Annotated in this window: 50 protein-coding genes and 2 pseudogenes; 26 read left to right on the top strand and 26 right to left on the bottom strand. The window is 31.0% G+C overall.

Going from position 1 to position 52,767, the window contains the following annotated elements:
- From KAR67_RS08435 to KAR67_RS08425, 3 genes and pseudogenes are all read left to right on the top strand, one after another.
- Window positions 1-203 (top strand): annotated as a pseudogene (locus KAR67_RS08435) (methyl-accepting chemotaxis protein); the annotation flags it as partial.
- Window positions 204-322: 119 nt separating this feature from the next.
- Complete coding sequence (locus tag KAR67_RS08430) at window positions 323-1,033, top strand: class I SAM-dependent methyltransferase (RefSeq protein ID WP_002786810.1); 711 nt, start codon at window positions 323-325, stop codon at window positions 1,031-1,033.
- A 152-nt stretch (window positions 1,034-1,185) separates the two neighbouring features.
- Window positions 1,186-1,560: a TM2 domain-containing protein gene (locus KAR67_RS08425; RefSeq protein ID WP_002778021.1), complete on the top strand. Its 375-nt coding sequence runs from the start codon at window positions 1,186-1,188 to the stop codon at window positions 1,558-1,560.
- A gap of 40 nt (window positions 1,561-1,600) precedes the next feature.
- Here the strand turns inward: KAR67_RS08425 and pyrC are convergent, their stop codons facing one another.
- The 4 genes from pyrC to KAR67_RS08405 all read right to left on the bottom strand — a co-directional run bounded on the left by pyrC (window position 1,601) and on the right by KAR67_RS08405 (window position 4,843).
- On the bottom strand, window positions 1,601-2,605 hold the full coding sequence (gene pyrC / locus KAR67_RS08420) for a dihydroorotase (RefSeq protein ID WP_002778020.1): 1,005 nt from the start codon (window positions 2,603-2,605) through the stop codon (window positions 1,601-1,603).
- A gap of 101 nt (window positions 2,606-2,706) precedes the next feature.
- On the bottom strand, window positions 2,707-2,949 hold the full coding sequence (locus tag KAR67_RS08415) for a replication/maintenance protein RepL (protein WP_002778019.1): 243 nt from the start codon (window positions 2,947-2,949) through the stop codon (window positions 2,707-2,709).
- Complete coding sequence (locus KAR67_RS08410; protein ID WP_002778018.1) at window positions 2,940-3,296, bottom strand: diacylglycerol kinase; 357 nt, start codon at window positions 3,294-3,296, stop codon at window positions 2,940-2,942. The genes KAR67_RS08415 and KAR67_RS08410 overlap by 10 nt, the downstream gene beginning before the upstream one ends.
- A complete protein-coding gene (locus KAR67_RS08405; RefSeq protein WP_002794714.1) occupies window positions 3,296-4,843 on the bottom strand; it encodes a phosphoethanolamine--lipid A transferase in 1,548 nt (515 codons plus the stop codon). The genes KAR67_RS08410 and KAR67_RS08405 overlap by 1 nt, the downstream gene beginning before the upstream one ends.
- 115 nt (window positions 4,844-4,958) lie before the next feature.
- On the opposite strand from KAR67_RS08405, the gene KAR67_RS08400 reads away from it, so the two are divergent.
- The gene (locus KAR67_RS08400; protein ID WP_002778010.1) at window positions 4,959-5,717 is read left to right on the top strand and encodes an exodeoxyribonuclease III; all 759 of its coding nucleotides are present in this window, start codon (window positions 4,959-4,961) and stop codon (window positions 5,715-5,717) included.
- A gap of 17 nt (window positions 5,718-5,734) precedes the next feature.
- Here the strand turns inward: KAR67_RS08400 and KAR67_RS08395 are convergent, their stop codons facing one another.
- From KAR67_RS08395 to moaC, 3 genes are read right to left on the bottom strand one after another with little or no spacing between them, the layout of a single operon-like run.
- Window positions 5,735-6,871 carry a hypothetical protein gene (locus KAR67_RS08395; protein ID WP_002778008.1) on the bottom strand — a complete coding sequence of 379 codons (1,137 nt, stop codon included), beginning with the start codon at window positions 6,869-6,871 and terminating at the stop codon, window positions 5,735-5,737.
- Window positions 6,872-6,885: 14 nt separating this feature from the next.
- Window positions 6,886-7,149, bottom strand: a complete 264-nt coding sequence (locus KAR67_RS08390) for a DUF493 domain-containing protein (RefSeq protein ID WP_002778007.1) — start codon at window positions 7,147-7,149, stop codon at window positions 6,886-6,888.
- A complete protein-coding gene (moaC, locus tag KAR67_RS08385; RefSeq protein WP_002778006.1) occupies window positions 7,127-7,600 on the bottom strand; it encodes a cyclic pyranopterin monophosphate synthase MoaC in 474 nt (157 codons plus the stop codon). Before moaC ends, KAR67_RS08390 begins: the two co-directional genes overlap by 23 nt.
- Window positions 7,601-7,694: 94 nt before the next feature.
- Between moaC and KAR67_RS08380 the strand changes: the two genes are divergently transcribed.
- Window positions 7,695-7,847, top strand: a complete 153-nt coding sequence (locus tag KAR67_RS08380) for a highly acidic protein (RefSeq protein ID WP_052777520.1) — start codon at window positions 7,695-7,697, stop codon at window positions 7,845-7,847.
- A gap of 2 nt (window positions 7,848-7,849) precedes the next feature.
- Window positions 7,850-9,160 carry an MFS transporter gene (locus tag KAR67_RS08375; protein ID WP_002778004.1) on the top strand — a complete coding sequence of 437 codons (1,311 nt, stop codon included), beginning with the start codon at window positions 7,850-7,852 and terminating at the stop codon, window positions 9,158-9,160.
- Here the strand turns inward: KAR67_RS08375 and cheQ are convergent.
- The 4 genes from cheQ to rpmI form a co-directional block, all read right to left on the bottom strand.
- Window positions 9,129-9,605, bottom strand: coding sequence for a cheVAW transcriptional regulator CheQ (gene cheQ / locus KAR67_RS08370; protein ID WP_002782712.1), 477 nt, complete (start codon window positions 9,603-9,605; stop codon window positions 9,129-9,131). The genes KAR67_RS08375 and cheQ overlap by 32 nt on opposite strands.
- A 21-nt stretch (window positions 9,606-9,626) precedes the next feature.
- Window positions 9,627-10,490: an HDOD domain-containing protein gene (locus tag KAR67_RS08365; RefSeq protein ID WP_002782711.1), complete on the bottom strand. Its 864-nt coding sequence runs from the start codon at window positions 10,488-10,490 to the stop codon at window positions 9,627-9,629.
- Window positions 10,491-10,776: 286 nt separating this feature from the next.
- A complete protein-coding gene (gene rplT, locus KAR67_RS08360; protein ID WP_002777997.1) occupies window positions 10,777-11,130 on the bottom strand; it encodes a 50S ribosomal protein L20 in 354 nt (117 codons plus the stop codon).
- Window positions 11,131-11,223: 93 nt separating this feature from the next.
- Window positions 11,224-11,415: a 50S ribosomal protein L35 gene (gene rpmI / locus KAR67_RS08355; RefSeq protein WP_002777995.1), complete on the bottom strand. Its 192-nt coding sequence runs from the start codon at window positions 11,413-11,415 to the stop codon at window positions 11,224-11,226.
- Between the two features lie 152 nt (window positions 11,416-11,567).
- On the opposite strand from rpmI, the gene KAR67_RS08350 reads away from it, so the two are divergent.
- The 3 genes from KAR67_RS08350 to KAR67_RS08340 all read left to right on the top strand — a co-directional run bounded on the left by KAR67_RS08350 (window position 11,568) and on the right by KAR67_RS08340 (window position 15,071).
- The gene (locus tag KAR67_RS08350) at window positions 11,568-12,734 is read left to right on the top strand and encodes a hypothetical protein (RefSeq protein WP_002777982.1); all 1,167 of its coding nucleotides are present in this window, start codon (window positions 11,568-11,570) and stop codon (window positions 12,732-12,734) included.
- Between the two features lie 174 nt (window positions 12,735-12,908).
- The gene (locus KAR67_RS08345) at window positions 12,909-14,090 is read left to right on the top strand and encodes a NifS family cysteine desulfurase (RefSeq protein ID WP_002777980.1); all 1,182 of its coding nucleotides are present in this window, start codon (window positions 12,909-12,911) and stop codon (window positions 14,088-14,090) included.
- 9 nt (window positions 14,091-14,099) lie between these two features.
- Window positions 14,100-15,071: an iron-sulfur cluster assembly scaffold protein NifU gene (locus KAR67_RS08340; RefSeq protein WP_002777977.1), complete on the top strand. Its 972-nt coding sequence runs from the start codon at window positions 14,100-14,102 to the stop codon at window positions 15,069-15,071.
- A 23-nt stretch (window positions 15,072-15,094) separates the two neighbouring features.
- Here the strand turns inward: KAR67_RS08340 and KAR67_RS08335 are convergent, their stop codons facing one another.
- A complete protein-coding gene (locus KAR67_RS08335; RefSeq protein ID WP_002803138.1) occupies window positions 15,095-16,978 on the bottom strand; it encodes a mechanosensitive ion channel family protein in 1,884 nt (627 codons plus the stop codon).
- On the bottom strand, window positions 16,975-17,610 hold the full coding sequence (locus KAR67_RS08330) for a carbonic anhydrase (RefSeq protein WP_002781884.1): 636 nt from the start codon (window positions 17,608-17,610) through the stop codon (window positions 16,975-16,977). The genes KAR67_RS08335 and KAR67_RS08330 overlap by 4 nt, the downstream gene beginning before the upstream one ends.
- A gap of 158 nt (window positions 17,611-17,768) precedes the next feature.
- Here KAR67_RS08330 and KAR67_RS08325 point away from each other — a divergent pair, with 158 nt between their 5' ends.
- The 7 genes from KAR67_RS08325 (at window position 17,769) to KAR67_RS08295 (ending at window position 22,970) form a co-directional block, all read left to right on the top strand.
- Window positions 17,769-18,464, top strand: a complete 696-nt coding sequence (locus tag KAR67_RS08325) for a Bax inhibitor-1/YccA family protein (protein ID WP_002777968.1) — start codon at window positions 17,769-17,771, stop codon at window positions 18,462-18,464.
- 106 nt (window positions 18,465-18,570) lie between these two features.
- On the top strand, window positions 18,571-18,927 hold the full coding sequence (secG, locus tag KAR67_RS08320; RefSeq protein ID WP_002777966.1) for a preprotein translocase subunit SecG: 357 nt from the start codon (window positions 18,571-18,573) through the stop codon (window positions 18,925-18,927).
- 16 nt (window positions 18,928-18,943) lie between these two features.
- Window positions 18,944-19,501, top strand: a complete 558-nt coding sequence (gene frr / locus KAR67_RS08315; RefSeq protein ID WP_002777964.1) for a ribosome recycling factor — start codon at window positions 18,944-18,946, stop codon at window positions 19,499-19,501.
- Between the two features lie 2 nt (window positions 19,502-19,503).
- The gene (gene pyrE, locus KAR67_RS08310) at window positions 19,504-20,112 is read left to right on the top strand and encodes an orotate phosphoribosyltransferase (RefSeq protein ID WP_002792031.1); all 609 of its coding nucleotides are present in this window, start codon (window positions 19,504-19,506) and stop codon (window positions 20,110-20,112) included.
- Window positions 20,113-20,523: an RDD family protein gene (locus KAR67_RS08305; RefSeq protein WP_002777961.1), complete on the top strand. Its 411-nt coding sequence runs from the start codon at window positions 20,113-20,115 to the stop codon at window positions 20,521-20,523. It begins immediately after the preceding gene.
- Between the two features lie 14 nt (window positions 20,524-20,537).
- Window positions 20,538-21,560, top strand: coding sequence for a ribonucleotide-diphosphate reductase subunit beta (locus KAR67_RS08300; RefSeq protein ID WP_002777960.1), 1,023 nt, complete (start codon window positions 20,538-20,540; stop codon window positions 21,558-21,560).
- A gap of 21 nt (window positions 21,561-21,581) precedes the next feature.
- Window positions 21,582-22,970 (top strand): nicotinate phosphoribosyltransferase, encoded by a 1,389-nt coding sequence (locus tag KAR67_RS08295; RefSeq protein WP_002792024.1) that lies wholly within the window; start codon window positions 21,582-21,584, stop codon window positions 22,968-22,970.
- Window positions 22,971-23,063: 93 nt separating this feature from the next.
- Here the strand turns inward: KAR67_RS08295 and KAR67_RS08290 are convergent, their stop codons facing one another.
- Entirely contained in the window at window positions 23,064-23,603 is a 540-nt protein-coding gene (locus KAR67_RS08290; RefSeq protein ID WP_002781878.1) for a gamma carbonic anhydrase family protein, read from the bottom strand.
- 118 nt (window positions 23,604-23,721) lie between these two features.
- Between KAR67_RS08290 and KAR67_RS08285 the strand changes: the two genes are divergently transcribed.
- Window positions 23,722-24,351, top strand: a complete 630-nt coding sequence (locus tag KAR67_RS08285; protein ID WP_002783642.1) for a protein-L-isoaspartate(D-aspartate) O-methyltransferase — start codon at window positions 23,722-23,724, stop codon at window positions 24,349-24,351.
- A 19-nt stretch (window positions 24,352-24,370) separates the two neighbouring features.
- On the opposite strand, the gene KAR67_RS08280 is transcribed toward KAR67_RS08285, so the two are convergent.
- The 11 genes and pseudogenes from KAR67_RS08280 to KAR67_RS08230 form a co-directional block, all read right to left on the bottom strand.
- Window positions 24,371-25,561 (bottom strand): aspartate aminotransferase family protein, encoded by a 1,191-nt coding sequence (locus KAR67_RS08280; RefSeq protein ID WP_004284757.1) that lies wholly within the window; start codon window positions 25,559-25,561, stop codon window positions 24,371-24,373.
- Window positions 25,562-25,564: 3 nt separating this feature from the next.
- Window positions 25,565-26,404, bottom strand: coding sequence for an acetylglutamate kinase (gene argB / locus KAR67_RS08275; RefSeq protein ID WP_002830046.1), 840 nt, complete (start codon window positions 26,402-26,404; stop codon window positions 25,565-25,567).
- Between the two features lie 9 nt (window positions 26,405-26,413).
- Complete coding sequence (locus KAR67_RS08270; RefSeq protein ID WP_002781870.1) at window positions 26,414-26,860, bottom strand: N-acetyltransferase; 447 nt, start codon at window positions 26,858-26,860, stop codon at window positions 26,414-26,416.
- A 10-nt stretch (window positions 26,861-26,870) separates the two neighbouring features.
- Window positions 26,871-27,899, bottom strand: a complete 1,029-nt coding sequence (argC, locus tag KAR67_RS08265; RefSeq protein WP_002783640.1) for an N-acetyl-gamma-glutamyl-phosphate reductase — start codon at window positions 27,897-27,899, stop codon at window positions 26,871-26,873.
- A 192-nt stretch (window positions 27,900-28,091) separates the two neighbouring features.
- Entirely contained in the window at window positions 28,092-29,195 is a 1,104-nt protein-coding gene (locus tag KAR67_RS08260) for a DNA adenine methylase (protein ID WP_002777944.1), read from the bottom strand.
- A 39-nt stretch (window positions 29,196-29,234) separates the two neighbouring features.
- A complete protein-coding gene (infC, locus tag KAR67_RS08255) occupies window positions 29,235-29,753 on the bottom strand; it encodes a translation initiation factor IF-3 (RefSeq protein ID WP_002781867.1) in 519 nt (172 codons plus the stop codon).
- Window positions 29,750-31,558 carry a threonine--tRNA ligase gene (gene thrS / locus KAR67_RS08250; RefSeq protein WP_192801081.1) on the bottom strand — a complete coding sequence of 603 codons (1,809 nt, stop codon included), beginning with the start codon at window positions 31,556-31,558 and terminating at the stop codon, window positions 29,750-29,752. The genes infC and thrS overlap by 4 nt, the downstream gene beginning before the upstream one ends.
- 131 nt (window positions 31,559-31,689) lie before the next feature.
- Window positions 31,690-32,493: an undecaprenyl-diphosphate phosphatase gene (locus KAR67_RS08245; protein ID WP_162284578.1), complete on the bottom strand. Its 804-nt coding sequence runs from the start codon at window positions 32,491-32,493 to the stop codon at window positions 31,690-31,692.
- A 286-nt stretch (window positions 32,494-32,779) separates the two neighbouring features.
- Window positions 32,780-34,771, bottom strand: a pseudogene (locus tag KAR67_RS08240) (oligopeptide transporter, OPT family).
- 103 nt (window positions 34,772-34,874) lie between these two features.
- Window positions 34,875-37,097: a penicillin-binding protein 1C gene (gene pbpC, locus KAR67_RS08235; protein ID WP_002790233.1), complete on the bottom strand. Its 2,223-nt coding sequence runs from the start codon at window positions 37,095-37,097 to the stop codon at window positions 34,875-34,877.
- Window positions 37,098-37,104: 7 nt separating this feature from the next.
- A complete protein-coding gene (locus KAR67_RS08230; protein ID WP_002790232.1) occupies window positions 37,105-42,357 on the bottom strand; it encodes an MG2 domain-containing protein in 5,253 nt (1,750 codons plus the stop codon).
- Window positions 42,358-42,540: 183 nt separating this feature from the next.
- Here KAR67_RS08230 and KAR67_RS08225 point away from each other — a divergent pair, with 183 nt between their 5' ends.
- The 5 genes from KAR67_RS08225 (at window position 42,541) to purF (ending at window position 47,463) form a co-directional block, all read left to right on the top strand.
- Window positions 42,541-42,894, top strand: a complete 354-nt coding sequence (locus KAR67_RS08225) for a hypothetical protein (RefSeq protein ID WP_002777931.1) — start codon at window positions 42,541-42,543, stop codon at window positions 42,892-42,894.
- A 102-nt stretch (window positions 42,895-42,996) separates the two neighbouring features.
- Window positions 42,997-44,145, top strand: coding sequence for a hypothetical protein (locus tag KAR67_RS08220; protein WP_002787562.1), 1,149 nt, complete (start codon window positions 42,997-42,999; stop codon window positions 44,143-44,145).
- Entirely contained in the window at window positions 44,145-45,326 is a 1,182-nt protein-coding gene (locus tag KAR67_RS08215) for a replication-associated recombination protein A (protein WP_002781850.1), read from the top strand. The genes KAR67_RS08220 and KAR67_RS08215 overlap by 1 nt, the downstream gene beginning before the upstream one ends.
- 69 nt (window positions 45,327-45,395) lie before the next feature.
- Entirely contained in the window at window positions 45,396-46,124 is a 729-nt protein-coding gene (dapB, locus tag KAR67_RS08210; RefSeq protein ID WP_002785406.1) for a 4-hydroxy-tetrahydrodipicolinate reductase, read from the top strand.
- Between the two features lies 1 nt (window position 46,125).
- A complete protein-coding gene (purF, locus tag KAR67_RS08205; RefSeq protein ID WP_002795813.1) occupies window positions 46,126-47,463 on the top strand; it encodes an amidophosphoribosyltransferase in 1,338 nt (445 codons plus the stop codon).
- 3 nt (window positions 47,464-47,466) lie between these two features.
- Here purF and KAR67_RS08200 read toward each other — a convergent pair whose 3' ends face one another.
- Window positions 47,467-48,279, bottom strand: coding sequence for a type II CAAX endopeptidase family protein (locus KAR67_RS08200; protein ID WP_002794814.1), 813 nt, complete (start codon window positions 48,277-48,279; stop codon window positions 47,467-47,469).
- 342 nt (window positions 48,280-48,621) lie between these two features.
- Between KAR67_RS08200 and KAR67_RS08195 the strand changes: the two genes are divergently transcribed.
- The 4 genes from KAR67_RS08195 to KAR67_RS08180 all read left to right on the top strand — a co-directional run.
- A complete protein-coding gene (locus KAR67_RS08195) occupies window positions 48,622-49,194 on the top strand; it encodes a cytochrome c3 family protein (RefSeq protein WP_002794818.1) in 573 nt (190 codons plus the stop codon).
- Between the two features lie 11 nt (window positions 49,195-49,205).
- Window positions 49,206-51,722, top strand: coding sequence for a molybdopterin guanine dinucleotide-containing S/N-oxide reductase (locus KAR67_RS08190; RefSeq protein WP_002836733.1), 2,517 nt, complete (start codon window positions 49,206-49,208; stop codon window positions 51,720-51,722).
- A 169-nt stretch (window positions 51,723-51,891) separates the two neighbouring features.
- A complete protein-coding gene (locus tag KAR67_RS08185) occupies window positions 51,892-52,239 on the top strand; it encodes a hypothetical protein (protein WP_002777910.1) in 348 nt (115 codons plus the stop codon).
- A partial coding sequence (locus tag KAR67_RS08180; RefSeq protein ID WP_171831870.1) for a cache domain-containing protein occupies window positions 52,236-52,767 on the top strand: 532 nt, incomplete at its 3' end. The genes KAR67_RS08185 and KAR67_RS08180, both read left to right, overlap by 4 nt.

Below are 52,767 nucleotides of genomic sequence, written 5' to 3'. Positions count from 1 at the left end.
TATTGGTTCAATCTATCAATGATATGGCAGAATCTATTAAAGAGCAAACTGCAGGTATTACTCAAATCAATGAGAGTGTAGCTCAAATTGATCAAACCACTAAGGATAATGTAGAGATTGCTAATGAATCAGCTATTATTTCTAGCACAGTAAGTGATATAGCTAATAACATACTTGAAGATGTGAAAAAGAAAAGGTTTTGATTGATTGTTCACTAACACCTAGTTTGAACTAGGTGTTAGTAGAATTTACAAATAGATAATTTAATAATTTAGTATTTTTTTATGCTATGATTTTATTGATTTAAAAATAAGGACTATCAATGAATCTTTGGGATAAAAAAGCTAAGAGCTACGCAAGATACAATCAAAAACTCAATTCCATACAAGAGCAAAGTTTTAAAGAATTAGAAAAACTAAATATAAGCTTTAAAGATAAAAAGATTATAGATATAGGTTGTGGCACAGGAGTATGGACTTTGTACTTAGCACAAAATGCAAAAGAAACCACTGCTCTTGATAATGCAAAAGCTATGTTAGAAATTTTAAAAGAAGATGCTAACAAGCTCCAACTAACAAATATCAAATACGAAAATTGCACTTTTACAGAATGGATAAATAAAAATCAAAACGCTCAATTTGACATAGCATTTTTAAGTATGTCCCCTGCTTTGCAAGACAAAAAAGACTATTTAAACTTTATGCGATTGGCTAAAATTCGAATTTATCTTGGCTGGGCCGATTATAGAAAGAGTGATTTTTTAGATCCTATATTTAAACATTTTAATACAGAATTTAAGGGTATTTATAAACAAGATTTGGAAAGTTATTTGTTAGAAAATAATGTGAAATTTCATAAATTTATCTTTGATGAAACACGCATAGTAGAAAGAAAAAAAGATGAAGCCATAGAAAATACCTTGTGGCATTTAAATATGAATGGAGTTAAAGCTTCTAAGCAAGATTTAGAAACTTTTGTGAAAGGCGATATCAAAGAAACCATACAATCAAAAATCAAACTTTTGGTTTTTTAATCCTTGAGATAAAATTCTATCTTAAGGTAGATATATAATCTTGTAATACTGAAATATTTTTATCAAAATGCTCATTTTATAAAATTAAACTTAAAATTAATTTTAGATTATTTTAGTTATTATTTTGTTCTAATATTATTATAGGAGATTTTATGGATATAAATACTGTATTGATGATGATTTCAGACAAAATTCCATCCAATAGCTTGCCCCTTGTGCAAGATAAGCTTAAAAATGCAAGTGAAGATAAAATCAACTCTCTTGCTATCTTACCTTTTAAAAGTCATATTATAGGTTTGATCTTAGGTCTGTTTTTAGGTGCCTTTGGAATTGATCGTTTTTATAAGGGTGATATAGGTTTGGGTATTGCTAAACTTATAACTTGGTTAGCAGGTGTTGTTACCATTTGGATTTATATCGGTGGTTTAATTTTATTCGTTTTATGGATATGGTGCATTGTGGATTGGTTTTTAGTATGGAAAGGCATCAAAAAAGACAATCTTAATAAAATCTTAGCTGTATTATAAAAATAGCAACTTAGATAAAAACTAGTTTTAAAACTAGTTTTTATTTTACTCTAAATTTTAAACTTTCCCCCGCCATAAAAGGAACTACTTTTTCATTCTCGTTTTTATATTCGTTTGGAACTTGCCATTCTTGATTTTCTAAAACAATGATTTTTTCTTTTTCAAAGGTTAAATTATGCACTTTACAAGCATTATCCGAAATAAACTTTTGCAAATTAACTTCATTTGAATTTTTACTAAAAAGATCAGCCAAAACACAAAGTGCTACACTCGCACTAAATACACCCGCTGCACAACCGCAACATTCTTTTTCATGCTTAGGATGTGGTGCACTATCGCTTCCAAACATCACTTTTTCATATCCACCAAAAGCAAGCTCACAAAGCGCTTCTTTATCTTTATAATGCTTTGCTATAGGCTTGCAAAAAAGATGGGGCTGCATTTTTCCACCGATAACATCATCTAAAGTGATGATTAAATGATGTAAAGTAATGGTTGCATATAAATTTTCATAATCTTTCAAAAGTTCACATAAGGTTTGAGTCGTAATATGCTCCATAACAATCTTAAGACGCGGAAAATTTTTAGCTAAATTTTCATAGATTTTAGCAAAATTGCTTTCCCTATCCATCACAAAATCATTGGTTTCTCCATGTACCAAAAGTGGAATTTGCAAATCACTCATCGCTTCTAAAGTGGGTTTTAAATTCTCTATATCAAAACTTGAAACCCCACCTTTTGAATTTGTGGTGATGCCCGCAGGATAAAGCTTGATACCAAAAATTTCATCCTTAGCACTTTTAAGAAATTTTTCATCATAATTTTTAAAAAAAAGAGTCATTAAAGGAGTGAAATTCTCATTTTCACAAGCATTTATTATACGCGTTTTATAAGATTTTAAACTCTCTAAATCACAAAGCGGTGGAACTAAATTTGGCATAATCACACCCGCACGAAAATCTTTAGCACTAAAAGGTGCAACCAAGCTTAGCATGTTTTTATCTCTTAAATGCAAATGCATATCTAGTGGGTTTTTAAGTGTCATTTTTTCTCCTAAATCAATCAGCAAATTTTATCCTATAAAGCTAAAAATAATAATAAAAAGTGGTTCTAAGATAAAGAATACTTAAAATAAAAATTTATTTTCTAATCACAAGGGATGCAAAGTTGATAAAATCCATTTTTCAACTTTTTAAAAAGCTTTTTTTCTTCTAAAAATTTAAAAGTGGCGATGATGGTAGGTTTGCTTTGGTTTAATCTTGCTTCAAGCTCGCTTATTTTTATCATCACAAAACCATTTTCATCCGCATTTTCACATAAAAATTGAAGCAGCTCAAAGCGTTTTTTACCTAAAATTTCTCTCATTAAATTTTCAATTTTTACAGCCATAATTTTCCTAAGATAAATCCCCAAATAAAAAGTGCTAAACACACACTAAAAAATACTGCCGCACTTGCACAATCTTTAGCAACTTTAGCTTTTTCATGCCATTCATTTGTAATCAAATCCACACAAGCTTCAATAGCTGAATTTAAAGCTTCAGTGATTAAGATGAGAATTAAAACAGTGATTAAAAACAAATGCTCCAAAAAGCTTACATCTAAAAAAAAGCTAAAAACGATAGCGGGGATAATCACACAAAGCTCTAGCCGAAAAGCCATTTCATTTTTAAGCAGGGCTAGAATTCCTTCTAGAGCATATCGTGCATTGTTTAAAAGATGATATTTTGGTTTCATTAATTGGCCTTTAAGGTTTGATTTAATAAATCATAATCTGACTCATAAACCATGGTTTTAACATCAAAATAACCCAAAAGTGTGCTGAAAAGATTATCTTGAGAAAGTTTTAAGCCTTTATGATTTTGAGCTGTCATCATGAGTTTTTTATCATTGCTCCAAAAAATGACAGGGATATGAGTTTGATAGCTTGGCGCTATAGCATAAGGCATTCCGTGTAAATAAATTCCATTTTCACCCAAACTTTCTCCATGATCTGAAAGGTATATTAAAGAACTCTCATAATCTTTTTTTTCTTTTAAAAGTTTGATAATCTCACTTAAAAGATAATCCGTATAAAGCAAAGTATTATCATAAGTATTGATTAAAGCTTCACTATCACATTTTGAAAGTTCATTAGTATCACAAGTTGGGATAAATTTTTTAAATTCGCTTGGATAACGCTTATAATAAGCTGGTCCATGAGAGCCTTGTAAATGAAGAACTATGATATTTTGAGTATCTAAGCTATCTAATCTTTCTTTTAAAAAAGGTAACAAATTTTCATCCCAATCACTAGAAAGTTGCTGTTTATCTGATAATCTATCGCAAACCCCTTTACACTCACCTGAATTATTATCTATCCAAGAAGCTTTTACGCCTGTTTTTTGCAAGATATCCATAACATTTTCTTGATATTCACTACTTGAATAGTTTTGACGCTTTGAAAGAGAAAACATACAAGGCAGACTCACCGCTGTAGCAGTGCCGCATGAAGAAAAATTATCAAAAAATACTACATTATCTTTTTTGGTATAAAAATTGGTATCATTTTTAGCATATCCACCCAAAGAGTAATTTGCCGCTCTAGCGGTTTCACCCACTACCAAAACTAAAAGTTTTTTAGTGTGATTGTTTTCTCTATAAGCATCATTAGCTATAGTTTTAAATTCTGGCTTAACTTTTACAAAACGAACACAATAGCGATATACGGCATAAATTGGATAAAAAGGAACATTATACATTCTTATTTCATTGTAAGTTCTAAAAAAAGGTATAAAGGTTTTACTTAAAGGCACAAAGGCGATTAAAAAGATAGAACAACCCAACAAAGCACTTAAAACTCTAACCCGTATCTTTTTAAAGAAACCTTGCTCTGTATTATTTTCAATACGAATTCTTAAAATAAAAACACAAAAAAGCAAGACGACAATAGCCAATAAAACCAAACGCCAACTTAGCAAATCTTTCACTTCTTTTATGTCAGTTTGCATAACATTTTGTATCATATCTGAATCAATTAAAACTCCATAAAAAGTGATAAAATAAAGACTGGTACAGGATGATAAAATAAAAAATATAGACAATATTTTAGTTAAATATTTTACAAAAATAAGTGAAAAAATCATATGAACCAAACCAAAATAAGCTACGATAAAAACTAAAGTAAGCAGTAAATTTTGGGATAATTTTTCATAAACAAATGAATGTAAATTAAAATTTAAAAGTGTAATGAGTATGGAATTAAAAAGTACAAATCCAAACCAAGAAAGTTTAAATTTAAACATATTCTCCCCTTAAAAATAACTAAAAAGCAAAGTTTAGAAAGAAAAAACTAACCATTAGTAATATTTTTTATTAATTATGATATTATTTTTATTTCAAAAATTTAAGGATTAACTGATGAAACTACTTTCATGGAATGTCAATGGCTTAAGAGCTATTTGTGATAAAAATGCGCTTGATTGGATAATAAAAGAAAATATTGATTTTATAGGTTTTCAAGAAATTAAAGCACATGAAGATAAATTTCCTAAAAAAATTTATGAATACCCTTTTAAGCATATGTATTCTAATTCTGCCAAAAGGGCTGGATACTCGGGTGTTATGAGCCTTTGCAATTTTGATAGTGAAGTTAAAAAATGTGAATTTTTTGATGATGAAGAAGGCAGAGTTTTAGAACATCGTTTTAAAAACATAGCACTTTTTAATATCTATTTTCCAAATGGACAAAAAGATGAAGAGCGTTTAAGCTTTAAGATGAAATTTTATGCGAAATTTTTGGTGTATTTAGAAAAACTTTTAAAGGATGGCTTTGAAATTATCATTTGTGGTGATGTCAATACCGCACACAAAGAAATCGATCTTACCCATCCAAAGGCAAATGCCAATACCTCGGGATTTTTACCGATAGAAAGAGCTTGGATTGATGATTTGCTAAAACTTGGTTTTATTGATACTTTTAGAGAGATCAATGGCGATATCAAAGAAAAATACTCGTGGTGGAGTTATAGAATGAAGGCAAGAGAAAGAAATGTGGGCTGGAGAATCGATTATTTTTTCATTTCAACAGGTTTAAAAGACAAGCTGAAAAATGCTTTCATAAGAGATGATATTTTTGGTTCAGATCACGCACCTGTAGGCATAGAAATAGATATTTAATATCCCAAAATGGGATATTATTTTTTAATGAGTTTTTTTGCCCTTTCCCAAAGTCTTACGCCTAACTTTTTAGCTTTTTTTGAATTTAATTCTTTGTATTTTTCCCCTGCTACTTTCTCAAGCTCAAGAATTTCTTGCTTAAAGCGATGCAGTTTTCTTTGAGTTAGTCTATTAAAATCATTGATTTTTGGGTTTTTCTTGATATCATTTAAAACCAAAAGCAATTGCTCCCTACTCTCAACAGCAAGGCGTTTGAATTTAGCAAAAAGATTATCAAGCTCATGCTCTAATAAATTTTCAACTATATCCTTTGATGGATTTTTTTGTTCTTTAATTTCTCTTTTTAAAAGTGCGATAAAATCATCTTCTATGCCTATTAACTCTTTACTTTTTAAACTCACATCTTCTTCGAATTTTGCGTAAGCAAGTGTAGTTTTAAATTTTTCCATAGCTAAAGAAATTCCATCTCTAGTCCCTTTAATCGCACCAAGACAAAGATCTTTAGCATAAGCTATAGATTCATTTGCTATCTCAAAAGCTGTATTTAAAATAATACTTGAAATTTTTAAAATACGCTCTTTTTCAAAATGTGCCTCGCAAATAGCATTGTAAACAAGACTTTTGGCAATTTCACTGCTAGTAAGTTCTATATCTTCAGCTTTTTCAAGAGTAGTTAAAAAAGCACTTTCAGCAGTTTCTTTTAAAATTCCAAGCATTTCTATATCAAATAAAATCGCATCATTTAATCCGCTGCTAAATTCATCGCAAAAAGAACATTCTTGTAAGATATTTTCAAATTCAAGGAAATTATCACTGATTTGATTTTTAATTAAATTCTTTTGATTTTCGATTTGTTTGTTTAATAATTCTGCCTCGCTGATGTATTCATAAAGGACATTTTGAGCATCTCCTACACTAGCTTTTACCAAAGCTTTGATAACTTTTGCAACATTTTCATCATCAAATAAATCAAGTTTTTTCAAAATGGTTAAAAACTCAACCAAAAGTGAATTTAAAATCTTTTTAGTGCTGTGTGGATCTTGTGAAATTTGCTTATACGCAAGATTAAAACTTAAATCCTCAAGCAAGTCTTTCACTTCATCTTTTTTGAGATTGGATAAAGAATTCTCAAATATAATCAAAGTATTTTTCATTTAATCCCTCTTTCTTAAAGCACAAATTTGGCTTTAGCTTTTAATTTTTCAAAAATATCCAAACGATCCTTTTTGCTATCTACATAAACACTGAGTAAAAAACTTTGATATTTTCCACTAGAACTTGCATTAGAATGTTTGTATTTAAAATCTCTTTGTCCCAAAAGCTCTTCAAACAAAGCTCCTGCATGAACATGCGCTTCAAAAATCACCTTATAATCCCAAAAAGTAGGATAATTAACAATAGGCTCTTGTTTAAGATCGCACAAATTTACCACTTTTACCCCCTTCTTTGCTTTCAAGTACAATTTCACTTATTTTCATTGTTTTATCGATGGCTTTAATCATATCATAGATAGTTAAAAGTCCTATGCTAACGCCGCTTAAAGCTTCCATTTCTACCCCTGTTTTACCCTCGCATTTTACCGTTACTATAAGTTTAAAAGTATAATCTTTAGGAAATTCAACTATATCTGTCTCAACCTTAGAAATCATCAAAGGATGACACATAGGGATAATTTCACTTGTTTTTTTAGCACCCATGATAGCTGCTATAACAGCAGTTTGAAGTACGGGGCCTTTTTTAGAAGTATTGTTTTTTATAGCCTTAAAAGCTTCTTCGCTCATGCTGATCATACCGCTTGCTGTAGCCACTCTTTTACTTATATCTTTTTGGCTTACATCTACCATTTTAGGGCGGTTGTTTTCATCTAAATGAGTCAATTCCATAATCAACCTTTTTTAAAAAATATAAAAAATTATAGCAAAAGCAATCAAATTTAAGCTAAAATTAGATTTTATTTTGTTTATCAAGGAGTAAATAATGGCTTATGATAATGAAGATTTAGAATTTGATGATTATGAAGGTGAAGAGGATGAGTATGCTCACAATCATCACAAATCCTATAATTATGATGATGATGATTATGACTTTGATGATGAAGCAAATGATGATGATTTTTATGAAATGGATTAAAAATGAGAAAAATTCTTAGTAAAAAAGATATAAAAACGCTAGGACTTTCATCTTTAGGTGGAACCTTGGAATTTTATGATTTTATTATCTTTGCATTCTTTTCAAGTTATATTTCAAAAAACTTCTTCCCTGAAAATTTAAGCCCTTTTTGGCAACTTTTTAATACCTATGGCATATTTGCAGCAGCTTATGTAGTAAGACCGCTAGGCGGTATAGTGATGGCACATTTTGGCGATAAATTTGGGCGCAAAAAAATGTTTATGCTAAGTATTTTGCTTATGGTAATACCAACTTTTGCACTGGCCTTTATCCCTTCTTATGAAAGTATTGGTTATCTTTGTGTAGTATTTTTAATGCTTATAAGAATAGCTCAAGGTATTTCCATAGGAGGAGAATTACCCGGTGCTTGGATTTTTGTATATGAGCATTCACCGCAAGGACAAAGAAGAACTTATATAGGCTTTTTAACAGCTTCTGTGGTGGGTGGAATTTTACTTGGAAGTATAGTATTTTTATTGATGCACAAAATTTACACTCAAGAAGAATTATACGAATGGGCTTGGAGAGTTCCTTTCTTTTTAGGTGGAATTTTTGGACTTATTTCAATATATCTTAGAAAATTTTTAAGTGAAACTCCTGTTTTTGAGCAAATGAGAAAAGAAAATGTTTTAGAAAAATTTCCGCTTAAAGAAGTATTTAAAAGAGCAAAAGCAGGTGTTCTTATCTCTATGCTAATCACTTGGGTTTTAACAGGTTGTATTATTGTAATGATTTTATTTATCCCAAAATATATGGCAGAAATTTTACAATTTGATACCAATTTCCAAACTTATTTACAAATGGGTGGAATTTTCTTTATTTCTTTGGGTTGTATTATAAGTGGAATTTTAGCTGATAAAATAGGTATTTTTAAATCTAGTATTATTTTTTCCTTGTTTTTTGGCTTAGCTTGTGCGTTTTATTTTCACTTTCTTTACAATACAAATGCCGATATAACTCTAGTCAGTATTTTTTACTTGCTAGCTTGTCTTTTTGGTGGAGTGATGAATTTTTGTCCTTTAATAATGAATGAAGCTTTTGAAGCAAAGATTAAATTTTCAGGACTTTCTTTTTCTTATAATATCGCCTATGCCATTGCAGGAGGTATAACCCCTCAACTTACACTTTTATTGCATAAATTTGCATTTGCAAATTTAGATAATGCGTGGCGTTTTTCTTTGGGTTATTATATGTTTTTAATCGTTTTATTGGCTTTATTATCAGCTTTTATTTTTAGATATCTTAATAATACCCAACGCACATACTCTCAGTGATTTTTATACGCTTTTCAAAAGGCGTGGGGCTAAAAAAATGGCATTTTTCTATGTAAATATGCTGATAATAATTTAGCCCTAAAAAATCATAAAATTTTTTTAAATTTACAAATTTAATACCATGAATTTCTTTTAAATCTAAAAGTTTATAGATTGAAGAATTATTTTTTTTTACAAGATGCGATGGAGCTAATCCCGTAAAAGAACAAAAAGCACTTGCTAGCACAAAACCACTTAAATCGCTACATTGTTTTAAAACTTCTCGATGTTTTTCTAAAATGGAATTCTTGTGTAAAAAAATAATACGAGTCCCTTGATATCTACCAATTTCTACTTTTTTCCAAAATTTATAAGCATTTTTTGAAATTCCAGCTAAACGATGAAATTCCGCGTTTAAAACATAATGATCTAAAAATTCATTAGGAGGTAAAATGATACTTTTCATTAATTTAATAAAATAAACAATTTAACCTTCTTTTATTAGGTTTTCTTTAGCTTCTTTTGGAAGTTTTGAAATAAAATTATCAAGATTAAAATCAATCCCTTGACTTCGAGCCTCATTAATCAAAGCGATAGAAGCCTTGATATTAAAAGAAGAAAAATTATTATGAGGTGTAAAAAGATGATCAACAACTGAAAGAGCGTAAGCTGATTTTTTAACCTCATTTCTAGCTGCGTGCGGAGAGCGAGCAAAACAAATAGTTTCAACTAGCATATCATCAAATTTCCAACGATAAAGCAAAAATCCTAAGAATGAAATATGATCAACACCTAAAAATTCATTCTCTACCATAGATAAATCACTAAAATTATTTTTTTCCAATCTAGCTAAGAACTCGGCATCTTTTTTATTTTGAATAAGAAAATTAGAAAAAACTACAATACCAAGTCTTAAAAGCATAGAACAAGGCACTAGTAAATGCGATAGCTTTTTATCCTCATTGCCCAACCAATCCATGATAAAAGAAGTTTCCTCGCTGCATTTATTTACAAATTCTGTCGTGCTTAATCCATAAGGTGATACATCGATTTTAAAACTATCTCTAATTGAATCTGCCATGATAGTATTAACGATATTACCTATACCCAAAAGAGAGACAACTTGAGCCAAAGAGGTGATTTCTCTTGAAAAACCATAAAAGGGAGAATTAGCCAAGCGTAAAAGCTTAGCAGTCATTAAAGGATCACTTGAAATAATATTAGCAATTTCATCAATTTTTACATTAGAACCCGATTCGTTGATATATTTTCTTAGTTTATTTATAGTATCAGGCAAAGGAGGTAAAACTTCAACACTTCGAAGTAAAATTTCATTCATATCAGTTGCCATATATTTTCCTTGGGCTATAATTTTTATTAATCTATTATTATAACTAAATTTTAATTTACTTATACGATGATTTTTAATATATATGCAAGAAAGTTTCTAAAATGGCCTTATTGTATTACAAAACTCTATGGCTTATAAGTGATATTTTAATTTTATTATCATATAATTTTTATGATTTTATTAATAAATCCTAAATAAAATTAGTTTTTAATGAGTTGTATTTTAAAATTTAAATGCAGTTTATATTGACAATCATGAGTTAAGATTTAAATCTTAACTCATTAAATTAAAGCGCTTTTTTTGCAGCTTCTGCGATTTTTGCAAAAGCAGCAGCATCATTCATTGCTAAATCAGCTAGAATTTTTCTATCAAGCTCAATGCCTGCTTTTTTAAGTCCATTGATAAATTTAGAATAACTTAAATCGTTTAATCTGCAAGCAGCATTGATACGCACAATCCAAAGACGGCGAAAATCTCTTTTCTTGCGGCGTCTATCACGATACGCATAAACAAGACTTCTTTCTAATTGTTCTTTTGCTTTTCTAAAATGTTTGCGGCGTCCGCTATAAAAACCGCGTGCTAATTTTAGAACTTTTTTATGTCTGCGGCGTCTTACAACACCTGTTTTTACTCTTGCCATTTTTATTTCCTTTCATAAAGTGGCGTCCATTTTGGAGCTTGCCCTTAAATTTTTAGCAACTTAAGGAGAGTTTGAATGACTTATGTCAAAAACTTAAATTCCTAGCATTTTTTCTACAGCTTTTACATTAGTGCTGTGCACATATTTAGCTGTGCGAAGATCACGCATTCTTTTTGCAGGTTTTTTAGTCAAAATATGGCTTCTAAAAGCAGAGCCTCTTTTGATTTTATTTTTACCTACTTTAAAGCGTTTAACTGCGCTTTTTACGCTTTTCATCTTTGGCATACGCTTTCCTTTCGGATAAATTTTTAAATTTTTTCAAAAAGAAAAGCTAAATGCTAGCAAATTTTTGCTAATTTTTGACTGAATTTTGTATTTAAAAAACTTGGCACACCTTTTGCTTATAAAAAACTAGCAATATTTTTGAAAGATTTAAAATGACTATAAATTCGGCAAACCCTTATCAAAATTTGGCCCTATCCAATCCTTTACAAAATAGTCAAGCTTTGAATTTAATCAAAGATAAAAAAGGTTCAAATTTAGAAGAAAATGAAAACAATTTAGAAAATTTAAATTATATTTTTAACACCACTTCTTATGCAAGTGAATTTAGCTTTAGGATAGACGAGAAAGGTTTTTTTGAAAAAGATTTAAATAAAATCGCTAATATACCTGAATCTTATAATATCAACATCAAAAGTGTTAGAAATATAGCCAAAGAATTAACAAGACAAGATGCAACTTTAAATTATAACAAAATAGACCTACCCTATCTTTTAAACAGCTATTATAGCTCGCTAAAGTCTGTCAATTTAGAATTTAGCGAAAATGATAATGCTAATTTAAGTCGCGATATGATTTCAAAATTTGCCACCGGATTTTCTACTGAAAATGGGGAATTTTTAGGCAAAATTTCAAGAATTTACAACAATCAAGAAGAATTAAACTCCGCGCTAAACAAAACTCTAAGCCTAAATACTTTAATGCTAGATAACAAAATTACTAATTTTCACTTCGATAGAGCTTTAAACAATACCTCATCTAATGAAATTTTAAAACCTTACCTAACCAAAAATGCTGAAGTTTCAAAATCAGGGCTTTTGATGAATTTTATTTATCATGATATCAAAACACAAAATGATAACGAGCTTAATTTTTTTATGAAACCTGCGAGTTTGGATCTCAATGCTCATACTAATTTTCAAAAAATCCTTAGAGGGGAAATGGATATAAAAGACTATATCAAACAACAAAACGAACAAAAAATGAGCTTTGATTTATATCTTTATGTGAATGGAGTAGATAAAAAAACCGCTTCTCAAGATAAGCTTTCAGTTTTTTTTCAACAATATGTCAATTATCAAAAAGATATGGATTTAAGAGAATTTGCAAATTCAAGCTCTATCTTCCAAATTTATATTGATGAAAATCATAGCGAATTTAACTCTCTTAAAGAAGAATATCAAAGCCAAAATAAAGATTTAGAAAAGCTAGATAATGCTAATAATATGCGTTCTAGCTCCATAGAAAATTTCTTAGATCGTCGTCAAAAACAAGCCAATTTAAATAAGATATTAAATTCTTATTTATCAGTATTACTTTAAAGTAATTTTATAAATATTTAAAAATACAAATTTTAATCCATAATTCTTTGTATTTTTTTACTTTAATATTCATATTTTTGCTATAATTTTTAAACTAGAATTTATATTTTTCTGTTATTATCCATTTTCATAAAAAGATAAAAAATATCCGAATTAAAATTTAAGGAAATTAAAGTGAAAGTATATTTAGATAATAATGCAACAACGATGCTTGATCCAAGCGCATACGAATTAATGTTGCCATTTTTAAAAGACATGTATGGAAATCCAAACAGTCTTCACCAATGGGGCAGCGCAACTCATCCTGCCCTAAGAGAAGCTATGGATAAACTTTATGCGGGACTTGGCGCAAATGATTTAGATGATATAGTTATAACATCCTGTGCTACTGAAAGTATCAACTGGGTGCTTAAGGGTATATATTTTGATCATATTTTAGATAAAGAACGCAATGAAGTGATTATCTCTAGCGTAGAACACCCTGCTGTTGCTGCTGCTGCTTATTTTTTAAAAAGTCTTGGAGTAAAAGTCATAGAACTTCCTGTAAACGAAGAAGGAGTTTCTACTGTAGAAGATTTGCGTAAAGTGATTAGCGATAAAACAGCACTTGTAAGTGTTATGTGGGCAAATAATGAAACAGGAATGATTTTTGATATTCAAAAAATGGCAGAAATTACTCATGAATTTGGAGCGCTTTTTCATACAGATGCTACCCAAGCAGTAGGAAAAATCAAAGTAAATTTAAACCAAGTAGGAGTTGATTTTGCTTCATTTTCAGCTCATAAATTCCATGGACCAAAAGGTGTAGGCGGACTTTTTATCAAAAAAGGTCTTAAGCTTACTCCACTTTTACACGGTGGAGAACACATGGGTGGTCGTAGAAGCGGAACTTTAAATGTGCCTTACATAGTGGCTATGGGCGAGGCTTTGCGTATTGCAAATACTATGCTTGATTTTGAAGATTCTCATATACGCCGTTTAAGAGATAAACTAGAAGATCAAATTTTAGCCTTGCCTGATACAACAGTGGTTGGAAAAAGAGAACACCGTGTGCCTAATACAATCTTAGCAAGTATTAAAGGAGTTGAAGGCGAAGCAATGCTTTGGGATTTAAATAAAAATGGTATAGCTGCAAGTACGGGCTCAGCCTGTGCAAGTGAAGCTTTAGAAAGCAATCCTATCATGGAAGCAATCGGAGCTGAAAATGACTTAGCACATACAGCTTTAAGGCTTTCTTTGTCACGTTTTAACACTGAAGAAGAAATTGATTATGCAGCAAAACAAATTAAAAATGCAACACAGAGATTAAGAGCAATTTCTTGTACTTATGCTTATAATCCAAATAATTACAAATAAGGATGAAAAATGGGAAAAAATAGTTTAATTGGTGGATCTATCTGGGATGAGTATTCACAAAAAGTTCAAGATAGAATGAATAATCCTCAACATATGGGAGAATTTAGTGAAGAAGATGCTAAAGCACGCAATGCAAAATTGATCGTAGCTGATTTTGGTGCAGAAAGTTGCGGCGATGCGGTAAGACTTTTTTGGCTTGTAGATGAAAAAACTGATAAAATTATCGATGCAAAATTTAAAAGTTTTGGTTGTGGTACAGCTATAGCAAGTAGTGATACTATGGTGGATCTTTGTATAGGAAAAACTGTAGATGAAGCAGTAAAAATCACAAATTTAGATGTGGAATTTGCTATGCGTGATAATCCAGAAACTCCAGCTGTTCCACCTCAAAAAATGCACTGTTCGGTTATGGCTTATGATGTAATCAAACAAGCAGCAGCGCATTATAAAGGTATAAGTCCTGAAGATTTTGAAGATCAAATTATAGTTTGCGAGTGCGCTAGGGTAAGTCTTGGAACTATTAAAGAAGTGATTAAACTTAATGATTTACACACTGTAGAAGAAATCACACAATATACTAAAGCGGGTGCTTTTTGTAAATCCTGTATCAAACCAGGCGGACATGAAAAAAGAGATTATTACCTTGTAGATATTTTAGCTGAAACTAGAGCTGAAATAGATAGAGAAAAACTCAAAAATACAATGAAAAGTGATGTAGCTTTTGATGAAATGACCGTAGTGGGACAATTAAAAGCAGTTGAAAGTGTTTTAGATGCTGAAATTCGCCCTATGCTTCATAATGATGGTGGAGATTTGGAAGTGATTGATATACAAAAGGCTGAAGGTGCAGCAATTGATGTTTATATTCGTTATCTTGGTGCTTGTAGTGGTTGTTCTAGTGGAAGTGGTGCAACACTTTATGCTATTGAAACAATTTTACAAGAAGAATTAAGTCCAAATATACGCGTTATGCCGGTTTAAAAAATAGCAAGGATAAAATCTTGCTATTTTATAGCTTTTGCTTGCAAATCAAGGGGTGGTAAATTTTCTATATAAATACTACGACTTGGGAAAGCAAAGGTTAAACCATTTTTTTCAATTATACGCATAAACTCAAGCATTAAACTTTGTCTAGCTTCTCTAAAATCTTTTCCACCTATTTCTTTGATATAAAAATAAAGCTCTATATTAATACTACTATCTGCAAATTCACTTAAAGCCACATAACAAGCATTTTTATAACCCTCAAGATCATTGATAGAAACTAAATTTTGACGATATTTTGTTGTATGATCGCCATACTTTAATGCTCCATCATCTTCATGTGCTACTAAAGGACTTGTATATAAAAGCTCTTTTAAATCTTTCACACAATTTTCTAATTTTTCAGGAGTAGCATCATAACCAACACCCAAATACATTTTAACATGACGCCCCATGCGTCTTTTGCTCCAATTTTTGATATTAGCTCCCATAATAGTTGAATTTGGTAAAAATACAAGACAATTATCAAAAGTTCTAATAGTAGTTTTTCTAAGTCCTGTTTCAACCACGGTTCCTTCTATGCCTGAAACCTCTACCCAATCTCCTTGATTAAAGCTATTATCAAAAAGTAAGAGTATAGAAGCAAAGAAATTTGCAATGATATCTTTCGCCGCTAAAGCAACAGCTAAACCACCAATTCCCAAAGATGCAATAATAGCCGAGATATTAAAACCAAGTTGTGCTAAAATATAAAGAAGTGCGATCACAAAAATAACAAAATATAAAATTTTAATGACTAAATTTACCACTTCTTTTTTGCCACTCTTTTGTGCAAGTTTTGAAACCAAAACCACGCCATATCCATCAAGTATCCTTAAAATCAACCAAGCGATTAAAACAGCATAAACTATGTGGAAAAGATTACTTAAATTAATACTTAAAGGAGCAGGATAAGTTGCTATTGTAAGACAAAGTGAAATGGCATAACAAATAAGCAAAAAACCCACAGGTTTTTTAATATTGTCTATAAAAATAACCTTAATATCATCTGCATCGCTTTTATTGTGATAAACTAAACGAACGAGGATAAAATAAACTATATTTGAAAAAAAGCGTCTTAAAGACATAAAAAAAACTAAAACTAAAATCGAAATAACTATCTTACCCGTATTTATAAAATCAATATTGGCCATTTCATTGATACGATCTATCCATACTTGAAGTTCAAGCAAAGAAAAAATATAATTACTTTCTAACAAATCTGCATTCGCACGCAAATATTTTAAAATTTCTACATAAGCATCCACAGCATTAAAAATCATTTCTTCTTTATTGGAAATTTTCTCTAATTCAGATGGATTATTGATTTTAGCTTTATAAATACTAAGATCTATATTGGTTGAATTTTGCAAATTTTCCATTGCCTTATCGACCGTAGAGATTATACTTTCACTATTTGCTGCATTTTTAAAAAGTCTTTCAAGCTCAAATAAAGACGAATAAAAACTTTTAACAACATCTAAATACATAATATTTAAGGTTGTATCTACATAAACATAAGGTTTGTTTATGCTCTTCTTTTGTAAATCTAACAAATTTTGCCTTGTTTTTAAAAAGCTTTCTACTGCTTTTTCATTGATTTGTTGCTTTACTATCATATCGGGCATTTTAGAAAGAATAGACTTTTTATCTTTTTCAAATTCGCTTAAAATTCCATCATAGGAACTTGAATTTTCATCATTATTTTTTTTAAATTCTTTAATTTGGCGATTTAAATCGATATATTTTTGCACCAAACTATAAACACTCTTATCTTGCGCACTTGCATTGGTATCTATAAGACGAAATTCATCCCCCCAAAGACATGAAATACCTAAAAGAAACAAAATGATTATTTTTTTCATTGCGTTTTCCTATTTTGAATTAATTTAAAAATTTTAGCCTTAAAATCATACTCATATATTTCACCCGTTTCGATGATATAATACCAAGCATGCACTTCTAATCTTCCCTCATCTAAAGCTTCTTGCACTCCAGGATAGGTAAAAATATTTTGCAAAGAATTCACTAAGTTAAGTTTTTCAGTAAGCCAAGAACGCATAGCTATATCATCTCTTGCAAAGATCGTAACATCCCTTTTTATAGGATCAAGCATAGTGAGCCATTTTTTTACATTAGGAATTTTATCCAATTCTTCATCAGAATAGTATAATGCATTACAACCACCACAATTACTATGTCCACATACAACGATATTCTTAATGCGTAAAGAATTTAAAGCATATTCTATTGCTGAAGTAGTCGCTAAATAATCCTGACCCACGCGATAAGGTGGGACAATATTTGCAATATTTCGTATCACAAAAAGCTCACCTGGGCCTGTATTGGTGATTAAATTGGGGATCACTCTAGAATCAGAACAACCTATGAAAAGAGTATGAGGATTTTGCTTATTTTTAAGACTTTCAAAAAGTTCTTCATGCTCTTTAAAATCCTCTTGCATAAATTTGATCGCACCGCTAATAAGATTATCCATATATCAACCTAATTGAAAAATCTTAAAATTATAACAAATTTTCAGCAAAGAATTTCACCTACAAGCAAACATTCGCAAATTAACTCTTTATTAAATTTTTTATGCTAGAGTTCGCTCAAGATTTAAGTTAAAATCGAAATCTTTTAAGGAGGATGAATATGAGTCTTTATGATAGAGACTATTCACGATCAAGAGAATTTGAAAACACTCGTTCAAGTGAACTTGGTATTTTTATTAAACAAACTTATCAACTTTTTGCGGCTTCTCTTTTAGCAGCAACTGTTGGTGCATATGTAGGAATTTATGCTTTAGCGGCATTTTTTATACAATCACAAGTAACCTTTTGGATACTTTTTGCTGTTGAAATAGGACTTTTGATTGCCTTGCAATTTAAAAAACGCGAAGCTCCATTGAATTTAATTTTACTTTTTGGTTTTACTTTTTGTTCAGGCTTAACCCTAACGCCATTACTCATTTCTGTTCTTGCCCTACCAGCAGGTGGAGTAATCATCGCTCAAGCTTTTGCTCTAACAACAGTAGCTTTTGCAGCGCTTAGTATTTTTGCTATGAATACCAAAAAAGATTTCACACTAATGGGTAAAGCTTTATTTATAGTTTTAATCGTGGTTGTAGCGGCTTCTTTGCTTAATATCTTCTTCCAAAGCAGTTTATTAAATTTAGCTATTTCAGCCGTAGCAGCGATTTTATTTTCATTTTATATTCTTTATGATACACAAAATATTATTCGCGGAAACTATGAAACTCCAATTGAAGGTGCTGTAGCGCTTTATCTTGATTTTGTAAACCTTTTTGTATCTTTACTTAATATCCTAAGAAGTTTCAATAGTAGATAATTTTTTGCGGGAAAGTCCCCGCAAAATTCTTAAAATTTCAAATCTTTTCAAGTTTTATTTAGTTACAATATCTAACTCAAAAAATTTTTAAAATTTAGGAAAATTTATGATTACTCTTTTAACTATTTTGCAGTTTGTCATCGTCGTTATTATTTGTATAGCTGTTTTACTTCAAAAGAGCTCAAGCATAGGACTTGGAGCTTATAGCGGAAGCAATGAAAGTTTATTTGGAGCAAAAGGACCCGCAGGATTTTTAGCGAAATTTACTTTCATCATGGGAATTTTACTTATTGCAAACACTATAGGTTTAGGATATTTATACAATAGTACAAGTAAAGATTCTTTAGCTGAAAAAATCAAAATTGAAACAAATACAAGCATTCCTACTGCTCCAAATGCTATAAACGTGCCAGCTATTCCAAGTGCTCCACAAATACCTAACGAATCAAATACAAGTAAGTAATTTATAAGGAAAAAATATGATTAATGAAATTTTAAACAAACAAAAAACTCAAAGTGAAAAAAGCTTAGAAGCTTTAAAAAAAGATTTTACTACCCTACGCACAGGTAAAGTCAATACACATATCTTAGATCATATTCAAGTAGATTACTATGGCTCTTTAACTCCTTTAAATCAAGTTGCAACCGTTTTAGCAAGTGATGCTTCAACAATAAGCATTACTCCTTGGGAAAAACCTATGTTAAAAACTATAGAAAGCGCTATTGCAGCAGCAAATATAGGGGTAAATCCAAACAATGATGGCGAAAGTGTAAAATTATTCTTCCCTCCAATGACAAGAGAGCAAAGAGAAGAAAATGTAAAACAAGCAAAAGCTATGGGTGAAAAAGCAAAAGTTTCGGTAAGAAATATTCGCAAAGATGCAAACGATGCCGTAAAAAAACTTGAAAAAGATAAAGCCATTTCAGAAGACGAAGCTAAAAAAGCCTATGATGAAGTGCAAAAACTAACAGATACTTATACTGCAAAAATCGATGAAAGTGTAAAAAACAAAGAAAGCGAACTTTTAAAGGTTTAAAAATGGATTTAGAGCAAATTTATAAAGATTGTGGGGCTTATTTACAAGGACATTTTTTACTCAGTTCGGGTAAGCACTCTGAGTTTTATCTTCAAAGTGCTAAAGTCTTAGAAAATCCAAAATTAGCAGCAAGACTTTGTGATGAGCTTACTAAAATTATAGCCGAATTTAATATAGAATTTGACAGCATTTGTTCTCCTGCTTTGGGAGGAATTTTAGCAGGATATGAACTTGCTAGAGCTTGTGATAAACGCTTTATTTTTACCGAAAGAGTTAATGGAGAAATGACTCTAAGACGCGGTTTTGAGGTAAAAGAAGGCGAAAGATTTATCATTTGCGAGGATATCATCACAACGGGCGGAAGTGCTTTAGAAAGTGCTAAAATCATAGAAAGCTTAGGAGGAAAAGTTTTAGGTTTTGCAGCATTGGCAAATCGCGGTTTTTGCGCGGTTGAAAATTTAAAAAATCCTAGAAAACCGAGTGCAAAACTGCCTGATAATTTACCTCTTTTTACTTTAGGAAATTTTGATTTTCAAATTTATGATGAAAATGATTGTCCGTTTTGTAAAGAAGGAAGTAAAGCTATTAAGCCAGGAAGTCGCGGAAATTAAATGAAAACTAAGGCAAAAATAGCCTCTAGATGGTTAAGATTTAGAGCTTTGCTTATAGATATATTTTTAATTTATGTCCCTATCTTATATTTATTTTATTTTTTATTGGGCTCTAAGGAGGCTTTTTTAAACAACTCCTATATCACAGCCCTATGTACTTTCTTATTTGGTTTTATTCAAGCTTTATTTTTAGCCTCAAAAGCTCAAAGTCCAGGGCTTAAGGCTTATGATCTTTATCTAATCGATCTAAAAACGGGTAAGAAAATAACTTTTTTTAGAATTTTATTAAGATATATTATATTTATTATAAGTTTTGGGTTGATTTTTGGTTTATTTATAAGCTTTTTAAGAAAAGATAAACTAAATTTACATGATATTCTAACCCAAACTTGCATAGTCACAAAGATATGAAAGAAAGGTAAAAAATGCAAAGAAAAAGAATTTATAATCCAGGCTCAAATGAAACATTAACAGATCGTAAAGTTTTTAGCGGAAATCCTCATGGAATCTTAAATTTTACAAAAGCAAAATACACTTGGGCTTTAAAATTATGGGATTTAATGGAAGCAAACACTTGGTTTCCAAAAGAAGTAGATACGACTAAAGATGCATTAGATTATCGCTGTAATTTAACTGCAGGTGAAAAAAGAATGTATGATCTTGTTTGGTCTCAGCTCATTTCTATGGATAGCTTTCAAACCAACAATCTAGCTGATAATATCAATCCTTACATCACTGCTCCTGAAATCAATGCGGTTTTAGCACGCCAAGCTTATGAAGAAGCTAACCATTCAAAATCTTATGCAGTAATGGTTGAAGCCATTTGCGATAATACGGATTTAATCTATGAAATGGAAAAGCACGATGAAACCTTGCGCGAAAAAAATGATTTTATTTCAAGTATCTATGAAGAATTAGCGGGCGATGTAGATGATAATAAACTTCTTTTGGCCATGGTAGCAAATCAAATTTTAGAAGGAGTATATTTTTATAGTGGATTTACTGCGATTTACGCGCTTGCAAGAGCAGGTAAAATGCTTGGTTCTGCTCAAATGATTCGTTTCATTCAAAGAGATGAAATCACTCATCTTTTACTCTTTCAAAATATGATCAATTCAGTTCGTAAAGAAAGACCTGATTTGTTTAATGAAAACAATATCAACAAAATTTATGATATGTTTAAAAAAGCGGGCGATTTAGAAATCAAATGGGGCAAATACATTACTCAAAATCAAATCATGGGTTTTACAGACGATATTATAGAAGAATACATCCACTATCTTGTAGATCAAAGACTTGTTGCTATCAATCTTGATAAAATTTACAATGCAAAACACCCTATCAAATGGGTAGATGATTTTTCTAAATTTAATGATCAAAAAAGCAATTTCTTTGAAAGTAAGGTCACAAACTATTCTAAAGGTAGTATAAGCTTTGATGATTTTTAAATTTCTTGGAAATTAACTTTTATGAAAAAAGATTCTTATACAAAACCAAATAACACCTTGCTTTGTGATTTTTATGAATTAACCATGATGCAAGGTTATTTTCTAAATGGTTTTGAAAACAAAATAGCTTATTTTGATATATTTTTTAGAAAAATTCCCGATCACGGCTCTTTTGCTATATTTGCAGGACTTGAGGATATTTTAGACTTTGTATCTTGTTTGCATTTTGATGAAGATGATATAGCCTATTTGCACTCTCAAGGGATATTTAAAGAAGAATTTTTAAGATATTTGAAAAATTTTAAATTTAAGGGCGAAATTTATGCCATGCAAGAAGGCGAAATCATCTTTCCTAACGAACCCTTGATGATCATCAAAGCCAATGCTATTGAAGCACAAATTCTTGAAAGCTTCTTACTTTTAAGTATCAATCATCAAAGCCTAATTGCCACAAAAGCCAATCGTATCGTAAGAGCAGCTAAAAATCTTAGCGTGCTTGAATTTGGCACGCGAAGAGCTCATGGAAGCGAGGCGGCACTCAAAGGGGCAAGAGCGGCCATAATAGGAGGTTGCAAAGCTAGCTCTTGCACACTTGCAGGGAAAAATTATAGCATTATGACAAGTGGAACTATGGCGCATTCTTGGGTGCAAATGTTTGATGATGAATTGAGTGCTTTTTGTCATTATTTAGAACTTTATCCTCAAAATCCTACCTTACTCATCGATACTTATAATTACAAACAAGGGCTAGAAAACGCGGTCAAAGCATTTAAAAAATTTAAAATCAAACAATGCGGTGTGCGTATTGATTCTGGAAATTTAGAAATACTTAGCAAAGAAATTCGTACTATCTTGGATAAAAATGATTTAAAAGAATGCAAAATCATCGTTTCAAATTCTTTAGATGAAAAAAGCATAAACAAACTGCTTAAAAATGATGCACCTATTGATGCTTTTGGGGTAGGCGAAAAACTCATCACTGCTTCAAGTGATCCTATTTTTGGCTGTGTTTATAAACTCGTTGCCATAGAAGAAGATAAACTCATCACGCCTAAAATTAAAATCAGCGAAGACAAACAAAAAATAACCCTACCGCATTTTAAAAAACTTTTTAGAATTTATGACAAAAACACTCAAAAAATGCTTTTTGATGAGCTTTATATTTATAATGAAAAATTACCTAAACTTGATGAAAATTTAGAAAGAAAAGAACTTTTAAAATGTGTTTTTAAAGAGGGTAAAATTCTTAATAAACAAAAAAATGTAGAAGAAATTGCCCTATATGCAAAAAGTCAAATTTCAAAGCTGGATGAGAAATTTCTTAATTTTAACAACAAAGAAAAATATAAAATCAAACTTTCAAAAGATTTAACAAAGCTAAGACAAAATTTTACAAACACAACTCTATGAAATTTTGTCGATATAGCTCAAATGCTCCATTTGTCTATTTAAAATGGATAAATTTGAGCTTTTTCATAAAAACAGCGTTGTTAAAATTTTAAATCAATCCAAAAAATCATTTTTAAATTCAACATAATTTAAAGCAGATTGTTTTAAAAATGCCACTTCTTCATCGCTTAGTTCGCGTATAAGTTTTGCAGGGTTTCCAAGTATGAGTGATTTGGGTGGAAATTTCTTGCCTTTGGTTACCACACTACCTGCACCCACTATACTATCATCTCCTATAGCTGCATCATCCATAATCACTGCATTCATCCCCACAAGCACACGAGAGCCGATCTTGCAAGCATGGATCACGCAATTATGCCCTATAGTAACATCATCTCCTATGCAAGTAGGAAAGCCTGCATCTTTTAAACTTCCATCTTTATTAAATTCTCTATGCCACACATGGATAGTGGTTAAATCTTGTATATTTGTTCTTTTACCGATTTTAATAAAATTAACATCGCCTCTTAGAACACAATTAAACCACACACTGCTTTCATCACCTATCTCTACTTCTCCTATAATCTTAGCACCCTCTGCAACAAAGACATTTTGACCCAAATTTGGAAATTTATCTTTAAATCGAATAAGCATTTTCATCCTTTTTTATTTTTAGTATAACCAAAATATCAATAAGAAAAACAAATTTTTTAGTTTTTAATCAAATTTTGAAACTTTATTCGTTACAATTTGTCATTTACGAGGAGAAAAAATGAACGCATTTGAGCAAAAACGATGTCAAAGTATGGCCGAAGAAATCGCACAAAAAATATTCATCAACGAAGAACTTTTTAATGCTTTTTGTCAAATTCCACGCGAAATTTTTTCCCCGCTTAAAGCCCATGCTTATCGTCTTGATGCTTTACCTTTAGCTAATTCTCAATGGATCAGCTCTCCTTTAACCGTGGCTAAAATGACTATGGCTTTAAATTTTAAAGATGCGGACAGTGTCTTAGAAATAGGCTGTGGAAGTGGTTATCAAGCAGCGATTTTAAGCAAGATTATAAGGCGTGTTTTTACCATAGAACGCATAGAAAATTTAGCCAAAAAAGCAGCACAAACCTTTAGAGAACTCGAGCTTTTTAATATTAATGTTAAATTTGAAGATGGACAAAATGGATGGAAAAATTATGCGCCTTATGATAGAATTTTATTCTCTGCTTATACGACACAACTTCCTGAAATTTTACTCGATCAGCTAAGTGATGGGGGCATACTTGTAGCCCCTATTTTGCACAATGGCAAACAATTTATCACTCGCATAACCAAAAACGGTACTCATTTACAAAAAGAAATTCTAGAAGAATGTCTTTTTGTACCCATAGTAGATGGAAAAGAATAAATTTTTATCAATAAAAAATTTATTCAAAACTTTTAAAAACCTTTCTTAGCTTCTCGCTCATTTCATCTATATGGCTTTTTTCTATGATTAAAGGGGGTAAAAATCTCAAATCATTCTCCCCACAACTGATAAGCAAAAGAGAATTTTCTTGACATTTTTTAATCACCTCAGCTACTTTTACACTTTTATCAAGACTAAGCCCTTGCATAAAACCCAAACCTTTTCTTTTTTTACAAAACCTGAATTCTTTGATAAGATTTTCCAAACTTTGCTCTAAATAAGGCGTAAGTTTAGAAACATTTTCTAAAATTTTTTCTTTCTTAAAAATTTCAAAAACCGCATTAACACCTGCACAAACTAAAGGATTTCCTCCATAAGTACTTCCATGATCGCCTGCTTCTAAGGATTTTTGTGCTACTTTTTCGCTCACTACAAAAGCTCCGACACTAAGCCCACATCCCAAAGCTTTAGCAGAAGTCATTACATCAGGTAAAATTCCTGAATGCTCGTAAGCAAAAAATTTACCACTTCGCCCCATGCCGCATTGAATTTCATCAGCGATTAACAATATATCTTTTTCATCGCAAAGCTTTCTTAAAGCCTTGTAAAAATCTTTTTGAGCAGGATTGACACCACCTTCTCCTTGCACACTTTCTAAGATAATAGCGCAAGTTTTTTCATTGACTAAGCGTTCTACGCTTGAAAAATCATTATACTTTGCAAATTTAACACCTGAAATTAAAGGCTTGAATGGTTTTTGGTATTTTTCATTAGCGGTTAAAGATAAAGCTCCTAGTGTTCTTCCATGAAAAGAATGTTTAAAGGCTATGAAATTTCCACCCTTGATACCTTTATTAAAAGCATATTTTCTAGCGACTTTCATCGCTCCTTCTATACTTTCTGCTCCTGAATTTGTGAAAAATACACGCTCTAAGCCACTCGCTTTAGCTAAATGCTTGGCTGCTTGGGCTATGTTTTCATTATAATATAAATTGCTAGTATGTAAAAGTTTATCAACTTGGGCTTTAATCTTAGCATTAAATTCAGCATGGTTATATCCTAAAGCACATACACCTATACCACTTGAAAAATCAAGATATTTTTTACCCTTATCATCTAAAAGGTAAACCCCTTCTCCGCTTTCTAAAACTATATCAAAACGCTTATAAGTAGGGATAATATGACTTTGCTCTTTATAATTCATTTTCATCCTTTAACCCACTAAAGTCCCAATACCCTCATCGGTAAAAAATTCAAGCAACAAAGAATGCTTCACGCGTCCATCTAAAATATGCACTTTCTTAACTCCACTTTCACAAGCATCTATACAAGATTTTAATTTTACATGCATACCGCCTTGAATTTTGTCAACCAAGGCTTTTGCTTGGGTTATAGAAATTTTAGAAATTAAAGAATTTTTATCTTCAAAATTCTCATAAAGTCCTGCAATATCGGTTAAGAAAGCAAGTTTTTCCGCCTTTAAAGCTTTGGCAATAACACAAGCTGCATCATCGGCATTGATATTGTAAGTATTGAAATTTTCATCCATTCCAATAGGAGCTATGATGGGTAAAAAATCTTTTTCTAAGAGATCTTGCAAAACACTTGAATTTACCTTTTGTATCTCGCCTACAAAACCTAAATTCTCATCCTTTTGCACGCATTCTAAAAGTCCCCCATCCTTGCCACAAAGCCCTATAGCTTTAACACCTAAATTTTGCAAGCTGTGAACTAAATTTTTATTGATATAATTTAGCACCATACTTGCTACTTCTGTTGTGGCTTGATCACTCACCCTAAGTCCGTTATTAAACTCACTTTTTACGCCTAATTTTTCGCACATTTTGGAGATATCTTTACCCCCACCATGAACGATAATAGGCTTTAAGCCTACAAGCTTTAAAAGAGCTATATCTTGCATCACACAATGTTTAAGCTCCTCATTTTCCATAGCTGAGCCGCCGTATTTTATAAGTATAATTTTTGAGCTGAATTTGCGTATATAAGGCAAAGCTTCGATTAAGACATTTGCTTTTTCTAAATATTTTTGCATGATTTACCCTCAAACATTAAAACTAGTTTGATTGTGAGAATTGAGCGATAAATCATAATAATTCGCATCTTCTCTTAAGGTAAAACCATAATGCTTCCAAAACTCATTACCCAAATCATTGCTCTTAAAGGCTATCAATGCGATCTTGTTAATCTTCTCAGATTTTAATGCCTCAAGGCAAAATTTTGTCATTTCATGGGCTATACCCTTTTTTCTGTGATCTTTATGCACGCACACATGATAAAAACCTCCTGTGCGACCATCATGCCCACAAAGTATACTTCCAACAATTTCTTGATCAATCACAGCTACTGCGCTAAGGTTTGGGTTTCTATCTAAAAATTTTTCTATATTTTCTTTACTATCATCAATCGATCGAATTCCAAAACCTTTGATATCACACCAAAGCTTGTAAACTCCTTCATAATCACTTTTTTGCATTGCTCTAACTTGCAATTTTTATCCTTTACAAATTTGCAAAGAATTTAAGTCCTTCATCTTCATCAAAATCAAACATTAAATTCATATTTTGAACAGCTTGTCCTGCTGCACCTTTGATTAAATTATCAATAGCACCTAAAACAATAATACGATTTGTGCGTTCATCGATGCTGAAATTTATATCCGCAAAATTGCTTGATTTAACCCACCGAGTCTGCGGAAACGACTGCGGTGGTAAAAGCCTTATGAATTTCCTGTCTTGATAATATTTTTGATAAATTTCACGAATTTCTTTTTCACTTACAGAATGTTTTAAATTTGCATAAGCAGTAGTTAAAATTCCCCTTTGCATAGGTACTAGATGAGGGGTAAATTGTAAAGTGATTTTCTCTCCTGCTGCATAGCTTAAATGCTCTTCGATTTCAGGGGTATGACGGTGTGAAGCTAATCCATAAGCCTTGATATTTTCATTTACCTCACAAAAAAGATTTTCTACTTTTGCACTTCTTCCTGCGCCGCTGACTCCACTTTTTGCATCGATAATCACCGAATTTAAATCAATCATCTTTTCTTTAAAAAGCGGATAAAGACTAAGTATAGAGCAAGTAGTGTAGCAACCAGGATTTGCGATTAAATTTGCATTTTTTATCTCTTCTTGATAAAGCTCACAAAGTCCATAAACTGCATTTTTTAAAAGCTCTTGATTAGGATGAGTAAATTTATACCAAAGCTCATAATCTTTAGGATTTTTAAGACGAAAATCAGCGCTTAAATCTATGATTTTCATCTTTTTTAATAAAGACTCGCTAAAAAGTTTAGCACTAAATTCATGCGGAGTAGCGGTAAATAAGACATCAAGTTCAAGTTCATCTAAATTTTTATCTTCAAAATTTAAATTTAAAGGCGTGTTGGGATAAAGCTTCGTATAGCTTTGCCCCACACTTGAACTAGAACCTATATAGGAAATTTCTACTTTAGGATGATTCAGTAAGATACGCACAAGCTCATTACCTGCATATCCGCTTGCTCCCAAAATTCCTACTTTTAATCTCATTCCTAGTCCTTACTGAATTTCAAATGGCTTAATTATAGACAAAAAATGCTTAAAATAACACTTATGGGTTTATAAAATTTGATAGACTCTTACAAAAATACTCATATATCTCAAAAATTATCACGAAGCTTTTTGTATACAAAGACAATGGACGCTAAGATTTGCTACTAGATTTTAATGCCTTTTGATGGATTAATAAATTAAATATTTTTTTTTAAGTATGTATAATTGTTCGTGTATATGAATGGAACGATTTTTAAGATTGCGAGAGGCTCTAAAGGTCGGGTATTTTTGCTCTAAAATTTGACATTTACCTAAGCTTTGCAAACGCTTTAGAAATTTTTCTTTCTTTACAAAACCCTCACAATTATAAGAAAGCAAAATGATTTTGGCTTTTAAATCATTGATAAGCTCAAACAAAGCATCTTCTGCTTGTTTTTCTTTATTAAAAATACTTCGGTTCCAATCTCTTGGTATACCAGAAATCTTTGAAATTTCATCAGGCCTTTGATAATTTGCGATTAAATTAAGCATAAAATAATTCGAACTATAAGGGTGTTGATTATAAGGAGGATCAAGATAAGCCACATCGATATTTTCAAGCTCTTTTGCAAGTAAGTTAGCATCCTTTTGCACCACTTCAAATTCACAAGAAAAATTTGAAAAAATAGGCATTTTAAGCTCGATATCACCTTTGATACGCTTTAAGGCATTTTGCGCCTCTCCACCAAATTTACCCACTCCATCTCTACCCTTATAAAAACCCTTAAAAACTCCACTAGTATTTGAATGCACACTTGCTTCATAGATTAAAGGCGCTATAAAAAAATGCTTTAACTCTTCAGGAATTTCCTTTTCGATTTTTTGTCTTAAAGTATCAAGATATAAAGCATTTTTAAGAGTATAAAAAACGCGTTCATCTTTTTGGATGCAAGCCTCATTCTTTGGAGCATAGAGTTCACTTATAAAACCTGCTTGAAATTCTAAATTTTGGGTTAAAATTTTATGATAATGTTTTAAAAGCTCGGTTAAATTTTTATCTTTATTAGAAAGATAACATTTGTTGATAAGTTTGGAATAATTTTCTAAATCATTGGCTAAAATATAATTTGAGTGTGCTTTTGCAAAACGACTTACAACACCTGAGCCACTAAATATATCACAAAAACTAAATTTATCTTTACCAAGTTCTTTTTTAGCTACCTTAAAGCCCTTATTTAAAAATCCTAAAAGTGCTCTTTTATTGCCTAAATAAGTAATGATTTGTTCTTTTAAAAAAGAGGGATTTTCCTTCAAAATTTTTAAACCTTTAAAAAGCTTATCTGTAAAAACAGATTAAGCTTTTTTTGGAGTTACAAGCATATTAACATAGCGTCCTTCAAAATTTGGCTCTTTATCACGATTAGCATCATTCTCTATCATAGTCCAAATTTTTTCAAGCAAAGCTACACCTGCTTCAGGAGTCGCCATTTCACGCCCTTTTAAGAACACACGAAATCTCACATGCTTACCTTGTTCTAAAAATTCTAAAGCATGTTTTACTTTGTAATTTATATCATTTTGAGCAATTTTCACAGAAAGTTTGATTTCTTTTATATCAATCACTTTTTGTTTTTTCTTTGCTTCTTTTTGCTTTTTTTCTTGCTGATAACGGAATTTTCCATAATCCATAATCTTACAAACAGGTGGCTTTGCATCTGCAGCTATCATTACAAGATCAAGTCCTAAACGATTTGCAATCTCTAAAGCTTCATCACTGCTGATAATGCCATATGCTTTGCCATCATCACCTATACATCTGATTTCGTCCGCTCTAATTTCTTCGTTGAGCAATACTTCTTTTTCTTTACTCAAAAATGTACCTCACTCATTTTCTCCTTAACTAATTTAATAAATTCGTCCAAGCTAAGATTTTTTTGTTCTTTAGCTCTTCTATCTCTTAAAGCAACGCTTCGCTTTGCCACCTCTTCATCGCCCAAAACTAAAATCATAGGTAATTTTTGCTTTTCAGCGATACGAATTTTTTTACTTAAGCTCTCATTTTTTTCATACACCTCGCTATCGATATTAAGCTCTAATAATTCTTTTTGAATTTCTTTTGCGTAAGCAATATGTGCTTCGCCTATTGGCACTATACCCACCGCAGTTGGTGCGATAAAAAATGGAAACTCACCCGCACAATGCTCGGTTAAAATTCCTATAAATCTTTCAAAAGAACCTAAAATCGCACGATGCAACATTACAGGTTGTTTTTTTTCATTATCACTATCAGTATATTCGAGTTTAAAACGACTTGGTAGGTTAAAATCTACTTGTATAGTTCCACATTGCCACTTTCTTTTTAAGGCATCGGTGATTTTAATATCGATCTTTGGCCCATAAAAAGCCCCGCCACCTTCATCAATGCCATATTTTAAACCTTGTTCATCTAAGGCTTCTTTTAAAGCTTTAGTAGCTGTGTCCCAAATTTCATCATCGCCTATAGCTTTAGCAGGTTTGGTTGAAATTTCCATCTCATAACTAAAGTCAAATAATTTCATCAAATTATCAACAAAGGCTAAAATTTCAAGCACTTGCTCTTTGATTTGACTTGGCATACAAAAGATATGCGCATCATCTTGAGTGAATTCTCTTACCCTAAAAAGTCCGTGTAAAACGCCACTTTTTTCATGTCTATGTACCACGCCATATTCAAAAAATTTCAAAGGCAAATCACGATAACTTCTTACATCACTTTGATAAATTTTAATATGCCCCACACAGTTCATAGGCTTAATGCCATATTCTTGTTCATCAATTTGTGTAAAATACATATTTTCTTTATAGTTTACATAATGCCCGCTAATCTTCCATGCATCTGCTTTTAAAAGCTCAGGCCCACGCACAGGCTCATAACCACGCAAGCGATGAATTTTATAAAGCATATGTTCAAGTTTAGATCTAAGTCTTGCACCATTACTCAACCAAATAGGAAGTCCACCCCCTATCTCATCATCAAAAGTAAAGAGTTTAAGTTCAGTTCCTAATTTTCTATGATCGCGTTTTTTAGCTTCTTCTATGATTCTTAAATGCTCTTTTAAACTCTCTTTATCTGCAAAAGCAGTACCATAAATACGCGTAAGCATTTCTCTTTTTTCATCGCCACCAAGATAAGCTCCCGCGACGCGTGTAAGTGAGAAGTTGCGTAAAAATTTGGTATTAGGCACATGAGGACCACGACAAAGATCCTCAAATTCTCCTTGTTTATAAATACTTACTTTTCCATCAGGAATACGGAGTAAAACTTCTTGTTTTAAATCATCGTCTTTAAATTTAGCAATAGCTTCGTTTTTTGTGATTTCATATTTTTCGATTTCTTGTTTGGCTTCGGCTAATTCTTTCATCTTTTTTTCAATTTTTGCTAAATCTTCTTCGCCGATTTTAGAATTCACACGAAAATCATAATAAAAACCATCCTCTATCACAGGACCTACAAAAAATTTCGCTTCAGGATATAAGCTTTTAATTGCTTGTGCCATTAAGTGCGCACAAGAATGGCGTATCACCTCTAAACTTTGTTTAGAATTATCAAAATAAATTTCTTTTAAATCAGTAGAATTCTTACTTTGAGAATCAACTATTTTTTCATCATCTAAGTATGCAATAACTTCTTTTTCCATAACTTTTAACCTTATTTTGCTCACTGACTCTGTGAGTGTTTATAAAGTTCTAATTTTAGCTTTCTAAGACTTAATTTTTTTTGAAATTCAGCTTATTTTTAAAAAAATCTTAGAATAAATTTAATATTTGTTTATAACTTAAACTCACTCCCAGAATTTAAAATTCCGCTATAATACAAATAAAAGAAAAGAAATCCCAAAATAATGCGATAAATTCCAAAAGGAATAAAGTCGAATTTAGAAATAAATTTTAAGAAAAATTTTATAACTAAAACCGCAACAACAAAAGCAGTAATAAAACCTATGGCTAAAGGGATTAAAGAATTTGCATTGCTAAGAAGCTCAGGCTCTTTATAAATGCTATAAGCCGTAGCGATAATCATCGTTGGAATGGCAAGCAAAAAACTAAACTCAGCCGCAACTTTTCTATTAAATCCTAGCAAAAGCCCACCAATAATACTTGCTCCACTTCTTGAAGTGCCAGGAATCATGGCTAAAGATTGAAAAATACCTATACAAAAAGCTTGTTTAAAACTTATTTCTTCTAAGAAATTGATACGATATTGTTTATTTTTGTGCGCAAGTTCTATAAGAATAAGCACAACACCACCAAAAATGAGCATTCCAACCACAACCCAACCATTAAATAAAGCATTTAAGTATTTTGCCACAAAAAGCCCTATAACTCCGGTAGGAAAAAATCCAACTGCAAGTTTAAACCAAATATCAAGTCCTTTAAAAAGCTTACGCCAAAACACAAAAAGCACTGCTAAAATCGATCCTAGTTGTATAATGATTAAAAAACTTTTCCAAAATTCATTAATATCAATACCTAAAATAGTCGTCCCTAAAATCATATGTCCTGTAGAAGAAATGGGTAAAAATTCAGTCAAACCCTCAATGATTCCTAGTATTAAAGCATGTAAATTATCCATATTTTTCCTTAAAATAAAAAAAGAATTCTACAAACTTTTTTTAAACACGACAAAAATATAAAAACAATTTCTTAAAGCAGACGATAAAAATAAACTATTTGTATGAAAAAGCTGATTAATTTTGAGTTTTATTTCTCATTTTACTGGCTTGGGTAAGAATACAATTTTTTACTATTGGAGCATTTTATACTTTGGATCAAGATATTAAAAATAAAGTTACAAGATAAATAAACTAAGAAGAATTTTATAAAAAATTTAAAATTCTTCTTTATGAATGTTTTAAATTCTAATGAATTTTAACAATACGCTTGATAAAATAAAGTATGACTCCTATGAAAAATATCAAACCTAATAATTCATTATTGTGTATATTTAAAAAGCTTAATTTCAAAGGACTTTCACTTCCGCCCATGCTAACAGAAAAAACAGTAATTGCAGCTATAATAACGCCAAAAATACTTTCCCCTACGATGAGTCCTGAGGCAAATAAAGTCCCTTTTTGTTCATGGGTTGCTATTTTTTCATTTTTGTGAGAATTATTTTGATATTTGTTTGCTAAATATCTCATCACAAAATATTTTAAAATTCCACCAATTACCAAAGGGATATTTACAGATGGTGGCAAATAAATACCAATACCCACAGCCAAAGGTGGTAAGGATAAATTGCCATTTTTTCTTAGTATCTTATCTATAATAATGATAAATATACCTACAACTACTCCAAATGCTATATAACTCCACTCTATATTGTGATTAAAAATTCCTTGTGCTATAGTGCTCATTAAATTTGCCTGAGGAGCTGCAAGCGCAGATGAAAGATCCATACCCTCTCTTGGCATAGCTCCAACAAAACCATAAGCTTGATAGAGTAAATTTAAAACAGGAACTATAGCCAAAGCACCAAAAACACAACCTATTAGCAAAGCAACTTGCTGTTTCCAAGGGGTAGCGCCCACTAAATATCCTGTTTTTAAATCCTGTAAATTATCATTTGAAATAGCAGCAGTTGCTACAATTACGCTTGTAGTAAAAATAGCCAAGGCTATAGCAAATTTAGAAAGCATAGGATCATCAAATAAATTTACACCCAAAAGTAAAATAACCAAGGATGAAACAATAATCCCAATAAGCCCGATTCCAGAAATAGGACTAGAAGAAGATCCTACAAGTCCTGCCATATATCCGCAAGCTGCTGCAACAAAAAAACCTATTAAAACAGAAACTAAAGTTCCAACAAAGGCAAATAAAATTTGATAATAATTATTTAAATTTGCATCCGATACAAAACTATAAAAAGTAATGAAAAGTCCTATAGTCATAATTATAAAAAGTATAAAAATGCTTTTTAAAGAAAGATCTTAATCGGTGCTTTCTTGGCTTTTTGTATTAGAAATTGTAACATTTTTAATAATTTCTTTAATGCCAGAAATCACTGGTTTTAAAAGTTCTATTAAGGTCCAAAGCGCTGCTATAGCAATAGCTCCAGTACTAATAAGTCTAACTTTAGCCGCCCAAACACTAGAAGCAAGTTCACTAGCATTTTTCACACCATCAAATTCAAAACTTGAAAGATAAGGAGTAAAAACTCCCCATGCTAAAAACATCCCTACAAAAAGTGCTATAGCACCTGCTAAACCTACCAAATATCCTGCTCCTAAAAGCGCTAAAGAATATCCTGCTGAAAAACCAAAGGCCATTTTATTCCAAATAAAAGCCAAACTGCTTTCACTTGCAGCAAGTTTAAAACCATTGCTTAACAAACTAAAAAAAACAGCTATAAAAGAGCCTAAGGCTATTTCTTTTACACCCTGTTTGCCTTTTTTATCACTTTGAACTTTATTGGCTACTTTTAAAATTTCAGCTGCTACCCTACCTTCAGGATAAGCAAGTTTACTTTCAACTACCATAGCCCTTCTTAACGGTATGGTAAAAAGCACTCCAAGTCCGCCACCACAAAGACATATCATAAAAGTTTGCCAAAGTGGAAATTCACTCCAATACCCACACATAAAAAGCCCTGGGATAACAAAAATAACTGATGATAAAGTTCCTGCTGCTGAAGCTTGAGTTTGAACCATATTATTTTCTAAAATATTTGAAGTCTTAAAAAGACTCAAAACTGCCATGGAGATGACTACAGCTGGAATTGATGATGAAAAAGTAAGTCCCACTTTTAACCCCAAATATACATTTGAAGCTTTAAAAATAATAGTTAAAATACTTCCCAAAAGCAAACCGCGCAAGGTGAGTTCGAGTAAAGAGTATGTTTTTTGCATATTCCCTCGAATCATTTCATCATAAATTCCTATGATGATAAATTTTAAAAATAATATAAAAAAACTCTTATATTTTTATAAATTTTTAAAATTTGTAAAAAAATTATTTAATTTCAAACCAAACCGTATCTTGCTCACCGCTTTGAGAAATAATAAAAAGCTGATATTTGCCTTCTTTTAAATTTAAATTTTGCGTATTTTCATCTCCCTCATAAATAAGTTTTTGATTTAAATACCAAAAAAGCTTTTCATTATTTAAATTAGCTACTTTTGCCACAAGACCTTTCATTCCATTTAAATCTTTGGCTAAAATAAGTTTTAAATTATCTTTAGGATAGATAATCTTAACACCCTTTTTATTTGAAAATTTAAAATTTCTTTGCTGAAAGAAATGGAGTGCATAAGCAGGAAAATCAAGCTTTATCAATGCTTTTGCATCTTTAAAATGAATATCCTTAGAATCAAGCTCCCTACCTTGATACTCATAAACTTTTTTCAAAAAAGGGGAAGTTCTTAAAATATTTGCCCCTTTAGGATATAAAACATTAATATAACTTGTATTTAAATCCTCATCATATCTATATTTACTGATACTATCTAACTTGATTGTCATCAAATCATCAGGCGGCGCAAATTCCAAATCCACCTCATCTAAAAGTCCTAAAATCTCAAAAAGCAAATCTCCTGCTATACTCACGCCATATAAATTTGCATTAGCTTCACCGCTAAAATTTCCTACCCAAACTCCTAAGGTATATTTTGGAGTTGCGCCCATGGCCCAAGCATCTTTTCTACCATAACTTGTGCCCGTCTTCCAAGAAATAATTTTTTCTTTATTGTAATTTTCTAAACCCACTCTTTGAAGTTCTTTCATTGCTTCTAAGGTTAAATACGCACTACCCTTAGAAAACATTCTTGCTACTCCGCTTAAATTTTCATCTCTTATAAAAGAAAGATTGGCAAGCTCTCCATAATTTGCCAAACCCAAATAAAGTTTTATAAGATCCTCAAGACTCAATTCTTTAGTTCCTAAAATAAGCGAAAGCCCATATCGCTTGTAATTCTCATCTTCAAAATTTAAAAAAGCTTTTAATTTATAAAAAAATTTTTCATAACCATAATCTTGCAAAAGCGATACAAAAGGAACATTCAAAGATCTTTGTAAAGCTTCTTTTGCACTGATTATCCCATAATATTTTTTATTTGCATTTTGGGGATTGAAATTAGAAAAAAAGGTTGGAACATCAAGCAAAATTGAATCCGGTGCGATAATGCCTTCATCAATACTTAAAGCATACAAAAAGGGTTTTAAAGTAGAACCCACACTGCGCTTGGCAATATTTCCATTAATTTGTCCTAAATTTGCCATATCATAAAAATCTTGCGAACCCACATAAGCTAAAACTTTGCGTGTTTTAGTATCGGCTAAAATAATGGCTAAATTTTGTATGCCTTTTTGTTGCAAAGTATAAGAAAATTCTTTAGCCTTTTTTTCGATTTTAAGTTGAATTTTTTTATCTATGCTTGAAAAAATTTCTTTATTATCATCACTTAAAAGTCTTAAAGCAAGATGGGGTGCAATATTTTTGCGAGGCTTAAAATTTGGCAAGGGCTCTTTTAAAGAAAGTTCGTAAATATCTTTGTTGATTAACTTTCTTTCATAAAGTTTTGCTAAAAGTTTGTTGCGTTTATCTAAAAGTTTCGTTTTATTTTTTTCTAAATTAATAAGTCCTGGTTGATTGGGTAAAATCGCAAGCAAAGCAGCTTGAGCCCAAGTTAAATCTTTAGGATTTTTATCAAAATAAAATAAAATAGCAGCTTCATAACCGATTAAATTCCCGCCATAAGGAGCATTGCTTAAATAAAGCTTTAAAATTTCATCCTTACTGAAGGCATTTTCCAAAGCTAAGCTTTGTATAATTTCATTGAATTTATTAAAATAAGTTCTATCTTTTTTATCCCAAAGCTTAATCGTTTGCATACTAATAGTACTTGCACCACTTCTTTGAGTAGAATTAAAATTATTTACAAAAGCCCGCATTAAAGCTAAAAAATCTACTCCAAAATGAGAATAAAATTTCCTATCTTCATAATTAATCACAGAGACTTTCAAACGCTTGGGAATATCAGTGCTCTTGATATGCCATTGCTCTTCATCATTTAAAAAAACACTTAAAATTTCGCCATTTTTATCGTATAAAATCTTACTATAACGGCTTTTAAAATCATCCAGTAAGGTATTTTTATCAAAAGAAAAATATACATAAAAAACATAAGCAAGAAAAAAAAGTAGCAAAAAGCTAAAAATTTTTAAAGCATTTTTCATGTTTTATTTAGCGTTTCACAACTACTTTTTCACTTTCACTTAAAGCTCTATAAGTATCATCATACATCGCTTCTACATAAGCACCACTTAAAGTATAACTTCCTGGAGTTATGGCATTAAGTTTTATATAAAAATGATGCGTGCGATTTTTATTTAAACTAAAAAACCACATGATTTTATCATCCCTAACATCAATAAAATCATAGCTTGAATTTTTAATAAAACTTGGAGTGTTATCATCTAAAAGCGTATTGCTCACTTCCCAACCGCTTGGTAAAATTTGTGTTAAAGCGATATTAGAAACATAATTTGCACCCTCATTTAAGCTCGCTGAAATTCTCATATAAAAGGTTTGTCCAGAACCAATCTCGCTAGGACTGATTTTATTACCCTTTTCATCATAAAAAGCACGATCTAAACTGATTTTATTGCTAAAAGCTGAATTTTCACCCGCTTTTACCCCCTCTACTCCAAAACTTACAAATATGTCTTTATTCGCATTTATAATAGCTTTTTCATTATTGAAAGAAAAAATTTGCATTTGGTTTTGATCGATAGTATGTACTTGATCACCTATTTTTAAAGTCGCATCCATAAAATTTTCATTCATATTTTCTAAATTTGCACCCATGGCTAAAGCATATAAAGCATAGCCTGTACTTTGTGTGGATAAATAATCCTTTGAAAGTAAGGTATAGCTGATTTTTTGAAGTAATTCTTCATTATTAGTGCCATAAATTTGTTTATAAGCATTTGCGATAATAGCCTCATCTCTTATTAAAGAACCATAAGTATAAGAAGAATATTTAGAATCAGGCTCTATAGAAATCTTGCTTGCAATCTGTTTTGCAGTATCTTCAACACCTGCAAGTTTATATGCTGCAGCCAATTGCCACTTAGCTTCAGTGCTTAGTGTATTTAAACTATCATAAAGCAAATTCATCTCGCTGATATTAGGTTTTTTTGCCATAGCCAAAAGATATAATGAATTTGCTTTTATATCCATCATATAATCATGATATATACTTTTTTGAACAAAATTTTGCTCATATTTTAACCATCTTTCATACATGGAATCAGGCACAAAATACCCATTTTGCTTAGCTAAAATCAAAAACATTCCCGCATAATTACTTCCCCAAGCATTGCTTTCATCTCCTCCTTGCCAATAAGCAAATCCTCCATCAGCGGTTTGAAAATTGGCATAACGCTCGATGGCTGCATTGATATTATTAATCGCTTTTTGCTTGTCAAATTCCGTGCTAAATTTATCTAAAAAAAGTTGTGGCAAAACTGCTGAGGTAGTTTGTTCTATACAGCCATAAGGATAATTTAACAAATACTTAATTCTTTTATCCATATCTAAAATAGGTGTAGGCGAAAGCTTTAAAGTTGCATTTGTAGTCCCTAAAATATAATCTTTTATAATAAATTCTTTACTTTCTCCTGCTTTAATCAAACTAGTATTATTTTCATATGTATAAGCATTGATAGGTTTGATATCGATTTCAATTTCATTTTTATAAGTATAATTTTCACTTTTTAATTCAAATTCTAAAAGCTCTTTACCAATCCTATTATCACTTACATTTGCATCCATCATCACTTCTAAATTAGTAGCATTTTTAAAATCTATAGCTTGAGTATCTGGACTTATTTTTATAAGAGAATTTTTACTTCTTACGCTCAAGGTTGCATTTTTAATACGATTTTCTGTTTTAAAAATTTGAGTTAAAAGCGTGAAATTATCGCCTATTTTTAAAGTCCTTGGCAGAGTTTCAAGCAACACAAGAGGTGCACTTACTTGCATATCCTTAGAAATGCTACCATAAGCGTCATTTTCATTGGCCACAACCATCACACGAACCAAACCCATATAAGAAGGCATTTTAAATTTAAGTTTTGCAAAGCCTGCTTCATCGCTTCTTGCAGGAGCATTAAAAAGCACTACAGGTTTAAAACGCTGTGCGCTATCATCACGATTTTTATCTGCTCTCAAATTCCCTATCTTTGAAACACTATCGCCTCCGGTAAATTTAGGGATAATTTGACTATAAGTATCATAAGTTTTTAAAGTAAATCCTGTTTTTGCGTAAAAGCCCTCCCAAATATCAGGGGTTTTAAAATCTGTTAAATCAAGAAGTCCTTCATCTACAATAGCCACAGTATAATTAAAAGCTCTTTTATCTTTGCTTTGAATTTCTATCTCAAAATCACTATTAGGTAAAATTTTATCAGGAGTTTTTAATTCTAAATTAAGCTTTGTATTTTCATCTTCTACATACAAAGGAATTATACCAAAAAGCCTTAGGGCACGATCATTATCAATTTTATTATAATCTTGAAATAAACTCACGCTTACATAGATATTTGGTGCATATTCTTTTTTCATCGCCAATTCTATACTCGTGCTTTCACCTTGAGTATCCATCACAAAACGATCAATAATCTTGGAATTAGAACTTAAAGTTATGAGTGCTTTAGCTCCTGCAACACTTTCAAATTCTATTTTTGCACTTTGTCCTATTTTATATTTGTTTTTATCACTTTTAATTTTTAAAGAACTCACCACATCAGCATAGCTTGGCTCTCCCCAAGAGCTTACATAAAAACTTTGCCCTGCGCTTATTCCACTTTCTTTATCTATAAGCTCAATAAACATTTGTCCATAATAATTGCTTGTGTTAAAGCTAAATTTCATAGGCTCGCTAGAGCTAGTAAGCTCCCCTTTTTCAATAAGTTTGGTATTGTGATCTTGCTTAATAGAGCGCAAAAATTCATCATAAGAATCATAATCCCACCACCAATAATAATCATTTTGATAAATTCTATACTCTAAAGTTTTGCCTGAAACTAAATTTTCTTTTAAATCACTTACAATGGCATAAAAATCGATCGTTTCTCCCTCAGATACATAAGAATTTGTCAAAGCTTTCATTCCCACAAAATAATCATAACGATTTAAATTTACATCCCTAACAGCTTTTACAGATCTGCCACCCTTTTCAAAGACTTCTGAAACAATCCTTGCATTAAAATTGTAACCTTGAGAATTTAAAATATTTTCAGGAATTTCAACACTTGATTGCACCCTGCCCTTTTCATCTAAATTTCCCTTATCATCAGCACTTGCTCTGATAATCAATGAACTTGGATTAATAAAAATATAATCTTTATATTTAGAATTATGATAATTCTTTGGAGAAAAATATACAAAACTTTGATATTTTAAATTTGAAGCTAAGGCTCCAAAAAGATATTTTGAAGAAAGCTCATAGTTTAAATTCCCATCATCTAAACTTCTATTTTCATCAGCATTTAATTCTACCTTAATGCGATTTGGCACCACACTTTGAACTAAAATATCTTTGCTAAATTCCACCCCAGCAATATTAAAAATTGCCCTATAAAGTCCATTAATGGCATTTTTATCTAAATGAATTTGCGTATAGTAAATATCATTTTGACTTTTTAAAATTTGATTTTCTATGACTTTTTGATTTTTAGGATTAATTAAAGTAAAACTTATAGGGTGTTTGAGCGGATTTGTATTTTCTCTTGCAACCACACTTAAATGCACACTATCACCCGCTCTATAAACCCCACGATCTGTGTAAATAAACGCCTTTATCATCTCATGATTTTGATCCCCTTCTACATCGTAACCATCTGTGGATAGAGGATTGCTAAATCTTAAAACACTGATTTGATTCTCTTTGCTTGCTAAAATATAGAGTATTTCATCATCTTCTTGAATTTGAAATTTCACATCTCCATTAGAATTGGTATTTTGGCTTTGCAAAATTTGGTTTTGCTTACTTACAAGCTCTATTTTTACATTTTCTAAGGCCTCATTTTTACTAAAGTCTCTTGCGTGAACTACGAGCTGCTTATTTAGGTTTTGAGCACTTAAAGCGATATTAGAAAAAATAAGATTTTTACTGACACTAGCTTTATTTATAATACGATATACATTTTCACCCTTATAATCAAGATCGTTAGCATCAACACTTAAACTCACTGAAAAAATTCCAGTTTTACCTTTTAAATCACTTAAGTCTAAAGCAGTATTTATCCAAGTATTTTTTTGATTTTTAAGCTCTATTTTTTTATCAATGACATTTTTAGCAACATAATTAAAACCATCTGAAGAATAAAACGCTTCTTGAGTGCTATCATCTTTTTTACCCACCAAATTTTTATAACGCAAATACTCACTTATATTGTTTGCAAAAATTTGACTTACTTTTAAATGAATCTTTTTAACATTGCGCGATTTGATATAAACTTGATATTCTGCCCCACTAGGCAAAAATACCCCATCATTTGCAAAAACAAGACTTGGATCTAGGTCTTTTTGTAGGATGATATTTGCTTCTTCACCTTGATTGATTAAGCCTTGATTTGATTTTAAACCTTTTGCGATTTTAACTTTATACTTTTCTCCTGGCTCAAAATTAGCTGAAATTTTTAACTCTTTTCCTATACTCCACGCCCTAAAATTAAGCTCGGGTGATATTTGGATAAAATCTTGAAAGGCTTGATTTTCAGCTAGTTCTTTAGAAAATTTTAAAGTAGCAATTTGATCTTTTTCTTCTGCACTAATGAGTCTAAAATCATTATTTTTTGATTTGCTAGGAATTTGAAATTGAAGCACTTTGGCTTCTTTAAAACCCATGATTTTTTCATCATAAGTTAAAACAAGTTCTTGAGGTCTATCTAAAAGCTTAATATCATCAGTATCAAGACTAAATTCACCCAAGCTAAAGGCTAAGTCTTTGCCATCTAAAGTGATTTTTAAACCTTCTTGTGTTTTATCTTCAAATTGCCAATTATAAGTGCTTCCAAAGCTATAATTTAAATGCAAATAAGCTTTTTCTTCATCTTGCTCTAATTGAGCTTTATAAGTAAAATTTTCTATCCACCCTGTTTGAAATTCTAAAACAATAGGAATATTTTTATAAATAAATTCTATTTTATAATTTTGATTAGCCTCTAAATAAGTTAAATCTAGTAAAAATCTAGAGTCTGATGCCTTTGTAAGTAGAATTTTTGAATTTTTAGAATTGATTTTTGCATCAATACTCATTTCATCAAAATCAACAATAGCTTCTTTAAATTCAACAAAAATTGCTTCATGATTTTTTAGAAGTCCTTGAGATTGTGCACGAATTAACTCGCTTGAATTCTTATTTTTCTCACCGCCACACGCGATCAATAAAAAAGATAAAATCAAACTAATCAATATATTTTTTAACATTAATATTCCTTTGAAAAATTAAGCTCGACATTATTTAAGATATTCTACTTACTTTTAATTAAAAATTCATTGATATTTTTTAAAAACTCAAATCAAATATCTAAAAAATTATATTTTATCCAATTTCACACTCACTTCACTTAAAAATTTTATAATGTCATCACTTTTAAAAAAGGAGACAAAATGAAAAAAGGTATTTTAATCGCATCAGCACTTTTAACAGGCTCTATGCTTCTTGCAGATAGTGTAAAACTTCAAGGTACTATAGCAGAGGTTTATGATAATAATAAAACTTTACTTATAGATTCAATCTATGGCGGGCAAATGGCTGTAAGGATATTGCCAAATACTGAAATTGATATGGATAATTGTGGGATTTTTGGAATGGATAAACACGGAAAATTCAAAGATTTAAAAGTAGGAGATTTTCTTGAAGTAAAACTTTACTATCCTGGATATTCATCTAATCCTACTCAAGCACCTGCGATTCCTGTGGCAAGAGAAATTGATATAGAGTGTTACAAAAAAGCTTATTAATTTGCTTACTTTTTAGTAAGCAAATTTAATTTCTTCAAAATTTAAACTTTTTTTAGCAAGGAATTTGTAAAATAGTACTTAAATTTGTTTAAGGAAAAAAGATTGAAAAAACTACTTATAATTCCTATTATTATCTTTCTTTGCTTCATTGCGCAAATTTTTTATATGGGACATATTAATGAAAGTTTTTTTTATAATCTTACTCAAACACAAAATCCCTATTATGAGATAAAAAATATCAATTTCCATAAAGGTTTTTTAAATTCAAAGGCTGATTTTACCATAGAAGACAAGTATAATTTAGGTTTAATTTCAAAGCTTGATTTTAAATTTAACAATAATTATTTTTCAAAATTTATAGCACAAGGAAAACTTAGCAATCCCTTCAAACTCTTAGATGATAAATTACAAAATAAAGAATTAGCTTGGTTTAAGATACAATCTATTCAAAATGATCTTAATGTATCAATTCAATTTCAAGATATCAATTTAAGCAATGAAGGTGGAAATGCATTATGGGAAAATGTTTTAACTGAAATTTTACTGGATAAAGAAGATTTAAAAATTAAAGCTATTTATTCAAAAATAGGTCAAGTTGATTTTTCTCAATTTTATGCAAAATTCTATCTAAAAAACCTAGACCATCAACAAAAATTTGAAAAACCTATATCGTTTTCTAATTTAATACAATTTAACGAAAGTGTAGAAGAGTTTAAATTTGATTTTTGCGAAATCAATAATCATACAATCTCTTCATTTTATAATAAAAATATCATTTATTTTGATGATGATAATCAAACCTTGAAAATGCATTCTCAAGGCAAAGCAAATAATCTAAATATAGATTTAACTTCTCAAATTTATCAAAGTATTGATTTTGATCAAATCAATTTTGATCTCATTTATAGTCAAAAAAAACCTGATATTTCTGATGATAAATTGATTTTTAAACCTTCCAATGAAGAATTAAACTTACAAATACAAAATATCACTTTAAAAAAAGATAATCAAGATATAAACATCAAAGGAAATATCTTTTTATCAATGCAAAGTCATAAAGCTCATATTCAAATTTCTAGTTTAAAATCGCCCGATGAAATCTTTACTTGGGGGCAATTTTTTGGAGGTTTAAATCAATACTTTATAAAAAATGAAGAGGGTATGTTTATCATGGATCTTCATTATGATAGTGATACTAAAACTCAGCTTAAAATCAATGGCAATGAATTTACGGATATAAATTTAAACTGATGAGTTTAGCTTTAAATTTTCGTCCCAAAACCCTAGATGAAATTCTAGGCCAACAAGAACTTGTAGAAGTATTTAAAAAATTTATCAGTATGCAAAAACTTCCCCATAGTTTATTTTTTGGACCTGCAGGATGTGGAAAAACAACCTTTGCTAGAGTTGTAGCTAAGGATTTTGGGCTTGATTTTTATGAATTTGATGGTGGAAATTTCAAACTTGAGGATTTAAGAAAAATCATAGAAAATTACAAAAACAGCCTTTATAAACCTCTTATTTTTATCGATGAAATTCATCGCTTGAGTAAAACTCAACAAGAAATGCTTTTAATTCCTATGGAAAATTATCGCTGCATTGTTATAGGTGCAAGTACTGAAAATCCTTATTTTGTTTTAAGTTCAGGCATTAGAAGTCGCTCTATGCTTTTTGAATTTAAAAATCTTGGGCAAAAAGATTTAGAACTTTTATTAGAGCGAGTACAACAAAAAATAGCATTTAAAATAGAAGATAATGCTAAAGAATTTTTACTAAAAAGCTTCGATGCTAGAGCAATGTTAAATTTACTTGAATTTGCTTTGGTTTTAAATGAAAAAGAAATCACTTTAGAAAATTTAAAAAAACTTCGCAACGGAGTAAATAGCGAGGGTGTAAGCTCAAAAGATACTCATTATATTTTAGCAAGTGCTCTTATTAAAAGTTTGCGCGGAAGCGATGTGGATGCTGCTATTTATTATCTTGCTCGTTTAATTGATGCAGGAGAAAGTGCTGATTTTATCGCTAGGCGTTTGATTATCTTTGCAAGTGAAGATATATCCAATGCCGATCCTAATGCTTTAAATTTAGCCGTTTCTACTCTTACCGCAGTAAAAAATATCGGCTATCCTGAAGCAAGAATTATACTTTCTCAATGCGCTGTCTATCTAGCAAGTGCTCCAAAATCAAATTCAAGCTATAATGCTATAAACAAGGCCTTAGATTATGTAAAAAACAATCCTGCACTTGAAATCCCCAATTATTTAAACAATAATCATCCTGAAAAGAAAAATTACCTTTATCCGCACAATTTTGGCGGATGGGTGAAGCAAAACTACCTGAGTGCAAATTTAAAATTCTATGAAAGCAAGGGCATAGGAGAAGAAGCGAGATTGCTTGAAAATTTAAGCAAATTAAAAAACATCAAGTCCTGATTTCTTATAAAAAATTTACAAAATAAATGTTAAAATGCAATTTTATCTTTAAGGAAAAAATAAGACACAATGATAAACATAGGAATTTATGGCGCTAAAGGGCGCATGGGCAAACAGATCGAAGAATGTTTAAAAAGTGAAACTAAAGCAAAAGCAGCTGCACTTTTTGATAAGGGTGATAATTTAGAAGAATTTTTTGAAAAAAGTGATGTTATCATCGACTTCTCATCTCAAAATGGCACTCACGAACTCTTAAATTACGCAAGAACAATGCCAAAACCTTTAGTAATTGGCACAACAGGGCTGGATGAAAAAACCCTGCATTTAATGCAAAATGCAAGCGAAGTAATGCCTGTTTTTTATGCGACTAATATGTCTTTAGGGGTTGCAGTTTTAAACCATCTGGCTAGCAAAGCAAGCCAAATGTTAAGAAATTTTGATATAGAAATTTTAGAAATGCACCATCGTCACAAAAAAGACGCTCCAAGTGGTACTGCTATGACTTTAGCACAAGGTGTAGCAAAAGCTAGAAATTTAGATCTTGAAAAAGTAAGAATCAGCGGAAGAGATGGTATCATAGGCGAAAGAAGCAAAGATGAAATTGCCGTGATGAGTCTAAGAGGTGGAGATATTGTAGGACGCCACACTGTGGGCTTTTATGAAGAGGGTGAATTTTTAGAATTAAACCATACCGCAACTTCAAGAGCAACTTTTGCTAAAGGAGCGATTAAAATCGCTATTTGGCTTAATGCACAAAAGCCAAAAATGTACTCAATTAATGATTTTTTAGGAATTTAAAATGTGTGCAGTAGTAGGAGTTATAAATTCAAAAAATGCAAGTACTTATGCTTACTATGCTCTTTTTGCCATGCAACACCGAGGACAAGAAGCAAGCGGGATTAGTGTAAGCAATGGTAAAACTATCAAAACTATCAAAGCCAAAGGCGAAGTAAATCAAATTTTTAACCCTGAGAATCTAAAAACCCTAGAAGGTGAAATCGCCATAGGACACAATCGCTATTCTACCGCGGGAAATTCAAGCTTAAATGATGCCCAACCCGTAGCTGCGACTTCAGTCTTAGGGGATATTGCTTTAGCACACAATGGAAATTTAGTCAACAAAGAAAAAGTAAGATCAAAACTCATCGAAGATGGAGCTATCTTTCAAACCAATATGGATACTGAAAATGTCGTTCATCTCATAGCAAGAAGTAAAAAAGAAAGCTTAAAAGATAGATTTATCGAAAGTTTGCAAGAATGCATAGGGGCTTATTGTTTTGTTTTAGCAAGTAAAGACAAGCTCTATGTTGTAAGAGATCCTTATGGGGTGCGTCCTTTATCTTTAGGGCGCTTAAAAAATGGAGGCTATATCGTAGCAAGCGAAACTTGCGCTTTTGATCTTATAGAAGCAGAATTTATACGCGATGTTAAACCTGGAGAAATGATTATTTTCACTCAAGGAAATGATAAATTTGAAAGCATAGAACTTTTTAAACAAGAGCCTAGAATTTGTGCTTTTGAATATATTTATTTTGCTAGACCTGATAGCATTATAGAAGGAAAAAGCGTGTATGAGATACGCAAAAAAATGGGCGAAGCTTTGGCAAAGAAATTTACTCATAGTGCTGATTTTGTAGTGCCTGTTCCAGATAGTGGCGTAAGTGCTGCCATAGGCTTTTCACAATATTTAAAAATTCCACTTGAAATGGCTATAGTTAGAAACCATTATGTAGGTAGAACCTTTATCGAACCTACTCAAGAGCTTAGAAATTTAAAAGTTAAATTAAAATTAAATCCTATGCATAAAGTTCTAAAAGATAAAGAAATTGTCGTAGTAGATGATAGTTTAGTGCGTGGGACAACTTCTAAAAAAATCATTTCCCTACTTCGTGCCGCAGGTGCAAGTAAAATTCACTTGGCCATAGCTTGCCCTGAAATTAAATTTCCAGATACTTATGGGATCGATACTCCAACCTTTGAAGAACTCATTAGCGCTAATAAAAATTTAGAAGAAGTACGCGAATATGTGGAAGCAGATTCACTTAGCTTTTTAAGTATCGAAGAATTAACTCAAAGCATAGGGGATGAGAGAAAATATTCTTTAATTAGCTTTGATGGAGATTATTTTATCAAATAATCTCTATTTTACATAAGAGGGATAAGTAAAGAAAAACAAATGTGTTAAATTTAAACCATAATGAAAAAATACACTAAGCCACAAACTCTTACTATATCTCCAAGCCATTCCATAAATCAAACCTGCCAAAGAAGCAAAGATTATCATCAAACTACCTGCTTTATAATGCGCCGCTCCAAATGCCAAACTTGCGACTAAAAGCGCTCCTACACCCCCTATCAAACCTTGTAATCTTTGTTGTAAATAACCCCTAAAAAATGCTTCTTCAACCAAAGCAACCAAAAATAAATTAGAAAATAAAAAATACACTATCCAAGAAGGAAAGCCTATTTCCATTTTAATTACACCCAAATACCAAGGGATAGATAAAAGCAAAAAAGGACTTGCAAACAATAACGCTGCTTGAAATAATTTTGGTTTTATTCTATTTAAATTCTCAAACAAACTTGGCATAAGCAAAAAGAGTAAAAAAACACCCAAAGGCTTATCAAAACTAAAATACAAAGTAAAAGCGCTACTATACTCACTTGCATGAACTTTATCTAGAATTTTTACATTATTAACACCTGGAATAAAATGCAAAAATAAAAGCAAGCAAAATGCCACTATCAAAAGCTCTAAAAATACATTTTTATTATTTTTATAATACAAGGACAATAAAAAAAATACACCCACAAAAACAATAAAACTTATTTCTATGATATTATGATAATAAGCCAAAAATCCACTGATTACCAATACTACAAAAGATAATTTTATTTTTTTAAATGAGAGCAAGGCCAAAGCTAAGGCTAATAAGATAAAAGTTAAGATCATATTTTATTTCTCTTTTTTTTAATTTCATCAAATTTCGCAAAAATAGTATCACTTAAAAAATTAAATATCTATAAAAATCACTCATATAAGTGATTAAAAAAACCCAAGCAAAGCTTGTTTCAATCATAAAAAATATGAATTTATCATAAATAAACAATTTAATTTTTAAAATACATTTAAATTTCATTGATGATAAAATATCAGCCCTATGAGTTTGAAATCATAAGGAATAATATAGAAATATTAAATATTTACATATAGAATAAAAAATATCTTATTAATGAATAATTAATTATTTAAATAATAAAATAATACTATTATAATTATTATCAAGGATTGACAATGAAAATTTTCATTTCTTTTTTTGTCTTGGCGACATGTTTATGGGCTAAAGAAATAGCCTATACAGATGAAGTTGTATCGCTTTATCTTAACAAAGATGATACTAAAGTTACAGGAAGGCTTTTACCTACAAATGCTTTTGAAATTTTAAAAAGTGATAAAGATAGGGTTTTAATAAAAGTTGATGGATATGTAAATCCCAAAGCTCCTTCTGTGATTTATTTTAACGATTCCCAAAGAATCATTGTTGCTGCTTTTTCTAAAAATACAAAACTCAATTTCTCACAAACAAGTGCGGGAAAAAATGGTAAATGGGATAAGGTGAGCCTTGAAATTTGGGCAGATAAAAAAGATTTTGCTAAAGACAATAAAGAAATGTTAAGTCGTGCAAAAAATCTTTTTGCTGAAAATTGCGGAATTTGCCATGCCTTACATCCTGAAAAAGAATTTACCGCTAATGCTTGGCCTGCTGTTTTTCGCTCTATGACAGATAGAACAGGGATTGATAAAAAAGATAGGTGGCTAGTAATACAATATTTACAAAAAAACGCAAAAGATTTTAAAGCAAAATAAAAGGAAAGGCTATGTTAGATAGAAGAAGATTTTTAAAAATTGGTGCAGCATTAAGTACTTTACCCCTTATTCCGACTTTAGGTGCAGGAAAAAGTGCAGAAGCTACAAAAGTAAGTCTTGGACTTGTAAAAAACGGTGAAGTCATCACGGCAGCTCATTGGGGAATTTTAAAGCTTACCATAAAAGATGGTAAAATCATTAAAAGTGAACCTTGGGAAAAAATCACTAAGATGGATAATCCTTTGCAGCATTACACCGCAGATATGGTTTATAAATCTCGCGTAAAATATCCTTATGTACGCAAATCCTATCTTGAAAACCCTGACAATCCTAAACCTGAACTTCGTGGAAAAGATGAATTTGTTCGTGTAAGTTATGATGAAGCTATAAAACTTATCGCAAAAGAACTCAAAAAAACAAGAGAAGCTAAGGGTACAAGTGCTATTTTTGGTGGAAGTTATGGTTGGAAATCAAGTGGTAATATGCAAAATGCTAGAATATTATTACATAGATTTTTAAATGTTACAGGTGGTTTTGTTGGCGCTACTGGAGACTATTCTACAGGGGCTTCTCAGATTATTATGCCTTATGTGGTTGGTTCCATTGAAGTTTATGAACAGCAAACCTCATGGGAAAATATTTTAGAGCATTCTAAATATGTCGTTATTTGGGGCGCTGACCCGATTTCTACTTTACGCATTGCTTGGACTGCATCAGAACAAAGAGGTTTGGCTTATTTTGAAAAACTTAAAGAAAAGAAAATAAAAGTTATTTGCATTGATCCTGTAAAAACCGATACAGCTCAATTTTTAAATGCAAAATGGGTAGCACCACGCCCAAATACCGATGTAGCTTTGATGATGGGTATGGCAAGTCATTTGATTGCTCAAAATAAAGTTAATTATGAATTTTTAGAAAATTATACTACTGGCTTTGATAAATTTAAAGATTATCTTGATGGAAAAGAAGACGGTATCAAAAAAGATGTTAAATGGGCAAGCAAAATTTGTGGTATCGATGAAAAGATGATTAAGAATTTAGCTGAAATTTTCTACGATAATCCTACTATGATTATGAGTGGTTGGGGTATGCAAAGAGCTCATTATGGCGAGCAACCACACTGGATGCTTGTAACTTTAGCTTCTATGATAGGACAAATCGGTACCAAAGGAGGTGGTTTTGGGCTTAGTTACCATTATAGCAATGGAGGTGTGCCAACTTGCAAAGGTGGGGTAATCGGCGGAATCAATGCTGGAAGCTTAGGAATTTGGAAAAATGGCAAATTTCAAGGTTTGGCTAAATCAAACCAAGCAAGCGGTGGCGCAGAATGGCTTCAAAATGCTGCAAGTTATTCTTTCCCTGTAGCAAGAATAGCAGATGCTTTACTTAACCCTGGCAAAACCATAGATCACAATGGTAGCAAAATTACTTATCCTGATATTGATTTTATCTACTGGGTAGGTGGAAATCCGCTCGTGCATCATCAAGATACCAATACCAATGTAAAAGCATGGCGAAAACCTCGTACTGTAGTAGTTAATGAAATTTATTGGACTCCAACAGCGAAAATGGCAGATATTGTAATGCCTGCAACTTCATCTTATGAAAGAGATGACATTACTATGAGTGGGGATTATTCTAATATGCATATAGTGCCAATGAAACAAGCCGTTGAACCGGTGGGTGAAAGCAAAGATGATTATATAATTTTTGCTGATATTTGCAAAGTTTATGGTCAAAATGTATACAATGCTTATACAGAAAAGGGCAAAAAAGCAAAAGACTTCATCAAAGAATATTATGATAGTGCCTTAAAACAAACTCAAAGCTTTGGTGAGGCTTTTGCTACTCCTATGCCAAATTTTGAAGAATTTTGGGCAAAAAACGAACCTATTACTTTTGAAGCCACTGCAGAAAGCTTAGAATGGACACGTTTTTCAGAATTTATAGAAGATCCAATCCTTAATGCTTTAGGCACAGAATCAGGCTTGATTGAAATTTACTCTCAAACAATCAAAAATTACAATTATGATGATTGCAAAGCGCATCCTACTTGGTTTGAACCGATTGAATGGCTTGGAAATGCTACCAAAGAAGCACCTTTTCATCTACTCACGAACCATCCAAAAGATCGCTTGCATTCTCAGCTTTGCCACACAAGTTTAAGAGATACTTATGCGATAAAAGATAGAGAGCCGATTTTGATAAATACCAAAGATGCAAAAAAACTTGGTGTTAAAAATGGTGATGTTGTAAGAGTCTTTAATAAACGCGGAGAGGTCTTAGCAGGTGTAATTATAAGTGATGATATCATGCAAGGCGTAGTAAGACTATGTGAAGGCGCTTGGTATGATCCTGACGAAAATGGGCTTTGCAAATGTGGAAATGCAAATGTCTTAACCATAGATATTCCAAGCTCAAAACTTGCAAATGGTAATATAGCGCATACAGGACTTGTAAATATAGAAAAATTTACAGGCACACTTCCAGCTCTTAATGCTTTTAGCGCTCCAAAAGGTGCTATTTAACTCTATCTTAAAGAAAGTCTTAGGACTTTCTTTAGCTTAAAAACACATAAAAGCAATCTAATCCAAAAAATTAAAACATCTAAATCAAAATGACAATTGTTTCAAATTTAATATGAATTAAAACCTTTATAGGCAAAATATGCGCTCAAAAATCAGTTCAGGAGTGTTTATGCAATTATCAATTCGTAAAAAAATGCTTATGTTGGGAGCCATCTGTTTTATTTCAATGTTGGCAACTTTTGCAATTTTTTATTACAACAATCTAAAAGGAAGTCAAAAAATTGCCCAAACAACAAAAAATTTAATCAACAAGGAAATAGACATTAAAGTTGAACTTTTAACCAAATCAATGGCTATTGCTTTAGGGGATTTAATCAAAGATGTTGATGATGAAAAAGAAAAAATAAAAATATCGCTACCGCAATTGAAAATTTTAGATTTGAAGAGGATTAAAGCGGATACTTTTTTGTCTATCAAAAAACAACCGTCAAAGCCCATCCTGTTAGAAAAGACTTGATTGGCACAGATTTACATAATGCAAAAGATGAAAATGGAATCTTTTATGTTCGAGAATTATACCAAAGAGCATTAGATAAAGGAGGGTTTGTTACCTTTCACTTTACAAAACCTCAACCCAATGGAGAAAATACAATTGCAGAAAAAACAGCATATAGCTATTTAATACCTAACGCAGATGATTTATGGATTTCCACTGGTGTGTACAAAGACACTTTAGAACCTTATATCGATAGAAGTTTGGAAGAATTATTATCATTTTTTTCCAAAAGCTTTTTCAAGACTGTATTATTTTCTATAATCTTTATATTAATCATTATACCATTTATTTTTATATTCTATAGAAATCTTATTGTTGGAGTTCAAGGAATAGATGCAAATATCACCTCTTTCTTCAACTTCATCAACCATAAAACTAAAAATGTTTCTACTATTGATGTAAAAACCAATGATGAATTTGGTCAAATCTCTAAAGCTATCAACGAAAACATCCTTGCTACTAAACAAGGTTTAGAACAAGATGCTAAAG

This window comes from Campylobacter sp. JH32 (assembly GCF_017846535.1).
Classification (GTDB): domain Bacteria; phylum Campylobacterota; class Campylobacteria; order Campylobacterales; family Campylobacteraceae; genus Campylobacter_D; species Campylobacter_D coli.
This window is presented reverse-complemented; position numbering and strand designations above follow the sequence as displayed.

Excerpts from the sequence above, each read along its gene's own strand:
- KAR67_RS08375 (WP_002778004.1), top strand. The coding sequence starts at position 7,850 with ATGAGAAAAATTCTTAGTAAAAAAGATATAAAAACGCTAGGACTTTCA.
- cheQ (WP_002782712.1), bottom strand. The coding sequence starts at position 9,605 with ATGAAAAGTATCATTTTACCTCCTAATGAATTTTTAGATCATTATGTT.
- KAR67_RS08295 (WP_002792024.1), top strand. The coding sequence starts at position 21,582 with ATGAAAAAAGATTCTTATACAAAACCAAATAACACCTTGCTTTGTGAT.
- KAR67_RS08380 (WP_052777520.1), top strand. The coding sequence starts at position 7,695 with ATGGCTTATGATAATGAAGATTTAGAATTTGATGATTATGAAGGTGAA.
- secG (WP_002777966.1), top strand. The coding sequence starts at position 18,571 with ATGATTACTCTTTTAACTATTTTGCAGTTTGTCATCGTCGTTATTATT.
- pyrE (WP_002792031.1), top strand. The coding sequence starts at position 19,504 with ATGGATTTAGAGCAAATTTATAAAGATTGTGGGGCTTATTTACAAGGA.
- rpmI (WP_002777995.1), bottom strand. The coding sequence starts at position 11,415 with ATGCCAAAGATGAAAAGCGTAAAAAGCGCAGTTAAACGCTTTAAAGTA.
- argC (WP_002783640.1), bottom strand. The coding sequence starts at position 27,899 with ATGAGATTAAAAGTAGGAATTTTGGGAGCAAGCGGATATGCAGGTAAT.
- KAR67_RS08350 (WP_002777982.1), top strand. The coding sequence starts at position 11,568 with ATGACTATAAATTCGGCAAACCCTTATCAAAATTTGGCCCTATCCAAT.
- KAR67_RS08280 (WP_004284757.1), bottom strand. The coding sequence starts at position 25,561 with ATGAAAATGAATTATAAAGAGCAAAGTCATATTATCCCTACTTATAAG.
- KAR67_RS08395 (WP_002778008.1), bottom strand. The coding sequence starts at position 6,871 with ATGAAAAATACTTTGATTATATTTGAGAATTCTTTATCCAATCTCAAA.
- KAR67_RS08330 (WP_002781884.1), bottom strand. The coding sequence starts at position 17,610 with ATGGATAATCTTATTAGCGGTGCGATCAAATTTATGCAAGAGGATTTT.
- KAR67_RS08195 (WP_002794818.1), top strand. The coding sequence starts at position 48,622 with ATGAAAATTTTCATTTCTTTTTTTGTCTTGGCGACATGTTTATGGGCT.
- rplT (WP_002777997.1), bottom strand. The coding sequence starts at position 11,130 with ATGGCAAGAGTAAAAACAGGTGTTGTAAGACGCCGCAGACATAAAAAA.
- pbpC (WP_002790233.1), bottom strand. The coding sequence starts at position 37,097 with ATGAAAAATGCTTTAAAAATTTTTAGCTTTTTGCTACTTTTTTTTCTT.
- KAR67_RS08300 (WP_002777960.1), top strand. The coding sequence starts at position 20,538 with ATGCAAAGAAAAAGAATTTATAATCCAGGCTCAAATGAAACATTAACA.
- KAR67_RS08200 (WP_002794814.1), bottom strand. The coding sequence starts at position 48,279 with ATGATCTTAACTTTTATCTTATTAGCCTTAGCTTTGGCCTTGCTCTCA.
- KAR67_RS08400 (WP_002778010.1), top strand. The coding sequence starts at position 4,959 with ATGAAACTACTTTCATGGAATGTCAATGGCTTAAGAGCTATTTGTGAT.
- dapB (WP_002785406.1), top strand. The coding sequence starts at position 45,396 with ATGATAAACATAGGAATTTATGGCGCTAAAGGGCGCATGGGCAAACAG.
- KAR67_RS08190 (WP_002836733.1), top strand. The coding sequence starts at position 49,206 with ATGTTAGATAGAAGAAGATTTTTAAAAATTGGTGCAGCATTAAGTACT.
- KAR67_RS08415 (WP_002778019.1), bottom strand. The coding sequence starts at position 2,949 with ATGGCTGTAAAAATTGAAAATTTAATGAGAGAAATTTTAGGTAAAAAA.
- KAR67_RS08325 (WP_002777968.1), top strand. The coding sequence starts at position 17,769 with ATGAGTCTTTATGATAGAGACTATTCACGATCAAGAGAATTTGAAAAC.
- KAR67_RS08425 (WP_002778021.1), top strand. The coding sequence starts at position 1,186 with ATGGATATAAATACTGTATTGATGATGATTTCAGACAAAATTCCATCC.
- thrS (WP_192801081.1), bottom strand. The coding sequence starts at position 31,558 with ATGGAAAAAGAAGTTATTGCATACTTAGATGATGAAAAAATAGTTGAT.
- KAR67_RS08410 (WP_002778018.1), bottom strand. The coding sequence starts at position 3,296 with ATGAAACCAAAATATCATCTTTTAAACAATGCACGATATGCTCTAGAA.
- pyrC (WP_002778020.1), bottom strand. The coding sequence starts at position 2,605 with ATGACACTTAAAAACCCACTAGATATGCATTTGCATTTAAGAGATAAA.
- KAR67_RS08405 (WP_002794714.1), bottom strand. The coding sequence starts at position 4,843 with ATGTTTAAATTTAAACTTTCTTGGTTTGGATTTGTACTTTTTAATTCC.
- KAR67_RS08185 (WP_002777910.1), top strand. The coding sequence starts at position 51,892 with ATGCAATTATCAATTCGTAAAAAAATGCTTATGTTGGGAGCCATCTGT.
- KAR67_RS08290 (WP_002781878.1), bottom strand. The coding sequence starts at position 23,603 with ATGCTTATTCGATTTAAAGATAAATTTCCAAATTTGGGTCAAAATGTC.
- frr (WP_002777964.1), top strand. The coding sequence starts at position 18,944 with ATGATTAATGAAATTTTAAACAAACAAAAAACTCAAAGTGAAAAAAGC.
- KAR67_RS08230 (WP_002790232.1), bottom strand. The coding sequence starts at position 42,357 with ATGTTAAAAAATATATTGATTAGTTTGATTTTATCTTTTTTATTGATC.
- moaC (WP_002778006.1), bottom strand. The coding sequence starts at position 7,600 with ATGGAATTGACTCATTTAGATGAAAACAACCGCCCTAAAATGGTAGAT.
- KAR67_RS08285 (WP_002783642.1), top strand. The coding sequence starts at position 23,722 with ATGAACGCATTTGAGCAAAAACGATGTCAAAGTATGGCCGAAGAAATC.
- KAR67_RS08335 (WP_002803138.1), bottom strand. The coding sequence starts at position 16,978 with ATGAAAAAAATAATCATTTTGTTTCTTTTAGGTATTTCATGTCTTTGG.
- KAR67_RS08365 (WP_002782711.1), bottom strand. The coding sequence starts at position 10,490 with ATGGCAACTGATATGAATGAAATTTTACTTCGAAGTGTTGAAGTTTTA.
- KAR67_RS08245 (WP_162284578.1), bottom strand. The coding sequence starts at position 32,493 with ATGGATAATTTACATGCTTTAATACTAGGAATCATTGAGGGTTTGACT.
- KAR67_RS08225 (WP_002777931.1), top strand. The coding sequence starts at position 42,541 with ATGAAAAAAGGTATTTTAATCGCATCAGCACTTTTAACAGGCTCTATG.
- KAR67_RS08340 (WP_002777977.1), top strand. The coding sequence starts at position 14,100 with ATGGGAAAAAATAGTTTAATTGGTGGATCTATCTGGGATGAGTATTCA.
- argB (WP_002830046.1), bottom strand. The coding sequence starts at position 26,404 with ATGCAAAAATATTTAGAAAAAGCAAATGTCTTAATCGAAGCTTTGCCT.
- KAR67_RS08215 (WP_002781850.1), top strand. The coding sequence starts at position 44,145 with ATGAGTTTAGCTTTAAATTTTCGTCCCAAAACCCTAGATGAAATTCTA.
- purF (WP_002795813.1), top strand. The coding sequence starts at position 46,126 with ATGTGTGCAGTAGTAGGAGTTATAAATTCAAAAAATGCAAGTACTTAT.
- KAR67_RS08430 (WP_002786810.1), top strand. The coding sequence starts at position 323 with ATGAATCTTTGGGATAAAAAAGCTAAGAGCTACGCAAGATACAATCAA.
- KAR67_RS08305 (WP_002777961.1), top strand. The coding sequence starts at position 20,113 with ATGAAAACTAAGGCAAAAATAGCCTCTAGATGGTTAAGATTTAGAGCT.